The sequence below is a fragment of the Saccharopolyspora sp. 7B genome (assembly GCF_020177435.1).
Lineage (GTDB): Bacteria > Actinomycetota > Actinomycetes > Mycobacteriales > Pseudonocardiaceae > Saccharopolyspora_C > Saccharopolyspora_C gregorii.
On sequence record NZ_JAIUKC010000031.1, the window covers coordinates 1 to 41481 of the forward strand.

General features: G+C 71.4%; 39 protein-coding genes and 2 pseudogenes. 16 read left to right on the forward strand and 25 right to left on the reverse strand.

Annotation, left to right across the window (positions count from 1 at the left end; genetic code table 11):
- Positions 1-117 precede the first annotated feature (117 nt).
- Entirely contained in the window at positions 118-759 is a 642-nt protein-coding gene (locus LCD33_RS06415) for a carbonic anhydrase (RefSeq protein WP_224955538.1), read from the reverse strand.
- A 392-nt stretch (positions 760-1151) separates the two neighbouring features.
- Here LCD33_RS06415 and LCD33_RS06420 point away from each other — a divergent pair, with 392 nt between their 5' ends.
- Positions 1152-2279 (forward strand): NDMA-dependent alcohol dehydrogenase, encoded by a 1128-nt coding sequence (locus tag LCD33_RS06420; RefSeq protein WP_224977617.1) that lies wholly within the window; start codon positions 1152-1154, stop codon positions 2277-2279.
- Positions 2280-2366: 87 nt separating this feature from the next.
- Here LCD33_RS06420 and LCD33_RS29175 read toward each other — a convergent pair whose 3' ends face one another.
- Both LCD33_RS29175 and LCD33_RS29180 read right to left on the reverse strand, forming a co-directional pair.
- On the reverse strand, positions 2367-2984 hold the full coding sequence (locus LCD33_RS29175; protein WP_308011232.1) for an FAD-dependent monooxygenase: 618 nt from the start codon (positions 2982-2984) through the stop codon (positions 2367-2369).
- An 88-nt stretch (positions 2985-3072) separates the two neighbouring features.
- Positions 3073-4032, reverse strand: a pseudogene (locus tag LCD33_RS29180) (FAD-dependent monooxygenase); the annotation flags it as partial.
- Here LCD33_RS29180 and LCD33_RS06430 point away from each other — a divergent pair.
- On the forward strand, positions 3975-4685 hold the full coding sequence (locus LCD33_RS06430; protein ID WP_224966041.1) for a TetR/AcrR family transcriptional regulator: 711 nt from the start codon (positions 3975-3977) through the stop codon (positions 4683-4685). The pseudogene LCD33_RS29180 and the gene LCD33_RS06430 overlap by 58 nt on opposite strands.
- A gap of 98 nt (positions 4686-4783) precedes the next feature.
- Complete coding sequence (locus LCD33_RS06435; protein ID WP_224955534.1) at positions 4784-5314, forward strand: hypothetical protein; 531 nt, start codon at positions 4784-4786, stop codon at positions 5312-5314.
- Positions 5315-5376: 62 nt separating this feature from the next.
- Here the strand turns inward: LCD33_RS06435 and LCD33_RS06440 are convergent, their stop codons facing one another.
- Entirely contained in the window at positions 5377-7155 is a 1779-nt protein-coding gene (locus LCD33_RS06440) for an FAD-dependent monooxygenase (protein WP_224955533.1), read from the reverse strand.
- Positions 7156-7491: 336 nt separating this feature from the next.
- Between LCD33_RS06440 and LCD33_RS06445 the strand changes: the two genes are divergently transcribed.
- The gene (locus tag LCD33_RS06445) at positions 7492-8361 is read left to right on the forward strand and encodes a p-hydroxycinnamoyl CoA hydratase/lyase (protein WP_224955532.1); all 870 of its coding nucleotides are present in this window, start codon (positions 7492-7494) and stop codon (positions 8359-8361) included.
- 66 nt (positions 8362-8427) lie between these two features.
- Entirely contained in the window at positions 8428-9915 is a 1488-nt protein-coding gene (locus tag LCD33_RS06450) for a long-chain fatty acid--CoA ligase (RefSeq protein WP_224955531.1), read from the forward strand.
- Between the two features lie 69 nt (positions 9916-9984).
- Here the strand turns inward: LCD33_RS06450 and LCD33_RS06455 are convergent, their stop codons facing one another.
- Positions 9985-11445 (reverse strand): aldehyde dehydrogenase family protein, encoded by a 1461-nt coding sequence (locus LCD33_RS06455; protein WP_224955530.1) that lies wholly within the window; start codon positions 11443-11445, stop codon positions 9985-9987.
- Between the two features lie 107 nt (positions 11446-11552).
- Complete coding sequence (locus LCD33_RS06460) at positions 11553-11996, reverse strand: MarR family winged helix-turn-helix transcriptional regulator (protein ID WP_224955629.1); 444 nt, start codon at positions 11994-11996, stop codon at positions 11553-11555.
- Between the two features lie 315 nt (positions 11997-12311).
- Here LCD33_RS06460 and LCD33_RS06465 point away from each other — a divergent pair, with 315 nt between their 5' ends.
- Positions 12312-12716, forward strand: coding sequence for a cold-shock protein (locus tag LCD33_RS06465; protein ID WP_224955529.1), 405 nt, complete (start codon positions 12312-12314; stop codon positions 12714-12716).
- A gap of 196 nt (positions 12717-12912) precedes the next feature.
- Complete coding sequence (locus LCD33_RS06470; RefSeq protein ID WP_224955528.1) at positions 12913-13698, forward strand: alpha/beta fold hydrolase; 786 nt, start codon at positions 12913-12915, stop codon at positions 13696-13698.
- On the opposite strand, the gene LCD33_RS06475 is transcribed toward LCD33_RS06470, so the two are convergent.
- Positions 13695-14096, reverse strand: coding sequence for a hypothetical protein (locus tag LCD33_RS06475; protein WP_224955527.1), 402 nt, complete (start codon positions 14094-14096; stop codon positions 13695-13697). The genes LCD33_RS06470 and LCD33_RS06475 overlap by 4 nt on opposite strands.
- 140 nt (positions 14097-14236) lie before the next feature.
- A complete protein-coding gene (locus tag LCD33_RS06480; protein ID WP_224955526.1) occupies positions 14237-14905 on the reverse strand; it encodes a GntR family transcriptional regulator in 669 nt (222 codons plus the stop codon).
- Between the two features lie 118 nt (positions 14906-15023).
- Here LCD33_RS06480 and LCD33_RS06485 point away from each other — a divergent pair, with 118 nt between their 5' ends.
- The 4 genes from LCD33_RS06485 to LCD33_RS06500 all read left to right on the forward strand — a co-directional run bounded on the left by LCD33_RS06485 (position 15024) and on the right by LCD33_RS06500 (position 18783).
- A complete protein-coding gene (locus tag LCD33_RS06485; protein WP_224955628.1) occupies positions 15024-16211 on the forward strand; it encodes a CaiB/BaiF CoA-transferase family protein in 1188 nt (395 codons plus the stop codon).
- Complete coding sequence (locus LCD33_RS06490; protein WP_224955525.1) at positions 16208-17044, forward strand: CoA ester lyase; 837 nt, start codon at positions 16208-16210, stop codon at positions 17042-17044. Before LCD33_RS06485 ends, LCD33_RS06490 begins: the two co-directional genes overlap by 4 nt.
- 111 nt (positions 17045-17155) lie before the next feature.
- Positions 17156-18499, forward strand: coding sequence for a TRAP transporter large permease subunit (locus LCD33_RS06495; protein ID WP_224966037.1), 1344 nt, complete (start codon positions 17156-17158; stop codon positions 18497-18499).
- A 14-nt stretch (positions 18500-18513) separates the two neighbouring features.
- A complete protein-coding gene (locus tag LCD33_RS06500; protein ID WP_224955523.1) occupies positions 18514-18783 on the forward strand; it encodes a hypothetical protein in 270 nt (89 codons plus the stop codon).
- Between the two features lie 47 nt (positions 18784-18830).
- Here the strand turns inward: LCD33_RS06500 and LCD33_RS06505 are convergent, their stop codons facing one another.
- The 5 genes from LCD33_RS06505 to LCD33_RS06525 all read right to left on the reverse strand — a co-directional run bounded on the left by LCD33_RS06505 (position 18831) and on the right by LCD33_RS06525 (position 21461).
- On the reverse strand, positions 18831-19010 hold the full coding sequence (locus LCD33_RS06505) for a DUF397 domain-containing protein (RefSeq protein WP_224955522.1): 180 nt from the start codon (positions 19008-19010) through the stop codon (positions 18831-18833).
- Between the two features lie 409 nt (positions 19011-19419).
- Positions 19420-19722 carry a TraR/DksA C4-type zinc finger protein gene (locus LCD33_RS06510; protein ID WP_308011233.1) on the reverse strand — a complete coding sequence of 101 codons (303 nt, stop codon included), beginning with the start codon at positions 19720-19722 and terminating at the stop codon, positions 19420-19422.
- A gap of 286 nt (positions 19723-20008) precedes the next feature.
- Positions 20009-20404 carry a DUF433 domain-containing protein gene (locus tag LCD33_RS06515; RefSeq protein ID WP_224966035.1) on the reverse strand — a complete coding sequence of 132 codons (396 nt, stop codon included), beginning with the start codon at positions 20402-20404 and terminating at the stop codon, positions 20009-20011.
- Positions 20401-20775 (reverse strand): hypothetical protein, encoded by a 375-nt coding sequence (locus LCD33_RS06520; RefSeq protein ID WP_224966034.1) that lies wholly within the window; start codon positions 20773-20775, stop codon positions 20401-20403. The genes LCD33_RS06515 and LCD33_RS06520 overlap by 4 nt, the downstream gene beginning before the upstream one ends.
- A gap of 200 nt (positions 20776-20975) precedes the next feature.
- Complete coding sequence (locus LCD33_RS06525) at positions 20976-21461, reverse strand: hypothetical protein (RefSeq protein WP_224966033.1); 486 nt, start codon at positions 21459-21461, stop codon at positions 20976-20978.
- A 195-nt stretch (positions 21462-21656) separates the two neighbouring features.
- Here LCD33_RS06525 and LCD33_RS06530 point away from each other — a divergent pair, with 195 nt between their 5' ends.
- Positions 21657-21836 carry a hypothetical protein gene (locus tag LCD33_RS06530; protein WP_224966032.1) on the forward strand — a complete coding sequence of 60 codons (180 nt, stop codon included), beginning with the start codon at positions 21657-21659 and terminating at the stop codon, positions 21834-21836.
- 207 nt (positions 21837-22043) lie between these two features.
- Here LCD33_RS06530 and LCD33_RS06535 read toward each other — a convergent pair whose 3' ends face one another.
- From LCD33_RS06535 to LCD33_RS06565, 7 genes are all read right to left on the reverse strand, one after another.
- On the reverse strand, positions 22044-22397 hold the full coding sequence (locus tag LCD33_RS06535; protein WP_224977618.1) for a hypothetical protein: 354 nt from the start codon (positions 22395-22397) through the stop codon (positions 22044-22046).
- Between the two features lie 23 nt (positions 22398-22420).
- Positions 22421-26176 carry a DUF6531 domain-containing protein gene (locus LCD33_RS06540; RefSeq protein ID WP_224977619.1) on the reverse strand — a complete coding sequence of 1252 codons (3756 nt, stop codon included), beginning with the start codon at positions 26174-26176 and terminating at the stop codon, positions 22421-22423.
- A 90-nt stretch (positions 26177-26266) separates the two neighbouring features.
- A complete protein-coding gene (locus LCD33_RS06545; protein WP_224966029.1) occupies positions 26267-26968 on the reverse strand; it encodes a WXG100 family type VII secretion target in 702 nt (233 codons plus the stop codon).
- Positions 26965-27279: a type VII secretion target gene (locus LCD33_RS06550; protein WP_224955515.1), complete on the reverse strand. Its 315-nt coding sequence runs from the start codon at positions 27277-27279 to the stop codon at positions 26965-26967. The genes LCD33_RS06545 and LCD33_RS06550 overlap by 4 nt, the downstream gene beginning before the upstream one ends.
- Positions 27280-27281: 2 nt before the next feature.
- The gene (locus LCD33_RS06555; protein ID WP_224955514.1) at positions 27282-27746 is read right to left on the reverse strand and encodes a YbaB/EbfC family nucleoid-associated protein; all 465 of its coding nucleotides are present in this window, start codon (positions 27744-27746) and stop codon (positions 27282-27284) included.
- Between the two features lie 118 nt (positions 27747-27864).
- Entirely contained in the window at positions 27865-30732 is a 2868-nt protein-coding gene (locus tag LCD33_RS06560) for an FAD-binding and (Fe-S)-binding domain-containing protein (RefSeq protein ID WP_224977621.1), read from the reverse strand.
- Complete coding sequence (locus tag LCD33_RS06565; RefSeq protein WP_224955512.1) at positions 30732-31898, reverse strand: alanine--glyoxylate aminotransferase family protein; 1167 nt, start codon at positions 31896-31898, stop codon at positions 30732-30734. The genes LCD33_RS06560 and LCD33_RS06565 overlap by 1 nt, the downstream gene beginning before the upstream one ends.
- 146 nt (positions 31899-32044) lie before the next feature.
- On the opposite strand from LCD33_RS06565, the gene LCD33_RS06570 reads away from it, so the two are divergent.
- Positions 32045-33310, forward strand: a complete 1266-nt coding sequence (locus tag LCD33_RS06570) for an SLC13 family permease (protein WP_224955511.1) — start codon at positions 32045-32047, stop codon at positions 33308-33310.
- 54 nt (positions 33311-33364) lie between these two features.
- Positions 33365-34138 carry an IclR family transcriptional regulator gene (locus LCD33_RS06575; RefSeq protein WP_224955510.1) on the forward strand — a complete coding sequence of 258 codons (774 nt, stop codon included), beginning with the start codon at positions 33365-33367 and terminating at the stop codon, positions 34136-34138.
- 15 nt (positions 34139-34153) lie between these two features.
- Here LCD33_RS06575 and LCD33_RS06580 read toward each other — a convergent pair whose 3' ends face one another.
- The 3 genes from LCD33_RS06580 to LCD33_RS06590 all read right to left on the reverse strand — a co-directional run bounded on the left by LCD33_RS06580 (position 34154) and on the right by LCD33_RS06590 (position 37941).
- Positions 34154-34927: an enoyl-CoA hydratase/isomerase family protein gene (locus tag LCD33_RS06580; RefSeq protein ID WP_224955509.1), complete on the reverse strand. Its 774-nt coding sequence runs from the start codon at positions 34925-34927 to the stop codon at positions 34154-34156.
- Positions 34924-36117, reverse strand: a complete 1194-nt coding sequence (locus tag LCD33_RS06585; RefSeq protein ID WP_224966027.1) for a CaiB/BaiF CoA-transferase family protein — start codon at positions 36115-36117, stop codon at positions 34924-34926. The genes LCD33_RS06580 and LCD33_RS06585 overlap by 4 nt, the downstream gene beginning before the upstream one ends.
- 474 nt (positions 36118-36591) lie before the next feature.
- Complete coding sequence (locus LCD33_RS06590) at positions 36592-37941, reverse strand: MFS transporter (RefSeq protein WP_224955507.1); 1350 nt, start codon at positions 37939-37941, stop codon at positions 36592-36594.
- A 684-nt stretch (positions 37942-38625) separates the two neighbouring features.
- Between LCD33_RS06590 and LCD33_RS06595 the strand changes: the two genes are divergently transcribed.
- Entirely contained in the window at positions 38626-39411 is a 786-nt protein-coding gene (locus tag LCD33_RS06595; RefSeq protein ID WP_224955506.1) for an AfsR/SARP family transcriptional regulator, read from the forward strand.
- Here LCD33_RS06595 and LCD33_RS06600 read toward each other — a convergent pair.
- A complete protein-coding gene (locus LCD33_RS06600) occupies positions 39396-40268 on the reverse strand; it encodes a DedA family protein (RefSeq protein ID WP_224966025.1) in 873 nt (290 codons plus the stop codon). The two genes, LCD33_RS06595 and LCD33_RS06600, sit on opposite strands and share 16 nt — an antisense overlap.
- Entirely contained in the window at positions 40268-40948 is a 681-nt protein-coding gene (locus LCD33_RS06605; RefSeq protein WP_224966024.1) for a methyltransferase domain-containing protein, read from the reverse strand. Before LCD33_RS06605 ends, LCD33_RS06600 begins: the two co-directional genes overlap by 1 nt.
- A gap of 124 nt (positions 40949-41072) precedes the next feature.
- On the opposite strand from LCD33_RS06605, the pseudogene LCD33_RS06610 reads away from it, so the two are divergent.
- Positions 41073-41481, forward strand: a pseudogene (locus LCD33_RS06610) (two-component sensor histidine kinase); the annotation flags it as partial.

Here is a 41481-nt window from a genome sequence, read left to right on the forward strand (position 1 = left end):
CCCCCCCCCGCCCCCCCCCCCCCCCCCCCACCCCCCCCGGGCCCCTACAGCCCCCAGCGGGGCCGGGGGGGCCCGGCGGGGGGGGGGCGCGGGGGGGGCCCGGCCCCCCCGCGGGCACTAGTTCGCGACGAGGTGCTCGCCGAGCTCGCCGTGCGCGGCCACCAGGCGCACCGTGCCCTCGTGCAGGCGGTAGGACAGCCCGGCCACGGCGCAGCTGCCGTCGGCGACCTTCGCGGCCAGCACCGCCGAGCGCTCCACCAGGAACTCGGTGGTCTTGCGGATGTGCTCGTCGACGATGTCGTCGATCTCGGTGGTGCCCGCGGCGCGGGCGCTGAGCACGCTCGGGTAGACGCGCTCCACCACGTCGCGCACGAAACCGGTGGGCGAGTTCCCGTCGACGTAGGCCTGCGAGGCGGCGGTGACGGCGCCGCACGAGTCGTGGCCGAGCACCACGACGAGCGGGGCGCCGAGCACGCCGACGCCGTACTCGATGCTGCCGAGCGCCTCGGCGCCCGCGACGTGCCCCGCGGTGCGCACCACGAACAGGTCGCCGAGCCCGCGGTCGAAGATGATCTCGGCGGCGAGCCGGGAGTCGGAGCAGCCGAACATGACGGCGAACGGCGTCTGGCCGGGAGCCAGCGCGGCGCGGTGATCGGCGTCCTGGTTCGGGTGCAGCCGCTCCCCGCCGACGAAGCGGGCGTTGCCCTGGATCAGCAGATCGAGGGCCTGGGACGGGGAGTCCGGATCGTTGAAGGGCATGTGCAGCAAGCTACCCGAGGTCAGGCGGGCACCGCGGTGGGCGCGATCACGATCGGGCCGGACGTGGCGGCCGCGCGCGGTTGCGGAGCGCGACGGGCCTGCCGCCGTTCGGACCAGCACACGGCCCGCCCCTCCGGCCTGACCAGCACATCCGATCGCGGATCAGCAATGCGCCGAACGGGCGGATCCCGCCTGCCACGACGGGGTTCCACTCACCCAACGAAGTCAGCGCTGACCGGTTGACCTGCCACTACGACCCATGACACGGTCTGCATGAGATTCAGGTCACCCGTGGTCGGCGCGCACCGTCCTGCGCCGGCCCGATGCCGACGACGCCATCGCATTCCGGCGGAGCAGCGCTGTCCGCCGACGCCCCGCGGGAGGAACGAATCGTGCAGACCAAGGCCGCCCTTCTCCACGAACCGGGCCAGGACTGGGCCATCGACGAGATCGAGGTGGGTGATCCGGTCGCCGGGGAGGTGCAGTTGCGGCTCGCGGCGACCGGACTCTGCCACTCCGACGAGCACCTGCGCACCAACGCGATGCCGGTGCCGGTGTACCCGGTGCTCGGCGGGCACGAGGGCGCCGGGGTGGTCACGAAGGTCGGGGCCGGGGTCACCGGCCTGCGGGAGGGCGATCACGCGGTGCTCGGGTTCATCCCGGCCTGCGGGGTGTGCCGGCCGTGCTCGGCGGGCATGCAGAACCTCTGCGACCAGGGCGCCGGCCTGCTCACCGGGCAGGCCATCTCCGATGGCACCCACCGGGTGACGCACCAGGGGCGGCCGGTGGCGCCGATGTGCCTGCTGGGCACGTTCGCCCCGTACGTGACGGTCAACCAGTCCAGCGTCATCCGGATCGAGGACGACATCCCGCTGGAGACCGCGGCGCTGCTGGGCTGCGGCGTGTCCACCGGCTGGGGGTCGGCGACGGAGATCGGCGCCACGCGCCCCGGCGACACCGTGGTGATCGTCGGCGCGGGCGGCATCGGCATCAACGCCGTGCAGGGCGCCGCCGCCGCGGGCGCGCGGTTCGTCGTCGCGGTCGACCCGGTGGAGTTCAAGCGGCAGAAGGCCGTCGAGTTCGGCGCCACGCACACCTTCGCCTCGATGGCGGAGGCGCTGGAGCCGCTGCGGGACATCACCTGGGGCAGCCTCGCGCACACCACGATCCTCACCGTCGGCGAGCTGCAGGGCGATCAGCTGGCCGAGGCGCTGGCGATCACCGGCAAGGGCGGGCAGGTCGTGGTGACCGCGCTCGCCGACATGACCGCCACCGACGCGAAGATCGGCATGTTCGAGCTGACGCTGCTGCAGAAGCGCATCCAGGGCGCGATCTTCGGCGGCGCGAGCCCGCGGACCCAGGTGCCGCGGCTGCTGGAGCTGTACCGGCAGGGGCGGTTGAAGCTGGACGAGCTGGTGACGCGCACCTACTCGCTGGACGAGATCAACAAGGGCTACCAGGACATGCGGGAGGGCAAGAACCTGCGCGGCATCGTCCGCTACACCGACGCGGACTGGTGAGGCGCCGCACGGCGAACCGATGAGCCGCTGACACCGGGCCTGCCGCACCCGCGCGGCAGGCCCGTGCCGCGTCGCGGGCCGCTCCCGCTACTCCGGGTCGCCCGCCCACCGGTGCAGCGCTTCCGGCAGGCCGGGCGCCCCGGCGTCGTCCGCGGCCCAGACGACGATCCCGTCCGGACGCACCAGCGCGCCGGCGGGCGCACCGGGACCGTCCGGGACCGCGCGCACCCGCCCCGGCCAGCGTTCGGCGGCCCGCGCGAACTCGCGCCCCGGAGTGCGGTCGAGCAGCAGGAAACCGCCGTCGTGCCCGTGGTCGACCAGCCGGGTCCCGTCCGCCAGCGGCAGGTCCGGGGCGAACCGGCCGAGCAGCGGGTGCTCGCCCGGCAGCTCGACGTGCTGCGCGACGCCGGAGCTGCGCTCCACGGCCCAGGTCGCGCCGTCCGGGGTGCGCAGCAGCGCGGTGACGATCTCGCGGAGCGCGGCGGACTTCGGGTCGCCGCGCAGCATCCCGGTCTGCGCCCGCGTCCAGTCCAGCACCCGCGCGCCGAGCGGGCGGCGTTCCGCGTCGTAGCCGTCCAGCAGCCCGTCCGGCGCCCATCCGGCGACGACGGCGCCGAGCCGCCAGCCGAGGTTCATCGCGTCTCCGACGCCGAGGTTGAGCCCCTGCCCGCCGAACGGCGGGTGCACGTGCGCGGCGTCGCCCACCTCGGCATGTCGGACCCGACCCAGCAGGACACGGCGGGTGCACGTGCGCGGCGTCGCCCGCCACCAGGACCCGGCCGGAGCGGTAGGTCGCGGCCTGCCGGGCGTTGTCGGTCCAGCGGGTCGCCGGGCCGCGCAGCGCGGTCAGCGTGACCTCGGTGCCGGAGATCCGCCGCAGGCCGGCCTGCACGTCGGCGAGCTCGACCGGCGCGGTGCGGTCGGCGGGCCCGCCGTCGAACTCGGCGGTGATCAGCCGTCCGGGCTGCGGTCCGCAGCGGTACGCGCCCCGCTCCGACCAAGTCCACCCCTCGCCGAGCAGTTCCGGTTCGGCGATGTCGGCGACCGCCAGGTAGCCGGTGAGTTCGGGGTCGGTGCCGGGGAAGTCGATGGCCGCGAGGCGCCGGACCGCGCTGCGCCCGCCGTCGCACCCGACGACCCACCGGCCGCGGAACGGTCCGGCGGTGGTGCCGAGGAGCACGTCCTCGCCGGTGTCGTCGAGCTCGGTGACCTCGACCCCGCGCCGCACCGGCACGCCGAGCCGCGCCAGGTGGTCGGCCAGCAGGCCTTCCAGTTCGCGCTGCGGCACCAGCCAGGTGTCCGCGGCGGCGGCGTGCGCGGCGAGCTCGGGCCGCGTCCAGTCGACCAGGTCGGGTTCGAGGACGACGCCCGCGAAGTGCCCGGTGAACCGCGCGCCGCCGAGCACCGGGGCGCCGGCCCGCTCGCGCACCTCCCGCTGCACCTGCCGGGCGGCGGGGAGCAGGCCGCGGCGGTCGAGGGCTTCGGCGGTGGGCACGTTGATCGACGCCGCCTTCATCGACTCGTCCGGTTCGGTGCGCCGCTCCAGCACCAGCACCGCCGCCCCGGCGAGCGCCAGTTCCGCCGCGAGCACCAGCCCGACCGGTCCTGCTCCGACGACCACCACATCCGCATCCGCTCCAGTCACGAACACCGTTCTACGGGCGAACGCTGTTCGCGTCAAGCTAGGATGACCGGGTGAACCCGAGAGACCGGCGCGCGGCGCGCCACCAGCCCGGCGCCGCCGAAGCGGCACCCCGGCGCCGCGCGCTCCCGATCACCGTGGAGCAGGTGGTCGACACCGCCCTCGATCTCGTCGCCGCGGAGGGCTACGAGGCGCTGACCATGCGGCGGGTCGCCACCGCGCTCGACACCGGCCCCGCGTCGCTCTACGCCCACGTGGTCAACAAGGCAGACCTCGACGAGCTGCTCATCGGGCGGCTCTGCGGCGAGATCGCGCTCCCCGAACCCGATCCGGACGTGTGGCGGGACCAGCTGCACCACGTGTGCGCCCAGCTGCGCGACCAGTACCTGAAGTACCCGGGGATCTCCCGCGCCGCGCTCGCCGCCGCGCCCACCGACCGCCAGATCGCGCGGATCGGCGAAGGCCTGCTGGCGATCGCGCTCGCCGGCGGTGCCGCGCCCGGGGACGCCGCCTGGGCGGTCGACGCGCTGGTGCTGCACGTGGCGTCCTACTGCCTGGAGCTGGCGATCGCGCGGCGGAAGGCGGCCCACGAGGACGCGGCCTGGGTGCTGGACCGGGAGGAACTGCGGCGCAGGCTCACCGCGCTGCCCGCCGCCGAATTCCCGCACACCACCCGGCACGCGGCGGAGCTCACCGCCGGCACGGGGCACGAGCGGTTCGACTTCGCCGTGCGGCTGCTGATCGACGGCCTCGCACGGCGCTGAACGCGCTCCCCCGTCCGGTCGTCGAGGCCCGCCGCGATCGGCCCAGCGGCCGGGACCCGTTCCGCCGTCGCGGAGCGCGCTCGGGCATGATCCCGACCATGCCGATCTTCCTCGCGCCCGGCGTGCTCGCCGGTGCGCCGCCCGCGGTCGCGCAGGCCGCGCCGATCGATCCGATGCGCGTCGTGTTCGTGCTCGTGCTGGTGCTGCTGGGGATCGCCCTGGTGCTCGTGGTGCTGAGCAAGTGGCTGCGGTGGCGGCAGGGGTTCAGCGCGCCGCGCCAGCGCGAGCTGCTGTGGGCGGTCCCGGTCGCGCCGGACATCCAGCAGGCGGTGCGGGAACTGGTGCGCGCCGACGACCGGGTGCGGGCGGTGAAGGTGCTGCGCGAGGCGATCCCCGCGGTGTCGCTGCTGCAGGGCAAGCTGCTGGTGGACCGGCTCGCCGAGCACGAACACCCCACGAGCTACGCCGAGGTGGTGCGGGACCTGCGCGAGCGCGAACCGGAGCTCGCCCAGCGGTTGCGGCCGCTGATCGAGCACAAGGCGGAGATCGAAGTGGTGCGATTGCTGCGCGAGCGGCTGGGGCTGGACCTGCGCATCGCGGGCGAACTCGCCAAGTCCATGCAGGAGTGATCTCCCGCGGTGGTGCGGGAATCCGGCGCGAACCGGGTTCCCGCACCCCGCTCAGCCGGCGCTCACCTCGCGAGGATGGCGCGCAGCGCGTCCCGCAGCGCGGCCTCCGGGTCGGCGGGAAGCCGGTGCGCGCGCCAGCCGATGTGCTTGTCCGGCCGCACGAGCAGCACCCCGTCCTCGGCGACCTCCCGCAGCCGCGCCCAGTCGAAGTACAGGTCGGTGACCTCGCGCCCGGGCCCGATCACCACCGCCTCGACCGGCACGCCCAGCTCGTGCCCGACCTTGTCCGCGGCGTCCTTCCACGCCTGCCCGGTGATGCCGGTGAGCAGCGTGAAGCGGCCGGCGGGCGCGAGGTCGTGGGTGGAGTACCGGCGGGACCGGTCCCCGACCCACGCGTGCGGCAGCCGAGATCCGGGCACGGTCGAGGGCTGGTAGTACAGCTCCGGGTCGCGCTCCGGCTCGGGCCGGGCGGAACCGTCCGAGACCACGGCGCCGGATTCGTAGAACTGGCCCATCTCCACGCCGTGCGCGTTGAACTCGTAGTCCTTGACCTCCATCGCGCGCTGCAGGGCTTCGCGCTTGGCGGCGCCGTCCGGGGTGGCGTCCTTGCGCTGCTCCATGTTGGCGAGCAGCTGCTCCTCCGGACCGGGTTCGGCGATGTCGAGCGCTTCGAAGAACTGCGCGAACTCGCGGCCGGACTTGTTGGCGCGCAGCACGATCTGCTCGGCGACGGGGGCGCGCTCGGCGGTGTAGCTGTCCAGCAGCCGCTCCCCCGCCTGCCCGCGCAGCACGGCGGCGAGCTTCCAGGCGAGGTTGTAGGAGTCCTGCACGGAGGTGTTGGAGCCGAGCCCGTTGCTCGGCGGGTGCTTGTGCACCGAGTCCCCGGCGCAGAACACCCGGCCGGACTGCAACCGGGTCGCGTACTGCTCGTTGTTGCCCCACAACGAGGTTCCGGTGATCTCGACGTCCAGCTCGGGCAGCCCGAGCAGCTTGCGCACGATGGCGGTGGCGCCGGCGTCGTCGAGCACGGGCGGTTCGCCGCGCACGTCGTAGCCGCTGACGATCATCCACTGGTTCCAGGGCCGCACCATCCGCACCGCGCCGGTGCCGATGCCGCCGACGTTGGTGCCGGGCTGCACCACCCAGTACAGCACCGAGGGGCGGTGCGCGACGTGCTCGGCGAGGTCGGCGGTGAAGGTGATGTTCAGGGATCCGGCGATGTCGAGCTCGCCGCGCATCGGCAGCGCGACGTCGGCGGCGACCCGGGACCGCGCACCGTCGGCGCCGATCAGGTACTGGGCCCGGATGTCGTACTCCTGACCGGTGAACCGGTCGCGGACGCGCGCCGTGACCCCGTCGGCGTCCTGCCGCAGCGACAGGTACTCGGTGGCGAACCGGGTCTGGGTGCCGCGCTTGGTCGCGTTCTCGACGAGGATCGGTTCGAGGTAGTTCTGCGGGATGTCGCAGTTCCACGACGCGGAGGCGAGTTCGTAGTCGGCGTGCCGGGCGGGATGGGTGCCCCAGGTGCGGATGCGGCCGAGCTCCTCGCCCGCGATGGCGGTGCAGAAGACGGTGTCGCCCATCAGCTCGTGCGGTGTGGCCTCGGCGATCACCTGCTCCTCGATGCCGACATCGCGGAAGATCTCCATCGTGCGCTGGTTGGTGATGTGGGCGCGCGGGGTGTTCGCGGTCCACCGGTGCTTGGTCACCATCACGTTGTCCACCCCGAGGGTGGACAGGAACAGCGCCGCGGACGCGCCCGCGGGGCCGGATCCGATGATGAGCACCTCGGTCCGCACCGGGTCCGTCCGGGTGGCCGACTGCTGGTCGGGAACCGTCATCTGCTTCCTTCGCACTGGACGCGGGCACGCGCTCGGTCCGCCGGTACCTGCTCGCGGGCTGGCCGGCGACCCGAGTTCGCGGCTGATTACAGCCGCAGCCCGCCAGTCGATCAAGACTTCCGCGGCCGCGGGCGAGCTGGCATCCACTGTGGACTCGAAGCGGACATCTTTCGAGGAAGCAATTTCTGCACGAAGTGACCGCGCGGCCGCCGCTCCTGCGCGGCACCGGCCGACGACCGTGATCCTGAACACGGCGCACGACGAGGACCACCTTGACCGGTCTTCCGCGGCGCTGCTACACATGAATCAGGAACCCTGATTCATGTGAGGTGGCGGATGAGCGCAGCGGTGGACGACGAACAGCGGCCGGGCACCCCCGAACCCTGGGGCGACACCGTCCTGGTGGAGTTCGACGAAGGCATCGCCTGGGTGACGCTCAACCGGCCGGACAAGCGCAACGCGATGAACCCGGCGCTCAACGACGAGATGGTGCGGGTGCTCGACCACCTCGAAGGCGACGAGCGCTGCCGCGTGCTGGTGCTGACCGGCGCCGGGGAATCCTTCTCCGCCGGCATGGACCTCAAGGAGTACTTCCGCGAGGTCGACGCCACCGGTAGCACCGCCGTGCAGACCAAGGTCCGCCGCGCCAGCGCCGAATGGCAGTGGAAGCGGCTCGCGCACTGGATCAAGCCGACCATCGCGATGGTCAACGGCTGGTGCTTCGGCGGCGCCTTCACCCCGCTCGTCGCCTGCGACCTCGCCATCGCCGACGAGCGGGCGAAGTTCGGGCTTTCCGAGGTGAACTGGGGAATTCCGCCCGGCGGCGTCGTCAGCAGGGCGCTCGCGGCCACCGTCAGCCAGCGCGACGCGCTGTACCACATCCTCACCGGCGAACCCTTCGACGGCGCCGAGGCGGCGCGGATGCGGCTCGTCAACGAGGCGGTGCCCGCCGAACGCCTGCGGGAGCGGACGCGGGAGCTCGCGCTCAAGCTCGCCTCGATGAACCAGGTGGTGCTGCACGCCGCGAAGGTCGGCTACAAGGTCGCCGCGGACATGCCGTGGGACCAGGCCGAGGACTACCTCTACGCCAAGCTCGACCAGTCCCAGTTCGCCGACCAGGCCGGGGCGCGTGCGCAGGGGCTCAGCCAGTTCCTGGACGAGAAGGCCTACCGGCCGGGCCTGGGCGCCTTCGACTCGAACAGGTAGCACTCGCCCACCGCGGCGCGAGATCCTCCTCCCGCGCCCGGTGGGCGCTCGGCGAAAGGTGCACCGTTGCGAAACCAGGGGCTCGGGTCCTGGCCCGACCGGCGGGCCAGGATGACACCGCACCGGATCGCCCTGCGCCACGGCGACCGGACCACCACGTACGCCGAACTCGCCGAGCGGGTGCGGCGACTCGCGGACGGCCTGCGCCGCGCCGGCGTGCGCCAGGGCGACCGGGTCGCCTACCTGGGGCCGAACCACCCGGCGTACCTGGAGGTCCTGTTCGCCTGCGGACGGATCGGCGCGGTGTTCGTCCCGCTGAACTTCCGGCTCACCGCACCGGAACTGGACGTCGTCCTCGACGACGCGGGGGCGGTGCTGCTCGTGCACACCGCCGAGCACGCCGCCACCGCCGCCGCGCTCGGCACCCGCGCCCGCCGCGTTCTCGTCGACGCCGACGGGAACGTCGAGCACGCGGGCGGAGCCGACGTGGTCGACCAACCGGTGCGCCCGGACGACCCGTGCCTGATCATGTACACCTCCGGTTCCACCGGGCGCCCCAAGGGCGTGGTGCTCACGCACGGGAACCTCACCTGGAACTGCGTCAACGTGCTCGTGGAGACCGATCTGGCCGCCGACGAACGCGCGCTGGTCGCCGCTCCCCTGTTCCACGCCGCCGCGCTCGGCATGGTGTGCCTGCCGACGCTGCTCAAGGGCGGGACGGTGGTGCTGCACTCGTCCTTCGATCCGGCGGCGGCGCTGGCCGCGATCGAGCGCGAGCGGGTGACGTTGATGTTCGGGGTGCCCGCCATGTACGACGCGCTCGCCGCCCACGAGCGGTGGGACGCGACCGACCTGTCCGGGGTGCGGACGCTGCTGTGCGGCGGATCCCCGGTGCCCACCAGGACGATCGAGCGGTACCTGGCGCGGGGGCTGAGCTTCGTGCAGGGCTACGGCATGACCGAGACCGCGCCCGGCGCGCTGCTGCTGGACCGCGAGCACCTGACCACCAAGATCGGCTCGGCCGGGGTGCCGTCGTTCTTCACCGACGTGCGCGTGGTGGACGGCGACGGGACCGAGGCCGGGCCCGGCGAGCGCGGCGAGGTCGTGGTGAGCGGGCCGAACGTGATGCCCGGGTACTGGGGGCTGCCCGCCGAGACCGCTGCGGTGCTGCGCGACGGCTGGTTCCACTCCGGCGACGTGGCGACCGTGGACGAGGACGGCTGCGTGCGGATCGTGGACCGGCTCAAGGACGTGTACATCTCCGGCGGGGAGAACGTGCACCCGGCCGAGGTGGAGAACGAGATCCACGCCTTCCCGGGCGTCGCCGCCTGCGCGGTGATCGGCGTCCCGGACGAGCGGTGGGGCGAGGTGGGCCGCGCCGTGGTCGTGCCGGAGGAGGGCGCCTCGGTCGATCCGGCGGAGCTGCTGGCGCACCTGCGCGGGCGGCTCGCCGGGTACAAGGTGCCGCGGTCGGTGCGCTTCGCCGCCGAACTCCCCACCACCGGGTCCGGCAAGGTCCGCAAGGCGGAGGTCCGCGCCCGCCACGGCGGCTGAACCGCGCGGGCGGGCGGGCCGCACACCCCGGCGGAACGCCGGATCGCGATCGGAACGGGTGGGTCGGGGTCAGAACGGGTAGGTCGGGGCCTGGCGGCGGAGGGTGAGCCACTGGGTCTCGGTGAACGCCTCGGCGTTGGCGCGGGCGCCGCCGACGCGCGAGGAGCCGGACGCCCCGACCCCGCCGAAGGGCGCGCCCGCGTCGTCGTTGAACGTCTGGTCGTTGATGTGCACCTGGCCGGACGGGATGCGGCCCGCGATGGCCATCGCCTCCCCCAGATCGGCGCCGAGCACGCCGAGGCTGAGCCCGAACTCGCTGTCCGCGGCGAGCGCCACCGCCTCGTCCACGTCGGAGAACGGGCGGACGCAGGCGACCGGCCCGAACACCTCCTCCGCGTAGGCGGGGGTGTCGCCGGTGCAGTCGGCGAGGACCGTGGGCCGGTGGAACAGCCCCTCGTGCGTGCCGCCCGCGACCAGCCGGGCCCCGGATCCGGCGCTGCGCCGCACCAGGTCCTGGGCGTGGTCCAGCTGCCCGCGGTCGATGATCGGCCCGAGCTGCACGTCCTCCCGGTACCCGTCGCCGACCCGCAGCGCGTCGGCCTTCGCCGCGAGCACCTCGACGTACTCCTGGTAGACGGATTCGTGCACCAGGTGCCTGCCGATGGCCATGCACACCTGTCCGGAGTGGATGAAGTTCCCGAACGCGCCGCAGGAAGCCGCCGCGGGCACGTCGACGTCGCCGAGCACGACGAGCGCGCTGTTGCCGCCGAGCTCCAGGTGGGTTCGGGTGAAGGTCCGCGCGGCGCGCGCCCCGATCGCCCGGCCGGCCGGGGTGGACCCGGTGAACGACACGATCCGCACTTCGGGCGCGTCGATCAGGGCGCCGCCGACGTCCGCGTCGCCCGGCAGCAGCTGCAGCACGCCCGGCGGCAGCCCGGCCTCCTCGAAGATCCGCGCGATCACCACGCCGCCGCAGATCGCGGTGCGCGGGTCCGGCTTGAGCAGCACGGCGTTGCCGAGCGCCAGCGCGGGCGCGACGGAGCGGATGGACAGGATCAGCGGGAAGTTGAACGGGGAGATGACGGCGACGACGCCCGCGGGCACCCGGCGCTGCACGCTGACCCGCGGCATCGGCGAGTGCAGCAGTTCGCCGTGCGGCGCGGTGGCGAGGGCGCTGGCCTCGGTGCACTCGGCGGTGGCGGCGGCGGTCTCGATGCCGGATTTGAACCGGGTGGAGCCGGATTCGCGCACGATCCAGTCGCCGATCTCGGCGGCGTGCCGCTCGAACAGCGCGGCGGCGCGGGAGAGCACCGCGGCGCGGTCGAACGGGGAGGTGGCGGCCCAGTCGCGTTGCGCTCGGGCGGCGCGGCTGGCCGCTTCGGCGGCGTCCTCCGGCGCGGCCCGGCCGACTTCGCCGAGGACGTCGCCGGTCGCGGGTTCGACGGCCTGCCGCGGTTCTCCTCCGGTTCCGGTGGTCCAGCTACCGGTGAAGATCCGGCCGGTCCAGTCCGCGTCGTCCAGCAGTGCCATGGTCCGCTCCCGTCCGCTTCGTTGCTCAGGGCCCCTGATAATCGTACTAGTCGGCCCGCGGAATGAGGAGCGCTCGGCGCAACCTCCGGCACCCGACCGCGGCACACCTAGGCGCGGCGCACCTCGGACACCGCCGCCAGCGCGGTGATCCCGTGCTCCAAGCCCTCGCGGAACGTTTCGCGCTGCCCGGGACTGAGATCGGCGAGCAACTCGTCCTCCAGCTCCAGCACGGCCGGCGCGCACTCGGCCAGCAGCTCCGAGCCGGCTTCGGTGAGCGAGGCCAGCAGTACCCGCTTGTTGTGCACGTCCGGACCGCGCGTGATCAGGCCGCGCTTCTCCAGCGTCAGCACCATTTCGTGCATCGTCTGCGGCCGCAGGAACGAGCGGCGCGCCAGCTGCGCCGAGGACAGCGCGCCCCGGTTCTGCAGCACGGTCAGCGCGGTGTACTGCAGCGTGGTGAGCCCGAGCGGGCGCAGCACGTCGTCCAGCAGTGCCCGGATCACCAGTTCGAGGCGCTTGACCAGGTACAACGTCAACGGTGGACGGGGGATCGCGGCGTCGGCCCCGTCGGCCGCACCGGATCGCTCTGCTCGGCTGCTCACCCGCGTCATGATGTCACCTCCGCGGCGGTTCCGTCCGCGCCGCCCGCGCGATCGCGAACCCTGATATCGAATCAGCAATGCTGATCTCCATCGAGCAGGGCCCGCCCTAGTAAGTCTACTGTGGACTGATGTGGTCCCGCGTCTGCCGCGAGAACCATCCGCGGCGGCCGATCGGCGGAGCCGGTTCCGGCCGCTCGCGTCGCCGTCACTACTATGCGAGCCGCACCAGCTCCGCTCAGCACTCGACTCCCGGGGGTCCACTCGATGGTGAACGGCAAGGTCGTCCGGTTCGACGACGATCGCGGCTACGGCTTCCTCGCGCCCGACGACGGCGGCGAGGACGTCTTCGTGCACGCGAACGACATCCAGGACTCCAAGCAGCAGTTCCGGCCGGGCGCCCGCGTCGAGTTCGCCATCGAAGCGGGCGATCGCGGCCTGAAGGCCTCGCAGGTGCGGTTGCTCGAACCGGCGGCCGACGCGGAACCCCGCGCGCCGCGCCGCGAGCAGGAGGACGACGGGCTGTGCGACGTGCTGTCCGTGCCCGAGTTCCGCACCGAACTCACCGAGGCGCTGCTGGAAGCCGCCCCCACCCTCACCGCCGCGCAGATCGTCCAGGTGCGCCGCAAGGTGACCGACATCGCGCGCAGGCACAACTGGATCGAGGCCTGACCGGCGCTTGGCCAGCGGACGGGGCCTGCGGAGGGCGGCGCCGGTGCCCGGGCTCGCCCGCGGGTGGCCGTCCGGCCCGCTGCGCGCCGTCCCGCGCTCGGCGGCCCGTTCTTCCCAGCGCCGCCAACGAATTCGCGGGACACGCGCTGCGCTGACCGGGCCGTCCGTCCGAAAAGCGGAGGACGATACTGAGACCATGCCGCGACTCGACATCTCCGACGCCCGGATCGACCACCGGCTCGGCGGGAACCCGGACGGTCCCGCGCTGCTGCTCCTGCAGGGCCAGGCGAACTCGCAGCGGTGGTGGGACGAGGTGCGCACCGACTTCGAGGACACCTACCGGACGATCACCTTCGACTACCGGGGAACCGGGGATACCGCCGCACCCGATGCGGACTGGACGACCCGCTCGTTCGCCGCCGACGCCGCCGAGGTGCTGCGCGCCGCCGGGGTCGCCCGCGCGCACGTGTACGGCACGTCGATGGGCGGCCGGATCGCGCAGTGGCTCGCCATCGACCGGCCCGAGCTGGTGGACCGGCTGGTGCTCGGCTGCACCACGCCCGGCGGCGAGCACGCGGTCGAACGAGACCAGCAGGTGCGGCGCTCGCTGCTGAACCCGGACCCGGCGCAGCGGCGGCGCGCGCTGTTCGAGCTGATGTACACCGGCGCGTGGACGGGTTCCCCGGAGGACAGCACCGTGCTCGGCGACCCGACCATGACGGCCGCCGCCACGCGACGGCACCTGCGGATGAGCGCGCGGCACGACGCGTGGGACCGGCTCCCCGAGATCCAGGCGCCCACCCTCGTCCTGCACGGCGACGAGGACCTGCTGGCCCCGGTCGTCAACGCGGAACTGCTGGCGCAACGCATCCCGCACGCCGCGCTGCACGTGCTGCCCGGCGCCCGGCACGCCTACTTCGACGAGTTCCGCGCGGAGGCGTCCCGGTCGGTCCGCGACTTCCTCGCCGCGGCGGGTTCCTAGCGCACGCTGCGGAAGTTGTCGGCGGGCACCTCCAGGGACTCGCCCGATTCGAAGCGCACAACCACCCGGTCCGGCAGCCAGCCGACGTCGCGGACCCGCGGTTCCCGGCCCGCGCCGAGTTCGAGCAGCACCGGGTAGTAGTAGTCCGTGACGTGCGGCCCGAGGCGCAGTTCGTGCGCCACCCCGGTCGGGCGCACGACCCGCAGCAGCCGCAGGTCGCTGGAGTAGTGCTCGCCGCCGTACTCGTAGGTCATCCCGGAGTCCTGGGACCGCTCCTCGTGCAGGACCTCCGCCTGCAAGGAGATCGACGACGGTCCGATGAGGACCACCGCCAGCACCACCAGCAGCGCTCCGGCCAGGAGCACGACGAGGGCGGTGCGGAAGCTCTTGCGCAGCACGACGGGGACTCCTCCAGCGGACGGCGGGCCGCGCGGTTCCCGGCCCCTCGGCGGCTCAGCCTGCCGGAGCGGACCGGCCGCAGGCCTCGGCCGATCGGCCACCCGACCCCGGCCGAACGTTTACCGCTCCCGGCGCCGGGTCAGCCCTGGCGGTCCGCCCGGTAGCCGCCGCTGAACCGGACGTGTTCGATCATGATCCGCTCGGCGGTCGCGCCGTCCTGGGCCGCCAGCGCGTCGATGATCCGCCGGTGCGCGTCGAGGTGGCCGCGCGCGCGTTCCGGTTCCAGCCACAGCGAGGCGTTCGCCGGCACCGGGTAGCTGTTGCGGATGGCGCGGGCCTGCCTGCCGAGGAACGCCGGGCCGCCGATGTCGGTGATCAGCAGGTGGAACCGGCGGCTCTGCTCGCCCAGCAGCTCGTGGCCGCCCCGCTCGGCGTCCTCGACCATCGAGCGGTGGATCCGGCGGAGCTCGTCGAGCTGTTCGGCGGTGATCCGCTCGGCGGCGAGCTTGGCGCCGAGGCCTTCGACGACGGCCCGCACGTCGTAGAACTCCCGCAAGGCGTCGTCGCTGAGGTCGATCACCGTGGCGCCGTGGTGGCTCTCGTAGCTGATCAGGCGGTCCTTCTCCAGCCGCCGCAACGCCTCGCGCACCGGGGTGATCGAGACACCGAGGCGCTCGGCGATGGAGTTCGCCTTCAGCGGCGTGCCGCCCGGGATGCTGGCGTTGCGCAGTTCCCCCAGCAGCACGTCGTAGACGTAGTCCGCCTTGCTCATCGGTGGCCGGTTCACGGCCGGTTCCCCTGACTGCATCGCCATCCTTCGCTTCCGGCGAATCCGGCGTCCAGTCTCCCGCACCGGCCCGCGCCGCCCTAGGCCGACTACGACGGAGGTATTGACTTACAAGTTACATCTTATAAGTTGCATCCTCATGACGAGCCTTGCCGGATTACGCGTCATCGACGCCGCCACCCTGTTCGCCGGACCGTCCGCCGCGATGCTGCTGGCGGACTTCGGCGCCGACGTCATCAAGATCGAGCACCCGACCCGCGGTGACCCTGCGCGCGGCCACGGAGCTTCCGCCGACGGCGTCGGCCTCTGGTGGAAGACCCTGGCACGCGGCAAGCGGACCGCCGCCGTGAACCTCTCCACCCCCGAGGGCCAGCGGATCATCCGCGAGCTCTGCGCCGACGCCGACGTGCTCGTCGAGAACTTCCGGCCCGGAACCCTCGAACGGTGGGGGCTCTCCCCCGACGACCTCCGAGCGATCAACCCGCGGCTGGTGGTCGCCCGGATGACCGGGTTCGGCCAGCACGGCCCGATGTCGCGGCAGCCCGGCTTCGGCACGCTCGCCGAGGCGATGAGCGGGTTCGCCGCGTCCACCGGTGAACCGGACGGGCCACCGGTGCTGCCGCCGCTGGCGATGGCCGACGGCATCGCGGGGCTCGCCATGGCCTACGCGATCATGGTGGCGCTGCGGGCCAGGGACGAGACCGGGCACGGCCAGGTCATCGACATGGCCATCATCGAGCCGATCGTGAGCATCCTCGGCCCGCAGATGACCGCGTACAAGATGCTCGGCACCATCCCGCCGCGGACCGGCAACCGATCCAGCAGCAACGCTCCGCGCAACACCTACCGCACCCGCGACGGCCGCTGGGTCGCGGTCTCCACCAGCGCGCAGGCCATCGCCGAACGCGTCATGCACCTGGTCGGGCGGCCGGACCTGGCGGAACAACCGTGGTTCCAGCACGGACGCGGGCGGGTGGAGCACGTCGACGAGCTGGACTCGGCCGTCGCCACCTGGATCGCCGAACGGGACGCGGGCGAGGTGATCGACGCGTTCGAGCAGGCCCAAGCGGCGATCGCGCTCGTCTACGACGTCTCCGACATCGCGCAGGACCCGCAGTACGCGGCGCTGGAGACCTTCGTCGAGCTCGACGACGAGGAACTCGGCGCCACCACCGTGCAGAACGTCCTGTTCCGGCTGTCCGACACGCCCGGCGAAGTGCGCTGGCTCGGCCCACCGCTGGGCAAGCACACCGACGACGTGCTCGCCGAACTGTCCTACTCGCCCGAGCGGATCGCCGAGCTGCGGGAGAGCGGGGTCGTGGCATGACGCCGCCGGTGTGCTCCCTCTACGTACCCGGCGATCGTCCGGAGCGGTTCGGCAAGGCCGCGGCCAGCGGCGCCGACGTGGTGATCCTCGACCTGGAGGACGCGGTCGGCGCGGAGCACAAGGACGTCGCGCGCGAGCACGTCCGCGCGCACCTGGCCGAGCGCAGGCCGGGTCCGGAGCTGCACGTGCGGATCAACGATCCCGCCACGGAACGCGGTCGCGCGGACCTCGCCGCGCTCGCCGAGTGCCCGGGCCTGGACGCGGTGCGGGTCCCGAAGATCCACGGCGCCCGGGACCTCGCCGTCGTCGACGAGGCCTTCGGCACCCGGCCGACACCGGTGCAGGCGCTGCTGGAATCCGCGCGCGGCCTCGCCGACGCGGCGGCGATCTGCGCGCACCCCAGGGTCGCCGGGGTCGGGCTGGGCGAGCAGGACCTCGCGGCGGAGCTGTCCATCACCGACGAACGCGCCTTCGACCACCTCCGGCTCCAGCTGGTGCTGGCCGCCGCGGCGGCCGGCCTGCCCCCGGTGGCGATGTCGGTGCACGCGGACGTCCACGACGAGGCGGGTCTGCGGGCGTCCTGCGCGCACGGCAGATCCCTCGGCATGTTCGGGCGTGCCGCCATCCACCCCCGGCAGGTCCCCGTCATCCGGGACGCGTTCCGGCCGACGCCCGAGGAGGTCGCCCGCGCCGGTGAGGTCGTCGCGGCGGCCGAGCACCACGGCGGCGAGGGCGCGCTGGCGCTGCCCGACGGCCGGTTCGTCGACGCGCCCGTCATCGCCAAGGCCCGCAGCGTTCTCGCGCTGGCGGACCGGCTCGGCGAACGCGGCTGAGAAGCCGGAGCCGGCCACCGAAGTCCGGCGCCGCCGTCGCAGGTCCCGACGACGCGCCCGTCCGATCAGCTCACCTTCCCGGTGACCCGCAACGATTCGAAGGAGCTCGTCGTGGGCGTAGCAGTGTGGGCACTCATCACCTACATCGCGATCATCGTCGTCTGGAACACCGTCCTGAAGCGCAACATCGGCGAAGCGATGCTCGTCGGATTCGTCGCCGTGTGCCTGTTCGGCGGTGGTGACGCGCTGGAACTCGCTCGCGCGGGGCTGGACGAAGCGCTCTCCGAGGAGGTCGTGTTCGCCGCGCTGGCGTTCGTGTTCATGGGCTACCTGATGACCGAGCTCGGCCTCATCGACCGGCAGGTCACGTTGCTCAACTCCGTGTTCGGCAGGCTCCGGGGAGGTTCCGCGTACGTGTCGACCTCGGCGGCGGCCCTGCTCGGCGGGCCCGCCGGGTCCGGTTCCGGCATCGCCGCCTCCGTCGGCTCGGTGACGATCCCGTGGATGATCCGGTCGCGCTGGCGGCCCGACCTGGCGGCGTCGCTGGTGGCGGGCAACGCCGGGCTGGGGATCTCCATCCCGCCGAGCTCGTCGATGTTCCTGCTGCTGGGCTCGGCGGCGGTGGCGCCGGTGCTCAGCGCGGACCAGCTCATCGTCGCGGCGTTCGCCGGTGGGCTGTGGACGGTGCTGTACCGGTTCGTCGTGGTGTTCAGCTGGGTCCGCCGGTTCCGGATCGAGAAGATCTCCGGGGAGGACATCGCGCCGCTGCGGATCGCGTTGCAGCAGGGGTTCGGCTCGCTGCTGGTGTACGCGGGCATCGCGATCCCGGTCGTGCTGACGCTCGATGTCGGCGTCCGGTTCCTGGAATCCCGCGTCGGCGACGCGGCGGACGACATCAGCGTCATCGTGTGGATCCCGGTGCTGACCATCCTCGCGACGCTGCTCGTGGCGTGGCGGCGGCTGCCTCGCACGGGACGCGAGTGGAGCATGTACCTCGGGAACATGGCCTCGCGCTACGCCGTCATCGGCGCCACCCTGCTGTTCGCCTTCGCGGCGGCGGCGAGCCTGGGCGAGCTGGGACTGGTCGCGCAGCTCACCGCGATCATGGAAGGCTTCGAGGCTCCGCTGTGGATCGTCGCCTCGGTGGTCGGGCTGCTGCTGGTGGTGATCGCGGCGCCGCTGACCGGAACCGCCACCATCGCCGCGGTCGGCGGCGTCGCCTTCAGCGCCCTGACCGCCGCCGGAGCACCCCCGGCCGCCGCGGCCACCGCCATCCTCATCTTCGCCTCGACCGAGGGTGCTTCCCCGCCCGGTGCCGCACCGATCTACATCGCCACCGGCATCGCAGGCGTCGACCCGTCCCGCACGTTCCTGCGGCTCATCCTCTGGTTCGTGCTGCCGATCCTCGCCATCGGAGTGCTCGTCGCGACCGGCCTGCTCCCCGTTCCCGCCTGAGCGAAAGGGAAACCATGTCGCCCGAATCCCACCAGCCCCGCACCGCCCGCGTCCTCGCGCAGCGGATCAGCATGCCGGTGTTCAAGGTCTGCCTCGTCGTGTTCCTGGTGCTCGGCGTCGCGCTGGTGCTCGTCCAAGCCGTCGGCATCATGGTCGGGAACGCCGCGCTGGTGTCCGGCGCGGTCGACGTGCTGGGCGCGCCGACGACGATCGCGGCCGGGGTCACCGGGCTGCTCGGGTTCGCGATGTCCTACGTGTTCCCGTGGAAATCCGGCGAGGACTGAGGCGGTGGGGCCGGAGCCCGCGGTGGGTTCCGGGCGCTCGGCTCGGATCATCGGCGGTCGAAACGGCCTCGTTTGACCGCCTCGGTGAACGAGGGGACGTCCACGCGTAAGACCGGGCCTGCTGGATCCTTCGAATCCCGCATCAAGCGGAGATCCGCCGACACCTCCACGCACGCGGAGCCGTTCTGACTCCGGCTGGACTTCAGCCACCGGCGTTGTTCACCCATCACATCCGCTCCAGAATCTGGATCCGTCGGGTCATGGCCCTGCTCGTTTCCGCAGCGCCGATCCGCACTTGCTACTACTGCCGACAGCCGTACACCACAGCCCCCGACGCCACGAAGTGCGAACGCATCCACGAAGCGCTCGCCGCCTTGGAACGAGAACCTCGCTGATGGTCGTCGACGATCAGTGCGGTGCCGTCGTGCCGCTTCCGGAACGCCACCCGATGTCGGGGTGCACCTGGATGAGTTCGACGTCGGAACGCACCTGGCATCTGGTCCCGGCGCACTACGACACGTTCCGGATCCCGTGCGAGTGCGGGCGGTTCCGCACGGGACGGGTGCATCGAAGGCTGTGGAACAACCCACCCGCCGGGAATCGGTGCGCTGCCTGCGCGTCCGCGGTGTCGCGTGCTCACCTCGTCCGGGAGGCGCAGGCGATGCAGGTGGCGGTGGCGGGGAGCGCGGCCAGGCGTTCGTCACCGATGGGGGCGCCGCAGCGCTCGCAGCGGCCGTAGGTGCCGTCCTCGACGCGCGCGGCCGCCCGGTCCAGCTCCGCCAGCTCACGCCGGGCGTCGTCGAGCAGCCCCTGCACCTGAGCGCGCTCGAACGCGATCGTCTGGCCCTCCGGGTCGTGCTCGTCGTCGGTGCCGGTCCACGACGACACCTCCCGGATCTCCCCCAACTGCCGCCGCAACGCCCCGATCCGGGCCTCCACCTCGGCCCGGGTCCGAGCGAGTGCTGGGCGTGCACGACGTCCCACCATCCAAGGTGCAACGCCCCCACCTGTGGATTCATTTCCCTTCAGATCAGCGACAGCGAGATCCGCGTTCAACGACTCACCAGTCGAGCAAAGGCACATGCCTAATCAACAAGACGATCGCCTAAAAAATTTCAGAAAAAATCCCAAAAAATATTCCGCTTAACTCTCGATTTTGATCGACCGAAGAGTGGCGCGACAAAATAAGACGACGCCGCTTTAGCTCCTGATGAGCTCTATACGCTTACGGACCAATGGTTTCCGCAGGCGATCGGTGAAGCGCGGACACCACAAGAGTCACCAACCGCAACGCAGCATCCCAATCCGCCCGAGAAAGGGATGGAAACTGCTCTTGAACCTCCACAGGCACAGGAACACCTTCGGCGAAGTTCATGATGTCAGCGACCGGAACTCGCTTTTCACCCACGGTAATGACTCGGGATGTCCAATCGTTAAACATTTCCACATCGCTCAAGTGGACATTTTCCGCGCACTCCACGTTCTCATTGGTCTCGGAACCGAATTCAAGAATCGATTCACGAAGACTGGCCGTCAAGGTGTCCGCATCCACATGCTCCCGCCCCGAGACGGCAAGCAGTGCGTCAATGAAATTTTCTCGAGGACTCACCGCAGCTGTCACCTCCTCTTAACGACGATACCGTTGACCCGCTTGTTGAACTCGTCAAGCTTGTTCGCGGGGATAGCGCGCCTTCCAGGCTCATTGGTCGGCTTCACTTCGAGCCCATTTTCCTGCATCCACTGCCTGGTTCCCGGCTTGGCATGGACCTCGAAGGAATGCGTATAGTTCTTTCCTTGCCCCAACGTCCTGGGGTCTACTGTGCCACGATCTCCGATCCACTTGGGGTTGTTATGGTGGCGCTCCGGCTTAGGCGTGAGCTTACCCCCAGCCTCGTTGATCGAGTCCGCTTCACTCTTGCTCCCGTACCGCTCAAAGATCTCGTCGCTGCACTTTTTCTTTCGCGCGAGACCGAGCGGGTCGGAGAACTCCATCGGATTCGAAACATAAGCGTGACTATCCATGCCGCCGAGCAGCCCGATCGGGTCAGCCAAAATCACTTGCCCGGGGTTCCGCACCCGGCGACGATCAGCACGTCGCTTTCCGGGACAGTCCCACCGTGATCCTGCCGAAGAGAATCACTGAAATTTCTCACCTCAGCTTCCACATCGTCTCAAGGGCCGGGGAAACATTTTTACAACCCGTACTTCTCCTTGGTCCGCAACTGCTCGTCCGCCGCATAGGAAAGGAATTCTAGCAGGCTCGGCCAATTTCTACTGGGCTTCTCCTGGAACTCAATGTACTCCGATACGACACCAGAAGGGTCACCTGGAGCCATCCAATACAAAGATCCCCCTTGGTGCATACCAATATAGATTGAACCGGCCGGTGCCAAGTGCGACGCGTTGCACTCCTCCAGGAGCTCACGCATTTCCCCGTCAAGTTCGACCACCGACGGGTAAAAAAAGTCGCTCCCTCGAAGCAACTCGCCCGCCCGACGCCCCATTATGAGGAGAAACTCCTCATACTGCGCGGGCAGGTGCTCCGCACCCTTGACGGCGCGAATCTCCTCGACCTCATCCCGGTAACATGGCTCGATCGTATCGCGGGCGGCCAGTCCCCGATCGACGAGATCGGCGACGAGTTCAGCCATGGAGTCGGGCTTTGTTTGATCGCTCATAAAATTTATCTTCCAAGAGATCTTCAGAAGTGACCTTAATGCCAGGAAATGCCTGTCTGAACTGCTGCATTACACCTTGGCACGACGTGCACACCGGCTTTTCCAACACAATCCGGTCGCAGCGGAAGTGGCGTCGCGGATTCACCTGACCGAGCAGGGGGCTGAGCAATGCAGCGTCACGACCCACACGAATCAATGATCGAGCACCGCGCGGACGCGGCGGAGACGTCCGGCTGGACACCGCTGGAACGGACGATCCGCACCTGCTACTACTGCCGCCAGCCGTACCGGGCCGCCGTGGACGTGACCAAGTGCGAACGAATCCACGAACCGCTCGCCGCCCTCGCCCGTAGCGACGGCCATGCCGGTTCATGACCGGTGCGGATCAGTCGTCCCGCTCCCCGACCACCACCCGCTAGCAGGCTGCACGTGGATGACCTCGGTCCTGGAAACCGGATGGCACCTGGTGCCCGCGCACTACGAAACGTTCCGGACCCCTTCGCCTGCGGCCACTTCCTCACCGGCCCGGTATACCGCCGCCTCTTGAGCAAACCACCCACCGCACGCCACAATAGACTCTGGTCAGTCAGAGTTGTAAGACTGAGGAGAAACGGACCCGACATAAGTCTTACCTGGCATGATTAACACCCAAGGATCAAGGTCAGAGTCCGCAAAAAACTCCATCTCTACACTATCGCCGAAGATGAATTTTGGATCCGCCGAACCCGCAGCGGGTTCCACCGCGATAAGATTCATTCCGACAAGGTCAAGAATCCCCAAAGAAGCATTCTCCGAACTCCACGAGAACCACAGTTCGCCGCCACGCCGTACCCTCCATGGGCATACCGCGCTCAGCGACCAACCGTTGCCATTGACAGTAAGTGACGGATCCGCGAATTCCGCGCCGCGTACCGACATCGGTTGTGCGGCGGCCACTGCGGCCGAGACTAGCTCTATCATCAGTGCAGCTCCACGTGAGTACGTTCGCGTATATATGCGGCGCGTTGCCCCTTAGTCAAACCTGGCGGGGGCTGCACCGGTTTGCCAGTCGTGCCATCAACAGGACCGCCGTTCGCGTTAGTGAACGATGCTCGCTCTGGCGCTTGCCCGGATGCGTCCATTACTCGCACCAAACTACCATCCGGCATGGTGTATTGGGTTCCGGGGGATTGAGTGGGTTGCGACGAGAATCCGGCATCCTGGAACCCGGATTCCATACGCGACCGACTCGTGGGGATAGCTGTCCCATTGCCCCCAACAACAAAATCAGCGTTAGGGCAACTCTGTAACCCCAACGGGTCAACAAATTTGTTTGGATTATCGACGTAACGATGCGGATCGACTCCACCGGCCAACCCCAGCGGATCTGAACTCCCGTACCTCCCCGTCGCCGGGTCGTAGTGGCGGTGGAAGTTGTAGTTGAGGCCTGATTCGGGGTCGGCGTACTGGCCCGGGAAGCGCAGCGGTGTGTACGCGCCCGTGCGGCTGTGGTCGAGGGTGTTGCCCCACAGCGTCGTCCGATGGAACCAGGCCACTCCGCCCTGGTCGTTGATCAGCTCCGCCGGTGACCCGACCAGATCGGTGACGATCGAGTAGAACTGCCGGTCCACCCACTGCTGCGGCGCGTGGCGCAGGGGTGCGCGTTCGCGCTGGGCCAGCGGGCGGAACGAGCCGGGCTCGTAGTCCCAGACCGTCACGTGCAGGTCGGCGAACTCCGGGCCGCCGACGCCACCGGGACCGGCTCCACCGCTGCGCGCCTGTTCGGCGAGCACCACGCCGTCCCAGGTGAAGTCGACCTGCTCCAGCACCCGGTCGCCGGGTCCGAGGCGCTGCTTGGCGACGCGGCGGCCCAGCGGGTCGTAGCGGTAGCGCCAGCGCGAGCCGTCGGGGGTGAGCACTCCGGTCAGCCGGTCGTCGGCGTCCCACAAGTACCGCCAGGTGTCGGGCTTGTGCGACAGCCGCCTGCGCTGGCGCAGGATCATGCGGCCTTGGTCGTCGTGCTCGTAGCGCACCGAACCGGCTCGGCGCACCAGCGTGCCGGAGTACTCGCGGTCTCCGACGGCGTCGGCGTCGGGCGAACCCGCGGGCACCGGCCACGCCGCGTCGGTGACGTTCCCGGCGGCGTCGTAGGTGTAGCGCTCGGTCCAGCCGCCGGCCTGCACGGTGGTGACGCGGCCCGCGCGGTCGAGCTCGAAGGTGCGGGGTCCGGTGAGGGTGTCGTTGACACCGGTCAGCAGGCCGTCGGCCCGGTAGCGGTAGGAGCGCTGCTGGACCTGGTGCCCGGTGGCTCCGGTGATGTGCTGCGCCAGCAGCTGGTGGTTGGCGTCCCAGTCCTGGGTGAGCACGGCGTTCGCGCCCAGCGCGCGGGTGGTCTCGTGGCCGGCGGCGTCGTAGTCGAAGCGCAGCGTCCGGCCGCCCGCGTGCAGCGCGGTGGGCTGGTGGGCGGTGTTGAACTCCCAGGTGCTCTCCGCGCCGGACGGCGTCATCCGACGCACCCGGCGGCCGAGCGCGTCGTAGGCGGAGTGCACGGTGCGGCCGTTGACGCTCTCCGCGAGCACCCGTCCGGCGGCGTCGCGCTGGAAGCGGATCTGGGTGTCGCCGTCCATCGCCTCGGCGAGGCGCCCGGCCAGGTCGTAGGTGAACGTGGTCGTGGCGCCGGGGGTGCGGCGTTCGATGACGTCGCCGAGGACGTTGCGCACGAACGTGGTGGTCTCGCCGACGCCGTTGGTGCGTTCCAGCAGCTGCCCGGCCGCGTCGTGCCGGTAGGCGACCTGGCGGCCGTTGAAGTCGGTCTCGCGCACGAGGTTCCCGGCCTCGTCGTAGTCGTAGCGCCAGACGAGCCCCTGCTCGTTGGTGACGCTGGTCAGCCGCAGTTCGGTGTCGTAGCCGAACTCCAGGCGGGTGCCGTCGGGACGCACCTCCGCCGAGGGCAGGTCGAAGTGGGTGACCTCGGTGTGGGTGGCCTGGCCGAGCGCGTCGACGTGGGTGCGGAGGTTGCCCTCACCGTCGTAGATCCACCGCTCCGTCGCACCGTCCGGCAGGGTGCGCCTCGCGGGTTCGCCGTCGACGGTCCAGCCGAACCGGGTCGTGCCGCCGAGCGGGTCGACCACGGCCGACGCCCGGCCGAAACCGTCGCGCTCGTACCGGGTCGTCGCCCCCGCGGCATCGGTGATCGAGAGCGGCAGCCCGGCCGCGTCCGTTTCGACGCGCCGCACTCCACCCAGCGCGTCGGTGATCGCGGTGAGGTGGCCGTGCTCGTCGTAGGTGTAGGTCGTCGCCGCGCCCATCGGGTCGAGCAGCCGCGTGAGGTTCCCGCGCTCGTCGTACTCGCGGCGGGACACCGTCCCGTCCGGGCCGATCACCGTGATCGGTAGCCGCAGCTCGTCGTACTCGAAGCGGGTCTGCGAGCCGTCGGGGCGCGTGGCGGCCAGCAGGTTGCCGATCTCGTCGTACTCGTAGCGGACGGTGCGCCTGAGCGGGTCGGTCCGCGACAGCAGCCGGTCGAACTCGTCCCACTCGGAACGGACCTCGTGACCGGCGGGATTGATCTCGCGGATCGTCTGGCCGCGTTCGTTGAGGTGGTAGGTGGTCTGCTGCCCCAGCGAGTTCGTCCACCGCGTCACCCCGTCCTCGTAGGACATCGTGCCGCTGAAGAACCCACCGGAACCATCGGCCTGCACGACGCGGCCTTCGTGGTCGTAGGCGTAGCGATACCAGGCGCCGTTGCGGTCCGTCCAGCTCGTGATCCGGCCCGTGTCGTCGTAGGTGAACGTCAGCGGCGTGCCGGAGGCGTTGGTGACCTCGGTGAGCCTGCGGCCGGTGTAGCCGTAGCGCACCAGCCGGAGGTCGTCGCCGTCGGCCGCCTCCCGCAGGTGCAGCGCGGTGATCAGGCCGTCCTCGGAGTCGACCCGGATGCGGTAGCCGCCGCTGTGGCGGATCTCCAGCGGAGTTCCGGCCGCGTCCCGGTCGAAGTCGATGCGGTGCCCGTTGCGGTCGGTGATCGCCAGCAGCGGCAGCACCGCGTGCCCGAGGCCGACGCCGAAGTGCAGCGTGCGGCCCTGCTCGACGTCGGTGATCGTGAAGCCGTCCGCGGTGCGGGTCAACGCGCGGCGCGGGCCGGTGCGCGGCAGCACCGGCGAGTCGTCGGCGGGCAGCGGGTAGAACAGCAGCGTGCCGTCGTCGGCGGCGAGCGACACCTCGTTCCCGTCGACCTCCAGCCGCTGGTCCAGCGTGGACGACCAGCTGGGGCCGAAGTGCCGTCCTACGCGGTACGACGACAGGTGCGTCCGGTGCAGCACCAGCGGCAGCACGCCCGCCAGCTCCACGTCGGTCTGCGCGAGCACCATGTCGCCGCTGGCCACGTCGATCGGGTCGCCGCAGGTGTTCTTGTCCTTGTCCGGCACGCGTTCGGCGTCGGCACCGCGGTTGTTGCCCTGGATCGACGAATCGTCGGGGGAGCCGGTGCGGCCGGACGGCGATGTTCCGCTCGGACCGTCGGGCGTGTCGGCGCCGGACGGCTTGGTGCTGTCCGGGCCGGAACCGCCGAGGTCCGGGCCGGTCTGGTGCCCGTTGCCCGACGGTGGTGCGCTGGTACTCCCGGAGGACGCCGGGCCGGAACCTCCCGGCCGCCCGGCCTGCGCGGTCTGCCGGATGCTGTCCTGCGCGCCGGAGACGCTGCTGCTCGCGTCGATGTTCCCGTGCCGCTGCGACGGCATGCTCGGCGCATCACCACCACCATCGCCGTTCCCACCGCGAGGTCTCCTGGCCACAATCCCGCCTTAACGTAGGTCCGGTGCGAATCCCGGTCAGCCGTCGATGAGCTTGGTGAGGTTGGTGAGGCTGTCGATCAGGTCGCCGATGTAGCCGGTGATCTTCCCGACCCACTTGACCACGGCGGACGCGATCTGCGCGGCCACGACCGGGATGGTCACGACGAAGATCGCCTCGGCCGCCCACACGATGACCCGCGCCACCAGGTCCGCGATCAGGTCCCGCACCATGTCGCGGGTCATCTGCACCAGGCCGCCGGCGCCCTCGGTCGCGGCGGCCATCGCGGCGGACGTGGCGCCGAGGCCGCCGACCGCGTCCACGTTCGCGCCCATCATCTCGCGGTAGGCGTCGGCGGCCTCCCCTTCCCAGCCGGGCAGGTCGCGTTCCAGGTCCGCCTTCAGGTCTTCGGACATCGACGCCAGTTCCGCGGCCATGTTCGTCCACGTGTTCGCGTGCGAGGTGACGACGTCGGGCATGCCGGTGAGCTCGTCGAGCATTTCCCGCAGGGGCTCGAAGTGCTCCATCGCCCAGCCCAGGCCGTTGGACAGCAAGGTGCCGAACGGGTCGAGCACGGCGGAGGCGACCTCCAGCCCGACTCCGACGCCCGACAGCACCCCGCTGGTCCAGTCGCCGCTCTGGATCGAGGTGACCAGGCCCTCGATGCTGTCGGCCGTCCCGGCCCCGGTCCACGCCTGCTGCGTCGATTCGACCGGGGCGACCAGCGAATCGTCGCTCACAGGCCACCTCCGGCGGCCTCGAAGCCCTCGCCCGCTTCGACTTCGCGGCGGTCGTAGTCCTCCGCGGTCGCGCGCAGCGCCTGCGCGGCCTGCGCCAAGTTCTCCTCCACGAACGCGAGCAGCTCGTCCTGCTTGGTGTGCCGGCCTTCCAGCACGCCGGGGATCCACGAGCACAGCACGCCGTAGGCCTGGTCGTCCTGCGCGATGTTCGCGCTCGCCGACTTCACCGCGCCGAACCGCGCCTGGAGCGCCTCGACCTTCTGCGCGTGCGCGCGCAGCTGGTCGGCTTCAACACCGAACCCGTCCGCCATGGTCAGCTCCGGAAGTCCTTCGTCACGTCGTAGTCGTCGTACTCGTCGCGCGGCGGCCGGGCGGGCCGCTCGGCGGGTTCGGCCGGGTCCGGTCCGCTGCGCAGCCGGTCGCCGAGGCGCTGCGCGATCTCCTGCCCGGCCGCGGAATCGGCGCCGAGGGTGTCGGTGACGATCTCCTGCGACCGGTCCGCGGCCTGGTTGCGCGCGGCGGCCAGCGCGGCGAGCACGGCCCGGGACACGACGTCCGGGGACTTGCGCTTGATCTCGTCGGTCAGGCGCAGGTCCACCATCGACCCGGTGGAGTCGACGGTGACCTGCGCCAGGCCCTGCGGATCGCCCGCGGTCACCCGGATCTCGCCGATCCGCTCGCTCATCGCCTGCGTGTTGGCCGCGACCTGCTCGGCGCGCTGCCGCCAGGCGGCGAGGCGTTCGCGGGCGGCGTCGGGGTCGAGGACGTCCCCGTTCACCTTCCGGCTCCTTCGATCACCACGGCCACTCCTCCGACCAGCTCGACACGTCCGCTCGACCAGCCTTCCAGCCACATCCGCGGGACGGCCCGGAACGCCGGTCGATCACTCGATCAGCCTAGCGGCCGGCGAGCGCGGCGCGGACCAGTTCCAGCGGGTGGTGCGCGGCGCGCGGGGTGCCGTGCGCGATCTGCTGGCGGCAGGACACCCCGGTCGCGGCGATGAGCGTGGTGCCCGGTTCGGCGCGCACCGCGGGGAACAACCGGTCGGAACCGATCGCCATCGACAGCTCGTAGTGCTCGGCCTCGAAGCCGAACGAGCCCGCCATGCCGCAGCACCCGGCGTCGAGCTCCGCCACCTCGGTGCCGGGGATGCGGCGCAGCAGGCCGACGGTGGCGGCGGTGCCGACCTCGGCCTTCTGGTGGCAGTGCCCGTGGAACAGCACCCGCCGTCCCGCGGGCCAGGTGTCCGCGGAGAGCTCCAGGTCGCCCGCGTCGATCGCCTCCGACAGCAGCTCCTCCAGCTGGCGCACCCGGCCGGCGACGTCGCGGGCCGCCGGGTCGTCCGGCAGCAGCGACAGCGACTCGTCCCGCAGCGTCAGCACGCAGGACGGTTCGCACCCGACGATCGGTGCGTCCGAAGTGGACAGCCGGGCGACGAGGTCGCGGGCCTTCGCCTTCGCGTCGTCCACCAGCCCCTTCGACAGGCTGGAGCGTCCGCAGCAGCCCCGGTCCACCAGCCGCACCTCGTAGCCCGCGCGCTCCAGCAGCTCCACCGCCGCCCGGCCGATGCCCGGCTCGGTGAACGTGGTGAACGAGTCCGCCAGGAACAGCACCGGTCCGCGCGGCGCCGGACCCGCCGCACCCCGGCCGCGGAACCAGGAGGCGAGGTGGCGGCGCTGGAACCGCGGCAGCGGCCGGTGCTCGGTGATGCCCAGCGCGCGCCGGGCCAGCCTGCGCAGCAGCGGGATCCGGCCCGGCAGGTTCGACAACGGCGCCGTCGCCGCCCCCAGCCGGTTCAACGCCCGGATCGAACCGAACACCCGCGAGCGCAGCGGCACGCCGTGCAGGTCGTGGTGGTGCGACAGGGTCTCGCTCTTGAGCTTGGCCATGTCCACGCCCAGCGGGCACTCGCTCTTGCACGCCTTGCACATCAGGCACAGGTCCAGCACCTCGTGCAGCCGCTCGTCGCCCAGCGCCCGCTTCGGATCGGGTTCGGACAGCGCCTTCACCAGGGCGTTCGCCCGGCCGCGGGTGGCGTCCTGCTCGCGGGTGGTGGCCATGTACGACGGGCACATCACGCCGGTGGTGCTCTTGCGGCACAGGCCGATGTTCATGCACCGGTCGGCGGCGCCGCGCATGCCGCCGACGACCTCGAAGGACAACCTGGTGCGGAACGGGCCCGGCACCGGCTGCTCGGCGTCGCGCAGGTGCTCGGTCATCGGCGGCGCCTCGACGATCTTGCCGGGGTTGAGGGTGCCCGTCGGGTCGAACAGGTGCTTCACCCGGCACATCGCCGCGTACAGCTCCTCCCCGAACAGCTCGCGGTTGAACTCGCTGCGGGCCAGGCCGTCGCCGTGCTCGCTGGAGTTCACCCCGCCGTACTCGGCGACCAGCGACTTCACCTCCTCGGCGACCGCGCGCATCGTCGCCACCTGGGCGGGTTCGGCGAGGTCCACGAACGGCCGGATGTGCAGGCAGCCCACCGAGCAGTGCCCGTAGAACCCGGCGGTCAGGCCGTGCCGGTCGAGGATCTTCGCGAACTTCGCGGTGTACTCCGGCAGGTGCTCGGGCGCGACGGCGGTGTCCTCCACGAACGCCAGCGGCCGCCGGGTGCCCTCACCCGCGGCCATCAGCAGGCCCAGGCTGGACTTGCGGACCTTCAGCAGCGACTCCTGCTGGGCCGGGGTGACCGCCTCCAGCGTGTGGTAGCCGTGCCCGTGCTTGCGCCACCGCGCGCTGAGCCGCCGCAGCCTCGCCACCAGCTCGTCCTCGTCGTCGCCGGTGAAGCTGACGAACAGCAGCGCATCCGGATCGCCGTCGAGGATGGTGCCCAGCGAGGCGTACTCGATGCGCTGCCGGGACAGGTCCAGGATCGTGCGGTCCATGAGCTCCACCCCGGACGGGTCGCAGGACAGCGCGTCGCCGGTGGCGGCGATCGCGGCCTGCGTGGAGGTGAAGTGCCCGACGGCGATCACCGTGCGGCGCGGTTTCGGCACCAGTCCCACCACCGCCTCGGTGGCGATCACCAGCGTGCCCTCCGAACCGACCACGAACTCGGCGAGGTCGAACGGTCCCGGCGCGGCCAGCCGGTCCAGCCGGTACCCGCCCGCGCGCCGCCAGAAGTCCGGGAATCCGTCGGTGATCGCGCCGTCGGCGACGAGTCCGGGCAGCTCCCGGTGCAGCCGCGCCTCCAGTCCAGGACCGGCCGCGCGCCGCAGCCGCTCCGCTTCGTCGACCGGGCCGAACCGGGCGGTGGAGGCGTCGGAGAGCACCACCGACAGCTCCCGCACGTGGTCGATCGTCATGCCGTGGCGCACCGAACCGCTGCCCGCCGAGTTGTTGCCGATCATTCCGCCGAGCGTGGCGCGGTTGCTGGTGGAGGTGTCCGGCCCGAACATCAACCCGTGCGGGGCGGCGGCCCGGTTCAGCTGGTCCTGCACCACGCCCGGCTGCACCCGCGCGAGGCGCGCCTCCGGGTCCAGCTCCACGATCCGGTGCAGGTGGCGGGAGAAGTCGAGCACGAGGCCCGGCCCCACCGTCTGCCCGGCGAGGCTGGTCCCCGCGCCGCGCGGCACCACCGGCACGCCGTGCTCGGCGGCCGCCGCCACCGTCGCCGCCACGTCCGCCGCTTCGCGCGGGAACACCACGCCCAGCGGGGTGATCGAGTACATGCTGGCGTCGCGGGAGTACAGGTGCCGCGTGTAGTCGTCGAACTCCACCTCACCGGCCAGGTCCGCCCGCAACCGCCGTTCCAGGTCGTCCATCACGCCTCCCCCAGCTCGGCCAGCGCGGCGGTGATGCCGCGCTCGTCGAACGGGACGCCCGCCGCGGCCAGCCCCAGCTGCACCCCGGACAACGCCGCGGCCAGGCCCACATCGTTGAGATGTCCCAGGTGGCCGATGCGGAACACGCGCCCCGCGAGCTTGCCCAGCCCCGCGCCCAGCGAGGTGTTGCACCGCTCCAGCACCACCCGCCGGAACTCGTCGGCGTCGTGCCCATCGGGCAGCAGCACCGCGGTCAGCGCCGGGGAGTGCTCCCGCTCGTCCAGGCACAGCACCTCCAGCCCCCAGCCGCGCACCGCCGCCCGCGTCGCCGCCGCGTGCCGCAGGTGCCGCCGGAACACCGCGGGCAAGCCCTCCTCGTCGAGCATCACCAGCGCTTCGCGGAGGCCGAACAGCAGGTTCGTCGCCGGAGTGCTCGGGAAGAACCCGCGCTCGTTCGCCGCCAGCTGCGGCCGCCAGTCCCAGTAGGACCGCGGCAGCCGCGCGGATTCGGTGGCGCGCAACGCCTTCGCGCTGATCGCGTTGAAGCCGAGCCCCGGCGGCAGCATCAACCCCTTCTGCGAGCAGGCGATCGTCACGTCCACGCCCCACTCGTCGTGCCGGTAGTCCACCGAGCCCAGCGAGGAGATGGTGTCCACCAGCAGCAGCGCGGGATGCCCGACCGCGTCGAGCGCCCGCCGCACCTCGGCGATCCGGCTGGTCACGCCGGTGGAGGTCTCGTTGTGCACCGCGCACACCGCCCGGATCTCGCCGTCCGGGTCGGCGGCCAGCCGCTCCCGCACGACCTCCGGGTCGATCCCGTGCCGCCAGTCGCCGGGCACGAAGTCGACGCGCAGGCCGAGCTTCTCCGCCATCTCCCGCCACAGCGCGGCGAAGTGCCCGGTCTCGAAGGCCAGCACCCGGTCGCCGGGGCTGAGCGTGTTCACCAGCGCCGCCTCCCACGCCCCGGTGCCCGAGGACGGGTGGACCACCACCGGGCCGGTGGTGCCGAACAGCGGCCGCAACCCCGCCAGCACCTCCGCGGCGAGGGCGGCGAACTCGGGGCCGCGGTGGTCGATGGTGGGTGCGGACATGGCCCGCAGAACGCGGTCCGGAACGTTCGTCGGGCCGGGAACGTGCAGGAAGTGCCTGCCGATCGGCTGCGCCATCGGATTCTCCCCTGGTCTATTCAGAACTCTTGACCGTCAAATGTGCGCGGGGTCATACTCTCCCGGCACGAGACGTTGATCTCGCATCACGGAAATGAATTCCGCTCCCTTCCCGAGCCGACGACCGCCTCGAATCCAGGAGCACCATGTCCGTACAGATCTGGTCCATCATCGGGCTCGTCCTCATATTCCTCCTCGCCACGCTGCGCTCGGTGAACATGGGAGCCGTGGCATTTCTCGGAACATTCCTCATCGGCACGTTCCTGGTCGGCGACAGCGCCGACGAGCTGTTCGGCGGATTCCCCGGAGACCTCTTCGCGGTCCTCGTCGGGGTCACCATGCTGTTCGCCATCGCCAAGGCGAACGGCACCGTCGACTGGATGATCCACGCCGGAGTCCGCGCCGTACGCGGCCGCATCGCCCTCGTTCCGTGGGTGATGTTCCTGGTCACGAGCCTGCTGACGATGGTGGGCGCGGTGGTGCCCGGCGCGGTCGCGATCATGGCCCCGATCGGGCTGAACTTCGCCGCGCGCTACCGGATCAACCCGATGCTGATGGGGCTGCTCATCATCAACGGCGCCACCGCGGGCGGGTTCTCCCCGATCAGCATCTTCGGCGGAATCACCAACGGAGTCGTCGAACGCAGCGGACTCCCGGGAAATCCGCTGCTGCTGTGGGCGAGCCAATTCGCGTTCAACCTGGCGCTGAGCGTCGTCGTGTTCTTCCTCTTCGGTGGACGCGAACTCCTCGGCCGAACAGCCGAACCAGAATCCGCGGAATCGTCCAACGGCGGGACCACCGGGACCACGGTTCGGCTCGACGCGCAACGAATCCTCACGCTCGCCGGATTGCTCGTCCTCGCCGTCGGCGCACTCGCCCTCGAATTCGACGTGGGCCTGCTGGCGCTGAGCATCGCGACCGTGCTGTGCGTGCTGCACCCGGGCACCGCGAAATCCTGCGTCGCCGAGGTCGCGTGGCCGACGGTGCTGCTGATCTGCGGCGTGGTGACCTACGTGAGCATGATGGAGCGGATCGGCACCATCGAGTTCCTCGGCGACGGCGTGGCCGGGATCGGCGTTCCGCTGCTGGCGGCGTTCGTGATCTGCCTGATCGGCGCGGCGGTGTCCGCGTTCGCCTCCACCACCGGGATCCTCGGCGCGCTCATCCCGCTCGCGGTGCCGTTCCTGCTCACCGGACAGGTCGGCGCCATCGGCATGATCATCGCGCTGACGGTGTCCGCGTCCGTCGTGGACTCCTCGCCGTTCTCCACCAGCGGTGCGCTCGTCGTGGCGGGCGCTCCGCCGGAGCTGCGCGAGGGCGTGTTCCGGCGGCTGATGGCCTGGGGCCTGAGCATGATCGCGGTCGGGCCGGTGGTGTCCTGCGCGCTGTTCGTGCTGCCGGGGTGGCTGTGAGCGCCGTCCGCGGCGAGCACCGGATCGGCGCGGCGGACCGGCTAGGCTTCCGGGATGAGCGAAGGAATGCGCACCGTGCTCTCCGCTTTCCGGGTGCTCGAAGAGGTCGCGCACACCCAGCCGGCCGGGGTCGGCGACCTCGCCCGCAGGCTGCGGATGCCGAAGAGCACCGTGCAGCGGGCGCTGCGGACGATGTGGACGGCGGGCTGGATCTGCCCGGACGGCGCGGACGTCACCCGCTGGGTACTCACCACCCGCGCCTTCCAGGTGGGCCAGCGCGCCATCGCCGACATCGGCGTGCGGGACGCGGCGGCGGCCGTCATGCACGAGCTGCGCCGGGAGACCGGCGAGACGGCGCACCTGATGGTCCGCGAGGGCGACCACGCGGTGCTCATCGAGCGGGTCGAGACCGAGCACCCGATCCGCGCGGTGGTGCCGCTGGGCAGCACGGTGCCGCTGCACGGTTCGTCGAACGGCAAGGCGATGCTGGCGGCGATGCCCCGGGAAGCGGTGCGCCCCATCCTCGGTGAGGAACTGGTGCGCTACACCGACAACACGATCGTGGACTGGGCGGAGTTCTTCGCGGAGCTCGACCGGGTCGCCGAGCTCGGCTACGCCGCGAACACCGGCGAGTGGCGCGCCGACATCGCCGCGGTCGCCGCGCCGATCTTCGACGACACCGGCGATCCGGTCGCGGGACTGTCGATCTCCGCACCGGCCGGCCGGATCACCCCGGAGCTGCGGGAGCGCTACGGCGCGCTGGTCGCGGAGGCCGCCGCCCGGGTGAGCGCCACGCTGGGCCACCGCCCCGCGGTCCTGCCCGGCTGAGCCGCCCATCCGGCATCACCGGCCGAGCCACTGCGGGCGGCGCTTCTCGGTGAACGCGCGCACGCCTTCGCGGAAGTCCGCGCTGCCGTAGCAGGACTCCACCAGGTCGTCCCCCGGTGGCAGCGCGTGCCCCCGCAGCCTCCGCACGGCCTCCTTGGTGGCGCGCATGGTCAGCGGCGCGTGCCCGGCGATCCGCTCGCACAGCTCCGCGACCCGCGCGTCGACCCGGGATTCCGGGAGCACCTCGGAGGCCAGCCCGGCGCGTTCGGCCGCCTCGGCGTCGAGGAAACCGGCCGTGCAGATCAGGTGCATCGTGCGCCCCGCGCCGATCAGCGAGACCAGCAGCGCGTGGTTGCGCATCGACAGGCAGTTGCCGACGGTGCGCGCGATGGGCATCCCGAACTTCGCCCGCTCCGAGCAGATCCGCAGGTCGCAGGCCGCGGCGATGGTGAGTCCGCCGCCGGTGGCGTAGCCGTCGACGACGGCGATCGTCGGCACGGGGATCCGCTCCACCGCGTCCAGCACCGCCTCCACCCGCCGCTCGTAGTCGTGCCCGGCGGCGGCGCCGTCGAAGTCCCGGAACTGGCCGATGTCGGTGCCCGCGACGAACGCCTCGCCCCCGGCGCCGCGCAGCACCGCGACCCGCACCCGCGGTTCGGCGGCGACGCGCGCGCAGAACTCGGCGAGCTCGTCGTACATCCGCCAGGTCATGGCGTTGCGGGCTTCGGGCCGGTCGAAGGTGGCGGTGGCGACGGTTCCGTCGATCTCGACGCGCACCCGCCCGCTCATGCGACGGCTCCTTCGGCCCGCAGGGCGCGGATCTCCTCGTCGGTGCGGCCGGTGGCGCGCAGCAGTTCGTCGGTGTGCTCGCCGAGCGCGGGCGCGGGCCTGCGGATCCGCCCGGGGGTGCCGCTGAGCTTCACCGGGACGCCGAGCGCGCGCACCGGGCCTTCGCCGGGGTGGTCGACCTCGACGACCATCTCGCGGGCGAGGGTGTGCGGGTCGGCGCAGGACTGCGCGTAGTCCCGGATGGGTCCGGCGGGCACCCCGGCCGCCAGCAGCAGCTCGGTCCACTCCTCGGTGTCCCTGGTGCGCAGGGTCGTCGCGAGTTCGGCGGCGAGCTCGGCGCGGTGGCGGACCCGGTCGGTGTTGGTGGCGAACCGCTCGTCGGCGGGCAGTTCGGGCCGGTCGAGCACGGCGCAGAGCCGCCGCCACAGCCGTTCGTTGTTGGCACCGACGGTGATGTGCCCGTCGCGGGTCGGCAGCGCCTCGTAGGGCGCGTTGACCCGGTGCGCGGAGCCGAGCCTGCCGGGTGCCTCGCCGGTGGCCCACAGCTCGGAGGTCTCCCAGATCGACAGGGCGAGGGCCGCGTCGTACAGCGAGGTGTCCACGGCCTGCCCGCGCCCGGTGGCGGCCCGGGACAGGCAGGCGCTGAGGATGCCCACGGCGCAGAACAGCCCGGCGGACAGGTCGGCGACGGGCACCCCGGACTTGGTGGGCGGGCCGCCGGGTTCGCCGGTGACGCTCATGATCCCGCTCATGGCCTGGGCGATGAGGTCGTAGCCAGGACGCCCCGCGTACGGCCCGGTCTGCCCGAATCCGGACAGGGAGGCGTGCACGATCCGCTCGTTGCGCTCGCGCAGCGCCGGGTAGTCCACGCCGAGCCGGGTGGCGACGCCGGGCCGGAAGCTCTCCACCACGACGTCGGCGTCCCGGACCAGCCGGTAGAAGGTGTCGAGCCCGGCATCGGTCTTGAGGTCGAGCGCGATGCTGCGCTTGTTCCGGTTCACCGCGAGGAAGGCGGCGCTGGTGCCGCGGGGCAGCCGGTGCCCGGTGGCCTGGCGGGTGGCGTCGCCGCCGCCGACCGGTTCGACCTTGATCACGTCGGCGCCGAGGTCGCCGAGCAGTTGGCAGCAGTAGGGCCCGGCCATGACCTGGGTCAGGTCGAGCACGGTCAGGTTTTCCAGCGCGAACGTCATCGTTGCCCGCCGATCTGTGCCGCTGCACGGCACGACCTGTCTGTGACGGCATAACCGTACGAGCACGGCGGAGCCGCGGTCAAGGTTCCGGAGAACCGCAGGTCGGAGCGCATGTCGACCTGTGCCGCACATCACAGGACGACTTGGGGGCCACGTGAAATACACAGCTCCGGTGTGGCGATTCACCGGGCGGGAGAAGGTCGAGCAGTGGCAACGAGAGGCCGGTTCGGAGCCTTGATCAGCCTCCAGCGACGTTCCCCCGGACAAGAATCACGTCGCGTTGTCACAGGAGACTCGGATGAGCCACATCATCGTCGCGCTGTCGGTCGAAGCCGTCGGACTGTTCGCCATCGCCGGGGCGATCACCGCGTGGACCCGCTCGGTCCTGCGGGCCAGCCCCCGCTGAAACCCCCTCCGCGAACGCAGAAGAGCCCCGCTGCCGAGAACGGCGACGGGGCTCTTCCGCGTCCGAGGTCAGTCCTTGGCGCCGACCAGCACCTTCGCTTCCTCGTGGTCCACCGCGGCCGGCGGCGAGCCGGGCAGCCGCTTGCCCGCGGACTCCTTCGCGAAGTACACCGCGACCGCACCGATCACACCCGCACCCATCAGGTAGTAGGCGGGGATGTCCAGGTTCCCGGTGAGCGCGATCAACGCCGCGATCACCGTCGCGGCCGTGCCGCCGAACAGCGACACCGAGATGTTGAACGCGATCGACAGCCCGCCGTAGCGGATGTCGGTCGGGAACAGCGCGGGCAGCACCGACGGCGAGGTGGAGTTGAAGCACAGCAGCATCAACCCCATCAGCATCAGGCCGCTGAACGTGGCGAACGTGCCGCCCGCCTTCAGCAGCATGACCGACGGGATGGCCAGCACCACCAGCAGCACGCACCCGGTGTACATGACCGGCTTGCGCCCGATCTTGTCGCTGAGCCGGCCGATGAACGTGATCAGCACCATCGACACCAGCAGCACCACGATCTGCAGCACCTGGGACGTCGTGGAGTCCGTGCCCGCGTGCCCGTTGTCCGGCAGCGTCTGGGTGAGGTAGGTGGGCATGTAGCTGGTCAGCACGTAGTTGGTGACGTTGAAGACCAGCACGATGCCACCGCACACCAGCATCGCCGGCCAGTGGTTGACGAAGATCTTGCGGAACTCCGCCAGCGTCTGGTTGCCCTCGCGCCCCTCGGACTCCGCCGCGATCTTCGCGAACGCCGGGGTCTCCTCCAGCTTCATCCGGAGGTACAACCCGATGCCGCCGATCGGACCGGCGATCAGGAACGGGATGCGCCAACCCCAGGCCAGCAGGTCCTCTTCGCTGAGCAGCAGCTCCAGACCGGTCGCGAAGCTGGCACCCAGCGCGTAGCCGGTGAGCGTGCCGAACTCCAGGAAGCTGCACAGGAAACCGCGCTTGCGGTCCGGCGCGTACTCCGCGATGAACGCCATCGCGCCGCCGTACTCACCACCGGTGGAGAAGCCCTGCAGCAGCCTGGCCAGCAACAACAGCATCGGCGCCGCGACGCCGATGGCGTGGTAATCGGGCAGGATGCCGATGATGAACGTGCTGATCGCCATCATGATGACGGTCAGCGACAGGACCTTCTGCCTGCCGATCCGGTCGCCCAGCGGCCCGAAGAACAGCCCGCCGAAGGGCCGCACCAGGAACGCCGCGGCGAAGGTGCCGAGCGTGGCGATGGTGCCCATCGTCGGCGAGAGGCCGGCGAAGAACACGCTTTCGATCTTCACGGCCAGGTAGGAGTAGACGCCGAAGTCGAACCACTCCGTGACGTTGCCGATCGCGGCCGCACCGACGGCTCGGCGAATCACGCCCGGCTCGGTGACCGTCACATCCGATACCGAGAAGTCGTCCGATTCCGCGTTGGACGAGCTTGCCCCTGACAAGGAGAACACCCCTCTTATCCATTCTCGGCCGCCCACCCCCGGGGCGGCCCGTCGAGGCTCCTGCTCGACAACTCTTTTTCGACCTTGGGCAGACACCTTAGTGCCCCGAACGGGTCAACCGAAATCCACCGACCGAAATCTATCCACGCATTCGTTCGAATAGTCCGATTTGCACTTTACTCGCCGCCACCTGGCGACTCGGACATTCGAACCGATATTCGCATAGCGGTCACCCACCGGCGGAGCCGGTTGCACGGACAGTGATTGAGCGAACCGTGATCGAAGTCTCCGCACCGCGATTCGACCTCTTAACACGATTATCGAAAAATTGCGCGCGCAGTTCCGCCGATCCGGGGAAAAACCCCCGATCCGGGGACGCCCACCTACTTTCGTAAGACCCCGTACGCAGCATTGCCGGCCGTTGAAGATCGATGCTAAAAAGTGAAAATCAACTCCCGGGCCGGCCGCTCGCGCGCCGCCGATGACTCGGGAATCCCGGCCGCGATCTGGGGAATCGCCGCGCCGACCGCCGGTCGAACGCGACCCAGCCCGCGCACCGCCGAGGCCGACCGGCATGCCGGGACCGCACCGCACAACTGGGGGCTCCACGTGACGAAACCGCTGTCGTTCCACGTCCTCGGCCCGCTCACCGTCGGGAGCGGCGGGCGATGTCTCGACGTACCCGGATCCAGGCAGCGCATCCTGCTCGCCGCGCTGCTGGTCAAGTTCAACCAGGTGGTGTGCGTCGACGAGCTCGTGGACCGGATCTGGGACTCCCGGCCGCCCTGCCGGCCGCGCCGGGCGCTGCACACCTGCCTGACCCGGCTCCGGCACGCCATCGCGGACGCGCCCGGCGCGCCGGACCTCATCCGCACCTCCAGCGCCGGGTACACGCTCCAGGCGTCCCCGGAGACCCTCGACTTCGCCCGCTTCATCGAGCTGCTGGAGCAGGCGCGCGCCGCGGAGGCCGCCCACGACCGGCTCCGCGAATCCGCCGCCCTCGGCGAGGCGCTGGCGCTGTGGCGCGGGGAGCGCGCGCTACCGGACGTGGCCTCGGACTCGCTGCACCGCGACGTGGTGCCCGGGATGCACCAGCAGCGCATCGAAGCGCTGGAGCGGCGCGGCGAACTGGAGCTGGAACTGGGCCACCACCGCGAGCTCATCGGCGAACTGCGGGCGCTGACCTCCGCACATCCGTTCCACGAGCGGTTCTGGCAGCAGCTGCTGCTCGCGCTCTACCGCTGCGGGCGGAAGGTGGAGGCGCTGCTGGCCTACGCCGAGCTGACCTCGCGCATCCGCGACGGCCTCGGCGTGGAGCCCGGACCGCAGCTGCGCGATCTGCACCTGGCGATCCTGCGTGACGACCAGGTGCCGCCGCTTCACACCGCGTCGTAGCGGCCGGGACGCCGCTGCGCGCGGTGCCGCGGACCCGCGCGGCCGGGACGGTCCGCTCCCCCCGCGTCCGCGACGCCCGGTTCCACGGCCCCGGCGCCCGCTCCGACCGGATCGGCCCGGTCCGGGCGCGTGCCTGCCGGCCCAGCGCCTTCCGGATCCGCGTCCTCCGGACCCGCACGGTCCGGACCCGCACGGTCCGGATCCGCGCCTTCCAAATCCGCGCGGTCCGCCGCATCGGCCGACCGGTCCGAGCCGTCCGCCCCACCGGAGCCGCGCCGTCGCCAGTACACGACCCCCAGCACCACCAGCACGAGCACCGCCACGGCCGGGATCGCGCCGAACGCCCCGGCCAGCCGCGAGTACGACGCCCCGGCCAGGTAGCCCACGCTGCCTTCCCCGCACGCCCACACCACCCCGGCGAGCGCGCTCCACGGCGCCATCCGGCGGTAGGGCAGGCCGGACGCGCCGATCAGGTGCGGAGCCGCGGACCGCACCAGCGGCACGAACCGGCACGGCACCAGCGCGGGCCCGCCGCTGCGGCGGAACAGCTCGCTCGCGCGGTCCCACGCGCGCGGGACGCGACGCGCGAACCGGGTCTCCCGCAGCCGAGGGCCGAGGTGGCGCCCGGTCCAGTGGCCGAGCGCGTCCCCGCAGATCGCGCCGACGGAAGCGGCCAGCACCACCGCCCACGGTTCCAGCACCCCCGCGTAGACGAGCGCGCCCGCGACGAGCAGCGGCCCCAGCGTGGGCACGAACGGGCTGATCACCAGGATCCCTTCGGTGAACACCAGCCCGGCGAGCAACCCGTAGGCGGCCGGCGGCGGCAGTTGCGCCAGCCAGTCGGCCGGTGACGGCATCAGCGGTCCTCCGCCGCGGGTGCGCGCAGGTGCCAGACGTGCGCGGGCGGCAGGTTCCACCACACCGTCGAGCGGCCGAGGCCGTAGCGCTCGACGAACTCGCGCTCCACCTCCATCGCGGCCCGGTGCCGCCGCGACTCGGTCGGGCCGCTCACCAGGGCGCGGGCCCGTTGCGTGCCCAGGTAGCCGAAGAAGGTCAGGTGCCCGCCCGGAACGAGCAGTTCGAGGTGCCGGTCCAGCAGCGCCCACACCTGCTCGGGTTCGAAGTTGGTGAACGGCAGCCCGGAGACGACCACGTCGTAGCGCGGTTCCAGCGGCGCGTCCAGCACCGAGACCTCGTGCAGCGCGATCCGGTCGGCGACGGCGGAGAGCGCGAACTCGGTGCGCAGCGCGGTGTCGAGCATCCGCACGTAGTGCGGGTTGATCTCCACGACGTCCAGCCGGTCGGCGGGGCCGATCCGGTCGGCGAGCTCCCGCGTCACCACCCCGCTGCCCGCCCCGACTTCGAGCACCCTGGCCGGTGGCCGGTGCTGCGGCGGCAGCAGCGGCGCGGCGAGCCGGGCGGCGAGCCGTCTGCTGCTGGGGGCGATCGCCCCGGTGACGCGGAAGCTGCGGAACGCCTCGCGGGAGAAGGCGAACCGTCCGGGCGACGTGCTGCTGCTGGTCTGCACTGGGTCCACGTCGTTGCACGCTACTGGCGGGATCAACGGGCACCATCGGTCTCATGGCCACGGAGATCCGGTACGAAAGTAGGGGGGCGGCGGCTCCCTATGCTCGTCCGTCGTGGCGACGAGGAGCAACCCGGTGACCGCGGTACCGCCGCGCACGCGGTGGTGGGTGGAGGCGGCGTTGCTCGTCGCGGTCTCGCTGCTGTCCGCGCAGGAGGCCTACGTCCGCGCCGGCGGCGTGGTGCTGAGCCCGCAGGTCGGCGCGGTGCTGCTGGCCGGGATCGCGCTCGCGTGGCGCGGGCGGAACCTGGCGGTCGCGGCGGTGCCCGCGGTCCTGGTGGCCGCGGTGCTGGGGACGGTGCTGCCGCTGCTGGTGGTGCTGTACTCCTGCGCGAAGCGCGGCAGGCTGGTGGTGGCGGCGGTGTGCGCGGTCGCGGCGATGGGCGGGAACCTGCTGCAGCCGCAGCACTCGCTGTGGGGCACCCGGGTGTACGTGCTGGTGCTGCTGCTCGTCGCGGTGGCGGCGCTGGGCATGTGGGCGGGCG

Bases quoted from the DNA above. Each gene is read 5' to 3' on its own strand.
- LCD33_RS06580 (WP_224955509.1), bottom strand. From the start codon at position 34,927: ATGAGCGGGCGGGTGCGCGTCGAGATCGACGGAACCGTCGCCACCGCC.
- LCD33_RS06520 (WP_224966034.1), bottom strand. From the start codon at position 20,775: ATGGAGTTCTCCGACCCGCTCGGTCTCGCGCGAAAGAAAAAGTGCAGC.
- LCD33_RS06465 (WP_224955529.1), top strand. From the start codon at position 12,312: ATGGTGAACGGCAAGGTCGTCCGGTTCGACGACGATCGCGGCTACGGC.
- LCD33_RS06500 (WP_224955523.1), top strand. From the start codon at position 18,514: ATGTCGCCCGAATCCCACCAGCCCCGCACCGCCCGCGTCCTCGCGCAG.
- LCD33_RS06585 (WP_224966027.1), bottom strand. From the start codon at position 36,117: ATGACGTTCGCGCTGGAAAACCTGACCGTGCTCGACCTGACCCAGGTC.
- LCD33_RS06445 (WP_224955532.1), top strand. From the start codon at position 7,492: ATGAGCGCAGCGGTGGACGACGAACAGCGGCCGGGCACCCCCGAACCC.
- LCD33_RS06565 (WP_224955512.1), bottom strand. From the start codon at position 31,898: ATGGCGCAGCCGATCGGCAGGCACTTCCTGCACGTTCCCGGCCCGACG.
- LCD33_RS06415 (WP_224955538.1), bottom strand. From the start codon at position 759: ATGCCCTTCAACGATCCGGACTCCCCGTCCCAGGCCCTCGATCTGCTG.
- LCD33_RS06505 (WP_224955522.1), bottom strand. From the start codon at position 19,010: ATGGGTGAACAACGCCGGTGGCTGAAGTCCAGCCGGAGTCAGAACGGC.
- LCD33_RS06485 (WP_224955628.1), top strand. From the start codon at position 15,024: ATGACGAGCCTTGCCGGATTACGCGTCATCGACGCCGCCACCCTGTTC.
- LCD33_RS06480 (WP_224955526.1), bottom strand. From the start codon at position 14,905: ATGCAGTCAGGGGAACCGGCCGTGAACCGGCCACCGATGAGCAAGGCG.
- LCD33_RS06470 (WP_224955528.1), top strand. From the start codon at position 12,913: ATGCCGCGACTCGACATCTCCGACGCCCGGATCGACCACCGGCTCGGC.
- LCD33_RS06575 (WP_224955510.1), top strand. From the start codon at position 33,365: ATGAGCGAAGGAATGCGCACCGTGCTCTCCGCTTTCCGGGTGCTCGAA.
- LCD33_RS06560 (WP_224977621.1), bottom strand. From the start codon at position 30,732: ATGGACGACCTGGAACGGCGGTTGCGGGCGGACCTGGCCGGTGAGGTG.
- LCD33_RS06490 (WP_224955525.1), top strand. From the start codon at position 16,208: ATGACGCCGCCGGTGTGCTCCCTCTACGTACCCGGCGATCGTCCGGAG.
- LCD33_RS06570 (WP_224955511.1), top strand. From the start codon at position 32,045: ATGTCCGTACAGATCTGGTCCATCATCGGGCTCGTCCTCATATTCCTC.
- LCD33_RS06435 (WP_224955534.1), top strand. From the start codon at position 4,784: ATGCCGATCTTCCTCGCGCCCGGCGTGCTCGCCGGTGCGCCGCCCGCG.
- LCD33_RS06455 (WP_224955530.1), bottom strand. From the start codon at position 11,445: ATGGCACTGCTGGACGACGCGGACTGGACCGGCCGGATCTTCACCGGT.
- LCD33_RS06540 (WP_224977619.1), bottom strand. From the start codon at position 26,176: ATGCCGTCGCAGCGGCACGGGAACATCGACGCGAGCAGCAGCGTCTCC.
- LCD33_RS06530 (WP_224966032.1), top strand. From the start codon at position 21,657: ATGATCGAGCACCGCGCGGACGCGGCGGAGACGTCCGGCTGGACACCG.
- LCD33_RS06600 (WP_224966025.1), bottom strand. From the start codon at position 40,268: ATGCCGTCACCGGCCGACTGGCTGGCGCAACTGCCGCCGCCGGCCGCC.
- LCD33_RS06440 (WP_224955533.1), bottom strand. From the start codon at position 7,155: ATGACGGTTCCCGACCAGCAGTCGGCCACCCGGACGGACCCGGTGCGG.
- LCD33_RS06525 (WP_224966033.1), bottom strand. From the start codon at position 21,461: ATGAGCGATCAAACAAAGCCCGACTCCATGGCTGAACTCGTCGCCGAT.
- LCD33_RS06550 (WP_224955515.1), bottom strand. From the start codon at position 27,279: ATGGCGGACGGGTTCGGTGTTGAAGCCGACCAGCTGCGCGCGCACGCG.